The organism is Pseudomonas sp. B16120, assembly GCF_044218845.1.
In the GTDB taxonomy this organism is placed as follows: Bacteria; Pseudomonadota; Gammaproteobacteria; order Pseudomonadales; family Pseudomonadaceae; genus Aquipseudomonas; species Aquipseudomonas paracarnis.
Genome location: NZ_CP162588.1, coordinates 5,616,944 through 5,672,258 on the forward strand (window position 1 = coordinate 5,616,944; position 55,315 = coordinate 5,672,258).

Annotated in this window: 62 protein-coding genes (2 of these 62 cut by a window edge); 15 read left to right on the forward strand and 47 right to left on the reverse strand. The window is 58.5% G+C overall.

Annotated features, from left to right (window positions below; translation table 11 throughout):
* Window positions 1–30, reverse strand: partial view of a bifunctional diaminohydroxyphosphoribosylaminopyrimidine deaminase/5-amino-6-(5-phosphoribosylamino)uracil reductase RibD gene (gene ribD / locus AB4P90_RS26250; protein WP_395605482.1) — the 5' portion only. It extends 1,098 nt beyond the left edge of the window; 30 of the gene's 1,128 nt are visible here — the first part of the coding sequence; it begins with the start codon at window positions 28–30; its stop codon lies off the left edge, out of view.
* Window positions 27–491, reverse strand: a complete 465-nt coding sequence (gene nrdR, locus AB4P90_RS26255; protein WP_019818855.1) for a transcriptional regulator NrdR — start codon at window positions 489–491, stop codon at window positions 27–29. The genes ribD and nrdR overlap by 4 nt, the downstream gene beginning before the upstream one ends.
* 139 nt (window positions 492–630) lie before the next feature.
* Between nrdR and AB4P90_RS26260 the strand changes: the two genes are divergently transcribed.
* The 3 genes from AB4P90_RS26260 (at window position 631) to trxA (ending at window position 2,737) form a co-directional block, all read left to right on the forward strand.
* Window positions 631–1,086, forward strand: a complete 456-nt coding sequence (locus AB4P90_RS26260; RefSeq protein WP_395605483.1) for a YbaY family lipoprotein — start codon at window positions 631–633, stop codon at window positions 1,084–1,086.
* The gene (locus tag AB4P90_RS26265) at window positions 1,083–1,739 is read left to right on the forward strand and encodes a methyltransferase (protein WP_019818857.1); all 657 of its coding nucleotides are present in this window, start codon (window positions 1,083–1,085) and stop codon (window positions 1,737–1,739) included. The genes AB4P90_RS26260 and AB4P90_RS26265 overlap by 4 nt, the downstream gene beginning before the upstream one ends.
* 125 nt (window positions 1,740–1,864) lie before the next feature.
* Entirely contained in the window at window positions 1,865–2,737 is an 873-nt protein-coding gene (gene trxA, locus AB4P90_RS26270; protein WP_019818859.1) for a thioredoxin, read from the forward strand.
* On the opposite strand, the gene AB4P90_RS26275 is transcribed toward trxA, so the two are convergent.
* Entirely contained in the window at window positions 2,734–3,075 is a 342-nt protein-coding gene (locus AB4P90_RS26275) for a hypothetical protein (protein ID WP_003194591.1), read from the reverse strand. The two genes, trxA and AB4P90_RS26275, sit on opposite strands and share 4 nt — an antisense overlap.
* A 129-nt stretch (window positions 3,076–3,204) precedes the next feature.
* On the opposite strand from AB4P90_RS26275, the gene AB4P90_RS26280 reads away from it, so the two are divergent.
* From AB4P90_RS26280 to AB4P90_RS26300, 5 genes are all read left to right on the forward strand, one after another.
* Entirely contained in the window at window positions 3,205–3,804 is a 600-nt protein-coding gene (locus AB4P90_RS26280) for a DUF2796 domain-containing protein (protein ID WP_060766676.1), read from the forward strand.
* A gap of 148 nt (window positions 3,805–3,952) precedes the next feature.
* Window positions 3,953–4,663 (forward strand): ABC transporter ATP-binding protein, encoded by a 711-nt coding sequence (locus AB4P90_RS26285; protein ID WP_102666617.1) that lies wholly within the window; start codon window positions 3,953–3,955, stop codon window positions 4,661–4,663.
* 1 nt (window position 4,664) lies between these two features.
* Complete coding sequence (locus AB4P90_RS26290) at window positions 4,665–5,930, forward strand: ABC transporter permease (protein WP_014720134.1); 1,266 nt, start codon at window positions 4,665–4,667, stop codon at window positions 5,928–5,930.
* Between the two features lie 11 nt (window positions 5,931–5,941).
* Window positions 5,942–6,463 (forward strand): DUF3299 domain-containing protein, encoded by a 522-nt coding sequence (locus AB4P90_RS26295; protein WP_020302441.1) that lies wholly within the window; start codon window positions 5,942–5,944, stop codon window positions 6,461–6,463.
* Between the two features lie 147 nt (window positions 6,464–6,610).
* Window positions 6,611–7,309, forward strand: a complete 699-nt coding sequence (locus tag AB4P90_RS26300) for an OmpW family protein (RefSeq protein WP_014720136.1) — start codon at window positions 6,611–6,613, stop codon at window positions 7,307–7,309.
* Between the two features lie 164 nt (window positions 7,310–7,473).
* Here AB4P90_RS26300 and AB4P90_RS26305 read toward each other — a convergent pair whose 3' ends face one another.
* Window positions 7,474–8,358 (reverse strand): sugar nucleotide-binding protein, encoded by an 885-nt coding sequence (locus AB4P90_RS26305; protein ID WP_074059154.1) that lies wholly within the window; start codon window positions 8,356–8,358, stop codon window positions 7,474–7,476.
* Between the two features lie 166 nt (window positions 8,359–8,524).
* On the opposite strand from AB4P90_RS26305, the gene AB4P90_RS26310 reads away from it, so the two are divergent.
* Window positions 8,525–12,772, forward strand: coding sequence for a DEAD/DEAH box helicase (locus tag AB4P90_RS26310; RefSeq protein ID WP_395605484.1), 4,248 nt, complete (start codon window positions 8,525–8,527; stop codon window positions 12,770–12,772).
* Between the two features lie 14 nt (window positions 12,773–12,786).
* Here AB4P90_RS26310 and AB4P90_RS26315 read toward each other — a convergent pair whose 3' ends face one another.
* Window positions 12,787–14,877 carry a mechanosensitive ion channel family protein gene (locus AB4P90_RS26315; RefSeq protein WP_395605485.1) on the reverse strand — a complete coding sequence of 697 codons (2,091 nt, stop codon included), beginning with the start codon at window positions 14,875–14,877 and terminating at the stop codon, window positions 12,787–12,789.
* A 188-nt stretch (window positions 14,878–15,065) separates the two neighbouring features.
* On the opposite strand from AB4P90_RS26315, the gene AB4P90_RS26320 reads away from it, so the two are divergent.
* From AB4P90_RS26320 to AB4P90_RS26335, 4 genes are read left to right on the forward strand one after another with little or no spacing between them, the layout of a single operon-like run.
* On the forward strand, window positions 15,066–15,992 hold the full coding sequence (locus AB4P90_RS26320; RefSeq protein WP_014720140.1) for a DUF72 domain-containing protein: 927 nt from the start codon (window positions 15,066–15,068) through the stop codon (window positions 15,990–15,992).
* Window positions 15,989–16,765 carry an endonuclease/exonuclease/phosphatase family protein gene (locus AB4P90_RS26325; RefSeq protein WP_014720141.1) on the forward strand — a complete coding sequence of 259 codons (777 nt, stop codon included), beginning with the start codon at window positions 15,989–15,991 and terminating at the stop codon, window positions 16,763–16,765. Before AB4P90_RS26320 ends, AB4P90_RS26325 begins: the two co-directional genes overlap by 4 nt.
* Window positions 16,762–18,024 carry a cardiolipin synthase ClsB gene (clsB, locus tag AB4P90_RS26330; RefSeq protein ID WP_395605486.1) on the forward strand — a complete coding sequence of 421 codons (1,263 nt, stop codon included), beginning with the start codon at window positions 16,762–16,764 and terminating at the stop codon, window positions 18,022–18,024. Before AB4P90_RS26325 ends, clsB begins: the two co-directional genes overlap by 4 nt.
* Complete coding sequence (locus AB4P90_RS26335) at window positions 18,014–18,979, forward strand: lysylphosphatidylglycerol synthase domain-containing protein (protein WP_014720143.1); 966 nt, start codon at window positions 18,014–18,016, stop codon at window positions 18,977–18,979. Before clsB ends, AB4P90_RS26335 begins: the two co-directional genes overlap by 11 nt.
* A 114-nt stretch (window positions 18,980–19,093) precedes the next feature.
* Here AB4P90_RS26335 and AB4P90_RS26340 read toward each other — a convergent pair whose 3' ends face one another.
* The 3 genes from AB4P90_RS26340 to AB4P90_RS26350 all read right to left on the reverse strand — a co-directional run bounded on the left by AB4P90_RS26340 (window position 19,094) and on the right by AB4P90_RS26350 (window position 22,089).
* Window positions 19,094–19,849, reverse strand: coding sequence for a S9 family peptidase (locus AB4P90_RS26340; protein WP_019818878.1), 756 nt, complete (start codon window positions 19,847–19,849; stop codon window positions 19,094–19,096).
* Window positions 19,839–20,948: a DUF3182 family protein gene (locus tag AB4P90_RS26345; protein ID WP_395605487.1), complete on the reverse strand. Its 1,110-nt coding sequence runs from the start codon at window positions 20,946–20,948 to the stop codon at window positions 19,839–19,841. Before AB4P90_RS26345 ends, AB4P90_RS26340 begins: the two co-directional genes overlap by 11 nt.
* 169 nt (window positions 20,949–21,117) lie before the next feature.
* Window positions 21,118–22,089, reverse strand: a complete 972-nt coding sequence (locus AB4P90_RS26350) for a GlxA family transcriptional regulator (protein WP_395605488.1) — start codon at window positions 22,087–22,089, stop codon at window positions 21,118–21,120.
* A 96-nt stretch (window positions 22,090–22,185) separates the two neighbouring features.
* On the opposite strand from AB4P90_RS26350, the gene AB4P90_RS26355 reads away from it, so the two are divergent.
* Window positions 22,186–22,749, forward strand: coding sequence for a cysteine hydrolase family protein (locus tag AB4P90_RS26355; RefSeq protein ID WP_019818884.1), 564 nt, complete (start codon window positions 22,186–22,188; stop codon window positions 22,747–22,749).
* Between the two features lie 22 nt (window positions 22,750–22,771).
* Here AB4P90_RS26355 and tam read toward each other — a convergent pair whose 3' ends face one another.
* From tam to AB4P90_RS26370, 3 genes are all read right to left on the reverse strand, one after another.
* Window positions 22,772–23,533, reverse strand: a complete 762-nt coding sequence (tam, locus tag AB4P90_RS26360; protein ID WP_038451699.1) for a trans-aconitate 2-methyltransferase — start codon at window positions 23,531–23,533, stop codon at window positions 22,772–22,774.
* Window positions 23,534–23,719: 186 nt separating this feature from the next.
* The gene (locus AB4P90_RS26365; protein WP_003232445.1) at window positions 23,720–24,235 is read right to left on the reverse strand and encodes a single-stranded DNA-binding protein; all 516 of its coding nucleotides are present in this window, start codon (window positions 24,233–24,235) and stop codon (window positions 23,720–23,722) included.
* Window positions 24,236–24,244: 9 nt separating this feature from the next.
* On the reverse strand, window positions 24,245–25,639 hold the full coding sequence (locus AB4P90_RS26370) for an MFS transporter (protein WP_014720149.1): 1,395 nt from the start codon (window positions 25,637–25,639) through the stop codon (window positions 24,245–24,247).
* A 178-nt stretch (window positions 25,640–25,817) separates the two neighbouring features.
* Here AB4P90_RS26370 and uvrA point away from each other — a divergent pair, with 178 nt between their 5' ends.
* Entirely contained in the window at window positions 25,818–28,652 is a 2,835-nt protein-coding gene (gene uvrA, locus AB4P90_RS26375; RefSeq protein ID WP_014720150.1) for an excinuclease ABC subunit UvrA, read from the forward strand.
* Between the two features lie 68 nt (window positions 28,653–28,720).
* Here uvrA and bfr read toward each other — a convergent pair whose 3' ends face one another.
* The 36 genes from bfr to rpoB all read right to left on the reverse strand — a co-directional run.
* Window positions 28,721–29,185, reverse strand: a complete 465-nt coding sequence (gene bfr, locus AB4P90_RS26380) for a bacterioferritin (protein ID WP_003176400.1) — start codon at window positions 29,183–29,185, stop codon at window positions 28,721–28,723.
* A gap of 155 nt (window positions 29,186–29,340) precedes the next feature.
* Entirely contained in the window at window positions 29,341–30,789 is a 1,449-nt protein-coding gene (locus AB4P90_RS26385) for a catalase (RefSeq protein ID WP_014720152.1), read from the reverse strand.
* A gap of 237 nt (window positions 30,790–31,026) precedes the next feature.
* On the reverse strand, window positions 31,027–31,413 hold the full coding sequence (gene rplQ, locus AB4P90_RS26390; protein ID WP_003176402.1) for a 50S ribosomal protein L17: 387 nt from the start codon (window positions 31,411–31,413) through the stop codon (window positions 31,027–31,029).
* 41 nt (window positions 31,414–31,454) lie between these two features.
* On the reverse strand, window positions 31,455–32,456 hold the full coding sequence (locus tag AB4P90_RS26395; RefSeq protein WP_003176403.1) for a DNA-directed RNA polymerase subunit alpha: 1,002 nt from the start codon (window positions 32,454–32,456) through the stop codon (window positions 31,455–31,457).
* A gap of 22 nt (window positions 32,457–32,478) precedes the next feature.
* Complete coding sequence (gene rpsD / locus AB4P90_RS26400) at window positions 32,479–33,099, reverse strand: 30S ribosomal protein S4 (RefSeq protein WP_003176404.1); 621 nt, start codon at window positions 33,097–33,099, stop codon at window positions 32,479–32,481.
* A gap of 18 nt (window positions 33,100–33,117) precedes the next feature.
* The gene (gene rpsK, locus AB4P90_RS26405; RefSeq protein WP_002555466.1) at window positions 33,118–33,507 is read right to left on the reverse strand and encodes a 30S ribosomal protein S11; all 390 of its coding nucleotides are present in this window, start codon (window positions 33,505–33,507) and stop codon (window positions 33,118–33,120) included.
* 30 nt (window positions 33,508–33,537) lie between these two features.
* Window positions 33,538–33,894: a 30S ribosomal protein S13 gene (gene rpsM / locus AB4P90_RS26410; RefSeq protein WP_003194635.1), complete on the reverse strand. Its 357-nt coding sequence runs from the start codon at window positions 33,892–33,894 to the stop codon at window positions 33,538–33,540.
* A gap of 129 nt (window positions 33,895–34,023) precedes the next feature.
* Window positions 34,024–34,140: a 50S ribosomal protein L36 gene (rpmJ, locus tag AB4P90_RS26415; RefSeq protein ID WP_002555468.1), complete on the reverse strand. Its 117-nt coding sequence runs from the start codon at window positions 34,138–34,140 to the stop codon at window positions 34,024–34,026.
* Between the two features lie 28 nt (window positions 34,141–34,168).
* On the reverse strand, window positions 34,169–35,497 hold the full coding sequence (gene secY, locus AB4P90_RS26420; RefSeq protein ID WP_003194637.1) for a preprotein translocase subunit SecY: 1,329 nt from the start codon (window positions 35,495–35,497) through the stop codon (window positions 34,169–34,171).
* Complete coding sequence (gene rplO, locus AB4P90_RS26425) at window positions 35,498–35,935, reverse strand: 50S ribosomal protein L15 (protein WP_003176407.1); 438 nt, start codon at window positions 35,933–35,935, stop codon at window positions 35,498–35,500.
* A 3-nt stretch (window positions 35,936–35,938) separates the two neighbouring features.
* Complete coding sequence (gene rpmD / locus AB4P90_RS26430) at window positions 35,939–36,115, reverse strand: 50S ribosomal protein L30 (protein WP_003176408.1); 177 nt, start codon at window positions 36,113–36,115, stop codon at window positions 35,939–35,941.
* Between the two features lie 2 nt (window positions 36,116–36,117).
* Complete coding sequence (gene rpsE / locus AB4P90_RS26435) at window positions 36,118–36,618, reverse strand: 30S ribosomal protein S5 (RefSeq protein WP_003176409.1); 501 nt, start codon at window positions 36,616–36,618, stop codon at window positions 36,118–36,120.
* 3 nt (window positions 36,619–36,621) lie between these two features.
* The gene (gene rplR / locus AB4P90_RS26440) at window positions 36,622–36,972 is read right to left on the reverse strand and encodes a 50S ribosomal protein L18 (protein WP_003186037.1); all 351 of its coding nucleotides are present in this window, start codon (window positions 36,970–36,972) and stop codon (window positions 36,622–36,624) included.
* Window positions 36,973–36,982: 10 nt separating this feature from the next.
* Window positions 36,983–37,516 carry a 50S ribosomal protein L6 gene (gene rplF, locus AB4P90_RS26445; protein ID WP_003194640.1) on the reverse strand — a complete coding sequence of 178 codons (534 nt, stop codon included), beginning with the start codon at window positions 37,514–37,516 and terminating at the stop codon, window positions 36,983–36,985.
* Between the two features lie 12 nt (window positions 37,517–37,528).
* Window positions 37,529–37,921: a 30S ribosomal protein S8 gene (gene rpsH, locus AB4P90_RS26450; protein ID WP_003176413.1), complete on the reverse strand. Its 393-nt coding sequence runs from the start codon at window positions 37,919–37,921 to the stop codon at window positions 37,529–37,531.
* A 208-nt stretch (window positions 37,922–38,129) separates the two neighbouring features.
* A complete protein-coding gene (rpsN, locus tag AB4P90_RS26455) occupies window positions 38,130–38,435 on the reverse strand; it encodes a 30S ribosomal protein S14 (protein WP_003176414.1) in 306 nt (101 codons plus the stop codon).
* A gap of 13 nt (window positions 38,436–38,448) precedes the next feature.
* The gene (gene rplE / locus AB4P90_RS26460; protein WP_003194642.1) at window positions 38,449–38,988 is read right to left on the reverse strand and encodes a 50S ribosomal protein L5; all 540 of its coding nucleotides are present in this window, start codon (window positions 38,986–38,988) and stop codon (window positions 38,449–38,451) included.
* Window positions 38,989–39,010: 22 nt separating this feature from the next.
* Complete coding sequence (gene rplX, locus AB4P90_RS26465) at window positions 39,011–39,325, reverse strand: 50S ribosomal protein L24 (protein WP_003176416.1); 315 nt, start codon at window positions 39,323–39,325, stop codon at window positions 39,011–39,013.
* An 11-nt stretch (window positions 39,326–39,336) separates the two neighbouring features.
* Window positions 39,337–39,705, reverse strand: a complete 369-nt coding sequence (rplN, locus tag AB4P90_RS26470; RefSeq protein WP_002555479.1) for a 50S ribosomal protein L14 — start codon at window positions 39,703–39,705, stop codon at window positions 39,337–39,339.
* A 23-nt stretch (window positions 39,706–39,728) separates the two neighbouring features.
* A complete protein-coding gene (rpsQ, locus tag AB4P90_RS26475; RefSeq protein ID WP_003194644.1) occupies window positions 39,729–39,995 on the reverse strand; it encodes a 30S ribosomal protein S17 in 267 nt (88 codons plus the stop codon).
* A 2-nt stretch (window positions 39,996–39,997) separates the two neighbouring features.
* Window positions 39,998–40,189: a 50S ribosomal protein L29 gene (gene rpmC / locus AB4P90_RS26480; RefSeq protein ID WP_002555481.1), complete on the reverse strand. Its 192-nt coding sequence runs from the start codon at window positions 40,187–40,189 to the stop codon at window positions 39,998–40,000.
* Entirely contained in the window at window positions 40,189–40,602 is a 414-nt protein-coding gene (rplP, locus tag AB4P90_RS26485; RefSeq protein ID WP_003176421.1) for a 50S ribosomal protein L16, read from the reverse strand. The genes rpmC and rplP overlap by 1 nt, the downstream gene beginning before the upstream one ends.
* 12 nt (window positions 40,603–40,614) lie before the next feature.
* The gene (gene rpsC / locus AB4P90_RS26490; protein ID WP_003176422.1) at window positions 40,615–41,301 is read right to left on the reverse strand and encodes a 30S ribosomal protein S3; all 687 of its coding nucleotides are present in this window, start codon (window positions 41,299–41,301) and stop codon (window positions 40,615–40,617) included.
* 13 nt (window positions 41,302–41,314) lie between these two features.
* Window positions 41,315–41,647, reverse strand: a complete 333-nt coding sequence (rplV, locus tag AB4P90_RS26495) for a 50S ribosomal protein L22 (RefSeq protein ID WP_003103908.1) — start codon at window positions 41,645–41,647, stop codon at window positions 41,315–41,317.
* 11 nt (window positions 41,648–41,658) lie between these two features.
* Complete coding sequence (rpsS, locus tag AB4P90_RS26500; RefSeq protein WP_002555486.1) at window positions 41,659–41,934, reverse strand: 30S ribosomal protein S19; 276 nt, start codon at window positions 41,932–41,934, stop codon at window positions 41,659–41,661.
* A gap of 16 nt (window positions 41,935–41,950) precedes the next feature.
* Window positions 41,951–42,775, reverse strand: coding sequence for a 50S ribosomal protein L2 (gene rplB, locus AB4P90_RS26505; RefSeq protein WP_003186055.1), 825 nt, complete (start codon window positions 42,773–42,775; stop codon window positions 41,951–41,953).
* 14 nt (window positions 42,776–42,789) lie between these two features.
* Complete coding sequence (gene rplW / locus AB4P90_RS26510; RefSeq protein WP_002555488.1) at window positions 42,790–43,089, reverse strand: 50S ribosomal protein L23; 300 nt, start codon at window positions 43,087–43,089, stop codon at window positions 42,790–42,792.
* On the reverse strand, window positions 43,086–43,688 hold the full coding sequence (gene rplD / locus AB4P90_RS26515; RefSeq protein WP_003176424.1) for a 50S ribosomal protein L4: 603 nt from the start codon (window positions 43,686–43,688) through the stop codon (window positions 43,086–43,088). The genes rplW and rplD overlap by 4 nt, the downstream gene beginning before the upstream one ends.
* 12 nt (window positions 43,689–43,700) lie before the next feature.
* Window positions 43,701–44,336: a 50S ribosomal protein L3 gene (rplC, locus tag AB4P90_RS26520; protein WP_003194649.1), complete on the reverse strand. Its 636-nt coding sequence runs from the start codon at window positions 44,334–44,336 to the stop codon at window positions 43,701–43,703.
* A gap of 81 nt (window positions 44,337–44,417) precedes the next feature.
* Entirely contained in the window at window positions 44,418–44,729 is a 312-nt protein-coding gene (gene rpsJ, locus AB4P90_RS26525; RefSeq protein ID WP_003186070.1) for a 30S ribosomal protein S10, read from the reverse strand.
* A 157-nt stretch (window positions 44,730–44,886) separates the two neighbouring features.
* Window positions 44,887–46,080, reverse strand: a complete 1,194-nt coding sequence (gene tuf, locus AB4P90_RS26530) for an elongation factor Tu (protein ID WP_003176426.1) — start codon at window positions 46,078–46,080, stop codon at window positions 44,887–44,889.
* Between the two features lie 30 nt (window positions 46,081–46,110).
* Complete coding sequence (gene fusA / locus AB4P90_RS26535) at window positions 46,111–48,216, reverse strand: elongation factor G (protein WP_003194651.1); 2,106 nt, start codon at window positions 48,214–48,216, stop codon at window positions 46,111–46,113.
* Between the two features lie 30 nt (window positions 48,217–48,246).
* Window positions 48,247–48,717: a 30S ribosomal protein S7 gene (gene rpsG / locus AB4P90_RS26540; protein ID WP_002555493.1), complete on the reverse strand. Its 471-nt coding sequence runs from the start codon at window positions 48,715–48,717 to the stop codon at window positions 48,247–48,249.
* 118 nt (window positions 48,718–48,835) lie between these two features.
* Window positions 48,836–49,207 (reverse strand): 30S ribosomal protein S12, encoded by a 372-nt coding sequence (rpsL, locus tag AB4P90_RS26545; RefSeq protein WP_002555494.1) that lies wholly within the window; start codon window positions 49,205–49,207, stop codon window positions 48,836–48,838.
* Window positions 49,208–49,423: 216 nt separating this feature from the next.
* Window positions 49,424–53,623, reverse strand: coding sequence for a DNA-directed RNA polymerase subunit beta' (rpoC, locus tag AB4P90_RS26550; RefSeq protein ID WP_019819137.1), 4,200 nt, complete (start codon window positions 53,621–53,623; stop codon window positions 49,424–49,426).
* A gap of 64 nt (window positions 53,624–53,687) precedes the next feature.
* Window positions 53,688–55,315: the end of a DNA-directed RNA polymerase subunit beta gene (rpoB, locus tag AB4P90_RS26555; protein WP_010206926.1), read on the reverse strand. 2,446 nt of this gene lie beyond the right edge of the window; the window shows 1,628 of its 4,074 coding nt (coding positions 2,447–4,074); its start codon lies beyond the right edge, outside the window; it ends in the stop codon at window positions 53,688–53,690.

The following is a 55,315-nucleotide window of genomic DNA, read 5'->3' on the forward strand; positions in this document are numbered from 1 at the left end:
GGCGTCGAGCACAGCCTGTTCAGATGTCATTGTTTGGAGGGCTCACGGGCCAGGCGGTCGATCTCTTCGCGGAATTCATTGAGGTCCTGGAAGCGTCGATACACCGAGGCAAAACGGATATAGGCGACTTCGTCGAGTTTTTGCAGCTCGCCCATCACCAGCTCACCGACTACCAGGCTCTTGACCTCGCGCTCGCCGGTCGCCCGCAGCTTGTGCTTGATATGCACCAGCGCCGCTTCCAGGCGCTCGACACTCACCGGGCGCTTTTCCAGGGCGCGCTGCATACCGGCGCGCAGTTTTTCTTCGTCGAAAGGCTGGCGGCTGCCGTCGGACTTGATCAGACGCGGCAACACCAGTTCGGCGGTTTCGAAGGTGGTGAAACGTTCACCACAGGCCAGGCATTCGCGCCGGCGACGCACTTGGTCGCCCTCGGCGACCAGACGCGAGTCGATGACCTTGGTGTCGTTGGCACCGCAGAAGGGACAGTGCATGGTTGGCAGGCAACAAAAAATGGGAGGGCCATGGTAGCGCATCCCTGTGGCAAGACAAGCCATAGCCTTTACGGTATATAGGCAGGCTTATATGTTTCATATTTTTAAGCCACGGATTTTGTCCTTTCTGGAGCCGTACATGCAGTTACGACCACTCGTTCTACTCAGCCTGTTCAGTTTTCTGGTCGCCTGCAGCAGCGAAGCCCCCAAGCCGGCCGCGCCTCAACCAACACCGGCGCAAGAGAAAAAAGTCCCGGGCATTGAAAACCTCGGCCCCCTGCCCGCCTATCAGCGCGAAATCAGCGGCAGCCTGACCAACGTGCCCGCCGGTGCCGAAGTCGAGATGGCGCTCTTGGTGATCGACGACCGTTCGCGCCCGCAGCAACTGCTCGCCAGCAGCGTACTGAGCGGCAACGGCAAGCCCTTGGCCTTCCGCCTGCGCTTCAACCCTGAAGCCTTCCCGGCCGGTGCCCGCGTGGAATTGCGCGGCCGCGCCAGCCAGTCCGGCCAGCTGATCCTGCATCTGCCTGCCGTGCGCGTCACCCAGGCGATCACCCAGAGCACCGGCCCCCTGCAACTCGTCAAGGCGCCATGACGCCACCGCTGGGCCTGCAACACGCCTTGAGCGCGTTGATTGGCGATGCGCAATTGGTGCCCTGCCCGTTGCCGGGTACCGCGTTGTCGTTGTGGTTGCTGGACGCCGACAACATGGACCGTGCCTTCAGCCAGGAAGAAACCCGGCGTATCCTGCATGAGCCGCCCTACTGGAGTTTTTGCTGGGCCAGCGGCATGGCGTTGGCGCGTTACCTGGCAGCGCATCCTGAGTGGGTCGCCGGCAAACGCGTGCTGGATTTCGGCGCAGGTTCGGGCGTAGCCGGGATCGCCGCCGTCAAGGCTGGCGCCCTGGAGGTGGTGGCCTGCGACCTGGACCCACTGGCCTTGGCCGCTTGCCGTGCGAATGCCGAACTCAACCAGGTGGCGCTGAGTTATTCGGCAGACTTTTTTGCCGAAGCCGACCGCTTCGACCTGATTCTGGTGGCCGACGTGCTCTATGACCGCGCCAACCTGCCGTTGCTGGATCAGTTCCTCACCCGTGGCCGCGAAGCGCTGGTGGCGGATTCGCGGGTACGGGATTTCCAGCATCCGGATTACCAGCGGCTGGAGATCCTCGAGGCCTTGACCCTGCCAGACCTGGCCGAGCCGTGGGAGTTTCGCAAGGTGAGCCTGTACCATTCGCGGCGTGCTTGAGGCCATCGCGGGCAAGCCGGCTCCCACAGGGGAATGCATTTCAAGGTGGGAGCTACCACGATGCTTTCAGCCGACCTCGCCAGCCCTTATAGTTGCCCCCATTCCCGCTTTATTCGAGACGCCCCATGAGTGAGCCCACGCCGTACATCTTCGACGTCACCACCGCCAACTTCGATCAGGCCGTTATCCAGAACTCCTTCGAAAAGCCCGTATTGGTCGATTTCTGGGCCGAGTGGTGCGCACCCTGCAAAGCACTGATGCCAATGCTGGCGAAGATTGCCGAGAGTTATCAGGGTGAGTTGCTGCTCGCCAAGATCGACTGCGAAGCCGAACAGGACATCGTGGCGCGTTTTGGCATTCAAAGCCTGCCGACGGTGGTGCTGTTCAAGGATGGCCAACCGGTGGACGGCTTTGCCGGTGCACAGCCGGAGTCGGCCGTGCGGGCGATGCTGGAGCCCCATGTGCAAATGCCACCGCCGGCTGCGGCGGACCCGTTGGAGCAGGCTCAGGCGCTGTTCAGCGAAGGACGCATCAGCGAGGCCGAAGCGTTGCTGGTGCAATTGTTGGGCGAGGACAATACCAACGCCGCCGCCCTGATCCTCTATGCACGCTGCCTGGCCGAGCGCGGTGAGCTGGGTGAAGCCCAGGCCGTGCTCGACGCAGTCAAGAGCGACGACCATAAGGCCGCCCTGGCCGGGGCCAAGGCGCAAATCACCTTCCTGCGTCAGGCGGCGGATTTGCCGGACGCTGCCGAGCTGAAAAGCCGCCTGGCGCAAAACCCGCAGGATGACGAAGCGGCCTATCAGTTGGCGATCCAGCAACTGGCGCGCCAGCAATACGACGCGGCGCTGGAAGGTTTGCTCAAGTTGTTTATCCGCAATCGCAGCTACAGCGAAGGCCTGCCCCACAAGACCTTGCTGCAAGTGTTCGAATTGCTGGGCAATGATCACCCGCTGGTCACGGTGTACCGCCGCAAGTTGTTTGCCGCGTTGTATTAATCACCGATCCAACTGTACAGCGGCGTATCCCCGCCGCTGCTCACCTTCACCTTGGCGCTGTGGCGCAGGCGCACCAGCAGGCGCTTGCCCGCCCCGGCATCGCCAGCCAAGCCTTCGAGTTGATCGAGCAATTCCAGACCATTGAGTTGTCCGGCCTTGCGCAACAAATCCTGGGCGTTCTGCCACAGGTCCTCGTTCTGTTTGACCGGAGCCGCAGTGGGCGCGCTGGGCGTTGGCGTGGCCTGCAGTTGGGCACCCAATCGCGCCCAATCGCCGTCGTCCAGCTCCAGGGTCAAGTCCACCGGCAGGTCGCCGATGGTTCCACGAATTCGCAACATCGTCCTTACTCCTGCATTTTTCTGACGGGCATGCTCCCATGCAGCTTGCGCAACACCAAGCGGGCGGTCAAACTCTCGGATCAATTGTTATAAGATCACATAACAAAACTTTCATCCTGGAGCCCTCTCATGCGCCGTTTGCTGCTTGCTTTGCCGTTTGCCCTGCTGCCACTGGCTGTCGCTCATGCCCATGAAGACCATGACCACGAGCACGGCAGCCTCGGCGCCCATGAACATGGCGTCGGGCGCCTGAATGCCGTACTGGACGGCCAGGCCCTGGAGCTGGAACTGGACAGCCCGGCCATGAACCTGGTGGGTTTCGAACATGTAGCGACCAGCGCCGCCGACAAAGCCAAGGTCGCCGCCGTGCGCAAGCAACTGGAAAATCCATCGGCACTGTTCAACCTGCCCAAGGCCGCAGGTTGCGTGGTCAGCAGCCAGGAACTCAACAGCCCGTTGTTCGGTGACAAACCAGAAGCCGGGCATGACGACGATGACCACGCCACCGACGGCAAAGGCGCCGCCGCCCACAAGCATGATCACGACCACAGTGAAATCCACGCCCATTACCAGTTCACCTGCGCCACGCCGACGGGCCTGGGCAACCTGGACTTGAGCCAAGTGTTCAAGACCTTCCCCGCCACCCAGAAAATTCAGGTACAACTGATCGGCCCGAGCGGTCAGCAAGGTGTTGACGCGACGGCCACCGCCGCCACCCTGAAGTTCTGACTTGAAAGCACAGTCCCTGTGGGAGCTGGCTTGCCTGCGATACAGGCGATGCGGTGCAGCAGGCACACCGTAGCGATGCCATCGCAGGCAAGCCAGCTCCCACAGTGGATCGGCGCCATTTTCGACTACCAGGCGACACTGACTTCCCATGACTCAAGCGTTAATCGAACTGTCCGACCTGGGCTTCAACTGGCCCGGGCACCCGCGGTTGCTGGACATCCCCGCGTTCCGCCTGGAACCCGGCGAAACCCTGTTCCTCAAGGGCCCGAGCGGCAGTGGCAAGACCACTTTGCTCGGGCTGTTGGGAGGCGTGCAGAAACCCAGCCAAGGCAGCATCCGCCTGCTCGGCCAGGAGTTGACCGAACTCTCGGCCGGCGCTCGTGACCGTTTCCGTGTGGACCACACCGGTTATATCTTCCAGCAGTTCAACTTGCTGCCGTTTCTGTCAGTACGCGAAAACGTCGAGCTGCCTTGCCACTTTTCCAAGCTGCGCGCGCAACGGGCCAAACAGCGCCACGGCAGTGTCGACCAGGCCGCCGCGGCCTTGCTAGCGCACCTGGGTTTGAAGGACCCGAGCCTGCTGGAACGCCGCGCCGATTCGCTGTCCATTGGCCAGCAACAACGGGTGGCCGCTGCCCGAGCGCTGATCGGCCAGCCAGAACTGGTGATTGCCGACGAACCCACCTCGGCCCTGGACTACAACGCCCGCGAAGCCTTCCTGCAGTTGCTGTTCGCAGAATGCCGCGAAGCGGGCGCCAGCCTGTTGTTTGTCAGCCATGACCAGAGCCTGGCGCCGCTGTTCGACCGCAACCTGTCGCTGGCCGAACTCAATCGCGCCGCCATGCCCGCAGAGGTTTGAGATGTATCTGTTCCGTCTAGCCATGGCCAGCCTGGCTAACCGCCGCTTCACCGCGATCCTCACCGCGTTTGCCATCGCGCTTTCCGTCTGCTTGCTGCTCGCGGTGGAGCGTGTGCGCGTCGAGGCGCGCAACAGTTTCGCCAGCACCATCAGCGGTACCGACCTGATCGTCGGTGCCCGCTCCGGCTCGGTCAACCTGCTGCTGTACTCGGTGTTCCGCATCGGCAACGCTACCAACAACATCCGTTGGGACAGCTACGAGCACTTCGCCGCCAGCCCTCAAGTGAAATGGGCGATTCCCATTTCCCTCGGCGACTCCCATCGCGGCTACCGGGTGATGGGCACCAACGAATCCTATTTCGAGCACTACCAGTACGGGCGAAAGCAAAACCTCGCGCTGGCCAGCGGCCGCGCCTTCGCCACCGACCCATTCGAAGTGGTGCTCGGCGCCGAAGTGGCCGACGCCCTGCATTACAAACTCGGTGACAAGCTGGTGCTGGCCCACGGCGTGGCGGTGGTCAGCCTGGTCAAGCATGACGACAAACCGTTCACAGTGGTCGGCATTCTCAAGCGCACCGGCACGCCGGTGGACCGCACGCTGCATATCAGCCTCGGCGGCATGGAAGCGATCCATATCGACTGGCACAACGGCGTGCCGGCCCAGGGCAAAGGCCGCATCAGTGCCGACCAGGCGCGCAATATGGACCTGACGCCGCAAGCCATTACCGCGTTCATGCTCGGCCTGAACAACAAGATTTCCACCTTTGCCTTGCAAAGAGAGATCAATGAATTCCGTGGCGAGCCAATGCTGGCGATCCTGCCAGGCGTGGCGTTGCAAGAGCTGTGGAGCATGATGGGCACCGCCGAAAAAGCCTTGTTCGTGATTTCGCTGTTTGTGGTGCTGACCGGTTTGATCGGCATGCTCACGGCGATCCTCACCAGCCTTAACGAGCGTCGCCGCGAGATGGCGATCCTGCGGTCGGTGGGTGCGCGGCCTTGGCACATCGCAACGCTGCTGATCTTCGAAGCCTTCGCCCTGGCCTTGTCTGGCGTGTTGGCGGGCCTGGGGTTGCTGTACCTGTGCATAGCCGCATCACGGGGTTATTTGCAGGCCAACTACGGCCTGGACCTGCCGATGTCGTGGCCGAGCGAATATGAATGGACGTTGCTCGCCGGTATCCTGGCAGCCGCCCTGTTGATGGGCAGCGTGCCCGCGTGGCGCGCCTATCGACAATCTTTGGCCGATGGCCTGTCCATCCGTTTATGAGGAAGGCTCCGATGCGTCGTGCCCTGTTTGCCCTGTTGCTGCTGACGGCCGTTCCGGTGTGGGCGGATGAACAGCCCAAGGATTTGTCCTGGCAGGAGATGATCCCGCCGGATGCGCCGCCGGAAGTGCCCAATATGAAGCCGCTGCACGACCTGTCGAACATGGCCGATGCCTTGTCCGTCGAGGCCGCGCCCGCAGCCAAGCAGGACCTGCCCAACGCGCCGGTAGTGCAGAGCCTGGACGGCCAGCACATTCGCTTGCCGGGGTATATCGTGCCGCTGGAAGTCAGCGAAGAAGGCCGCACCACGGAGTTTCTGCTGGTGCCGTATTTCGGCGCCTGTATCCATGTGCCGCCACCGCCGTCGAACCAGATCGTGCATGTGAAAAGCGAGGTGGGGGTGAAGCTCGATGAGCTGTATCAGCCGTACTGGATCGAAGGCGCGATGCAGGTCAAGCCATCGTCCAGCGAATTGGCCGATGCCGGTTACCAGATGGATGCCCAGAAGATTTATATGTACGAGCTGGAGGAATAACCCCCACCAGCAACACACTGAAGCTCCCACAGGTTTTGATCAGTGCCGAAAGTGACTGATCACCCTTTCATTGAGCTGAGTCAAAAGACCGAACGGAACGATCTTTACCATTGGACGTACAACTTTTAAACGTCCTTTGGAGCTCCCATGAACAAGTCTCTGCTCGGCGCGTCCCTCTTCGCGCTCGCCCTCGTCGCCCCTGTCGCTCACGCTCACCAGGCGGGCGATATTCTGGTTCGCGCCGGTGCAATTACCGTGAACCCGAAGGCCGACAGCAGCAGCGTCAAGGTTGACCAGGGCCCATTGGCCGGTACCAACCTGGGCGGCAAGGCGACCATGAGCAGCGACACCCAATTGGGCTTGAACTTCGCCTACATGATCACCGACCACGTCGGCATCGAATTGCTTGCGGCCACGCCGTTCGAGCATGACGTGAAGATCAAGAACACCGCCCTCGGCGCCGCCAACGGCAAGCTCGGCACGCTGAAACACCTGCCGCCGACCTTGAGCGTCGTGTACTACCCGCTGGACCACAAGTCCGCGTTCCAGCCGTATGTGGGCGCCGGTATCAACTACACCTGGATCTACGACGAGCACGTGGGCAGCCGCGCCGAACAGGCCGGCTTCAGCAACTTCAAGGCCGAGAACTCCTGGGGCTGGGCTGCACAGATCGGCGCCGACTACATGATCAACGACAAGTGGATGATCAACGCCCAGGCGCGCTACATCGACATCAGCACCAAGGCGACTGTGGATAACAACGCGCTGGGCCAGGGCACTCGGGCCAAGGTCAATGTGGATGTAGACCCGATGGTTTACATGGTGGGTATCGGCTACAAGTTCTAAGTCCCGTTTACGCCACACCGCATAACCCAAGTGGGAGGGGGCTTATGTGGGAGCCGGGCTTGCCCGCGATGCAGACACCACGGTGTATCAGTGATACCCAGGTGATGCTATCGCAGGCAAGCCAGCTCCCACATAAGTCCCCTCCCACTTTTGGTTTTGGGGTGTCAGCTATGGCGGTAGAAGCGATCCAGAAGCGCCGGCAAGCCTGCCCGCCATGCCCTGGGCTTGATGCCGAAGGTATGCAGGATTTTCTTGCAGGCCAACACCGCATGCTGCGGTTCTTCTGCCGCGTCCGGCCGCGCCGCGTGGGCCTGGGCGGTGGGGGACTCGATGGCCAACGGATGGAAGTTGCGCGCTTCAGTCAGAATCGCCTGCCCCAGCGCCAACGGGGTAGTCGCCTCGTGGCCGGCGTAGTGGTAGGTGCCCCACAGCGGCGCAGCGCAATCGAGTTGCTTGAGCACCGAGATGATCACCCGCGCCGCATCGTCCACCGGCGTCGGATTGCCGCGCCGGTCGTCCGCCATCAGTAACTCATCGGGTTTCTCGGCCCGGGCCAGGAAACGCCCGAGGGTGCCGTCGGCGCTGTCATCGAGCAGCCAGCCAAACCGCAGCAGCACATGCTGCGGGCACGTAGCGCGCACGCTTTGTTCGATACGCCACAACGCCTGGCCGCGCAGGCCCAGGGGCACCGGCTCGTCTTTCTCGCTGTAGGCGGTGGCGCGGGAGCCATCGAACACACGATAGCTGGACGGTTGCAGCAGGGTGATGCTGTGGTGCTGGCACAGTTCGGCCAGGCGCTCGATGGCGAATTCCTGGCCGGCCAGGCGGGTTTCGCTTACGGCTTCGGCCTGGAACCAGTCGAAATAGTAGGCGAGGTTGATCAACGCATCGGGACGGGTGTCGTCGAGCAATTGGGTGAGGCTTGCGGCATCCCAGCCGTCTTGGGGCGGTTTGGGGGCGAGGAAACCGATGTCTTCCTCCGCACCGAGGCGAATCAGCGCCTGCCCGAGGGCATTCCCGCCGCCCAGTAACATAAGGCGCATTCGCATAGATTGAGCAGGCCCGGTCTGTTTGGAACGATGGTTATTAACGACAGGCATGTGCGCCTTGCCGTAGGTAGTTGCCAGAATCGTTGCATTTTGCGGGTTTGTAGCGCAACCGTCACGGATAAAGTGCGGGGTTGCAACTTGGCCCCGCCGGTTGCATATAGGGTGAATGAACCTTCCCGAATCAACGGACAAGGGTTTGCACGGCTTTCACCCCGCCGTCAGCACTTGGTTCCGTGGTACCTTTCCTTCGGTGACCAACGCCCAGGCCCAGGCGTGGCCGTTGATCCGCCAGCGCCGCTCGACGCTGATCGCCGCGCCCACCGGCTCCGGCAAGACGCTGACGGCCTTCCTGGCAGTGCTAGACGACCTGGTGCACCAAGGCCTGGCCAACGGCGGCGAACTGCCGGACCAAACCCTGGTGGTGTATGTGTCGCCGCTCAAGGCGCTATCCAACGATATCCAGATCAACCTGCAAAATCCGCTGGCCGGCATTACCGAACATCTAGAGAAGCGGGGGCTGCCGCCGCTGGTAATCCGCACCGCTGTGCGCACCGGCGACACCCCGCAAAAAGACCGCGCCCAGATGCGCAAACGCGCACCGCATATCCTGGTAACCACTCCTGAATCGCTCTACGTGCTGCTCGGCTCGGATTCCGGCCGGCACATGCTCGCCAGCACACGTACGGTGATCGTCGATGAGATCCACGCCATCGCCGCTAGCAAGCGCGGCAGCCACTTGGCCTTGAGCCTGGAGCGCCTGCAAGGGCTGTGTGCCGAGCCATTGACCCGTATCGGCTTGTCGGCCACGCAAAAACCCATCGAAGCCGTCGCGCGCTTTTTAGTCGGCACCGAACGTGATTGCGCCATTGTGGATATCGGCCACGCCCGCCCCCGTGACCTGGCGATCGAAGTGCCGCCGGTGCCGCTCTCGGCGGTGATGGCCAACGACGTGTGGGAGTTGGTCTACGATCGCCTCGCGCAATTGGCCCGTGAACACCGCACCACCCTGGTATTCGTCAACACCCGGCGCCTGGCCGAACGCCTGGCCCGGCACTTGAGCGAGCGCCTGGGCAAGACCGCCGTGGCCGCTCACCACGGCAGTCTGGCCAAGGAGATGCGCCTGGACGCCGAACAGCGCCTCAAGGCCGGCGAACTGCAAGTGTTGATCGCCACGGCGTCCCTGGAGCTGGGGATTGATATCGGCGAAGTGGACCTGGTGTGCCAGATTGGCTCACCCGGTTCCATCAACGGCTTCCTGCAACGGGTCGGCCGTTCCGGGCATCAGGTCGGCGGCATGCCCAAGGGGCGCCTGTTTGCCACCACCCGCGACGACCTGATCGAGTGCGCCGCGCTGCTCGACTGCGTGCGCCGTGGCGAGCTGGATACCTTGCATATTCCGGTGGCACCGCTCGATGTACTCGCCCAGCAGATCATCGCCGAGGTCAGCGCCCAGGAATGGCCGGAACAAGCGCTGCTGGCGCTTATCCACCGCGCCGCGCCTTACGCCGAACTGGATGAACGCCACTACCAGGCCCTTTTGCAGATGCTCAGCGAGGGCTACAACGGCCGCCAGGGCATGCGCAGCGCCTACCTGCACCGCGACGCCGTGGCCCACACCCTGCGCGGCCGCCGTGGCGCCAGGCTCACGGCGGTAACCAGCGGCGGCACGATCCCCGACAATGCCGACTACAGCGTGTTGCTGGAGCCGCAAAGCCTGAATATCGGCAGCGTCAACGAAGACTTTGCGGTGGAGAGCATCGCCGGGGATATCTTCCAGCTCGGCAATACCTCCTATCGCATCCTACGGGTCGAAGCCGGCAAGGTGCGGGTCGAAGATGCCCAGGGCCAACCCCCGACCATTCCGTTCTGGTTGGGTGAAGCGCCCGGGCGCAGCAACGAGTTATCGGTGGCCGTGGCCCGCTTGCAAGGGCAATTGGACAGCTTGCTCGGCGCCACGCCCGGCGACCTGCAACCGGCCCTCGACTGGCTTACCGGCACCCTGGGTCTCAATGTCGCCAGCGCCGACCAACTGTTGGATTACCTCGCCCGGTCGCGCCAGGCCCTGAGCGCCTTGCCGTCCCAGGACACATTGATCATGGAACGGTTTTTCGATGCGTCCGGCGGCACCCAACTGATCATCCACACGCCGTTTGGCAGCCGCATCAACCGCGCCTGGGGCCTGGCCTTGCGCAAGCGCTTTTGCCGTACCTTCAATTTCGAGCTGCAAGCGGCGGCCAGTGAAAATGCCATCGTGCTGTCGTTGTCCACCAGCCACAGCTTCGCGCTGGATGAGGTGTGGCGTTACCTCAACAGCAACAGTGCCGAGCACATTTTGATCCAGGCCGTGCTGGATGCGCCACTGTTCGGTGTGCGCTGGCGCTGGAATGCCGGCGTGGCCCTGGCGCTGCCGCGTTATACCGGCGGGCGCAAGGTGGCGCCGCAGATCCAGCGTATGAAGAGCGAAGACCTGATCGCCAGCGTATTTCCCGACCAACTCGCCTGCCTGGAAAACCTCGCCGGCGAACGCGAAATCCCCCACCACCCGCTGGTGGAGCAAACCCTCGACGACTGCCTGCACGAGGCCATGGACAGCGACGCCTGGCTGGCGCTGCTGCGGCGCATGGAACGCGGCGACGTGCGGTTGATTAGCCGCGACCTGCCCGCGCCCTCGCCCATGGCCGCAGAAATCCTCAGCGCTAAACCCTATACCTTCCTCGACGACGCCCCCCTGGAAGAGCGCCGCACCCAGGCCGTGCTCAACCGCCGCTGGAGCGACCCGCAGAGCACCGACGACTTGGGCGCCCTGGATGCCGACGCCATCGCCGGTGCACGCGAAGAAGCCTGGCCGGCGCCCAATGGCCTGGATGAAATGCATGAAGCGTTGATGAGCCTGGCGTGCATCGCAGCGGGCGAAGTTACGCCGCAATGGGCCCAATGGTTGCAGGCCTTGCGCAAGGCCGGGCGGGCCTATCAGTTGCCCAACGGAATGTGGAGCGCCGTAGAGCGCTTGAACTGTTTGCAGGCGCTGTATCCCAACGATCTGCCGTTGCTGCCGGGGTTCGATGAGCCCTGGTCCTTTGATGAAGCGCTGGTGGAAGTGCTACGTGCGCGCCTCAGTGGTTTTGGCCCACTGACCCTGGTCGAGATCGCAGCGCCCCTGGCATTACCGGTGGTGGCGCTTACCCAGGCCCTGGCACGCCTGGAACAAGAAGGCTACGTGCTGCGCGGTCACTTCAGCCCCGGCGTGGGTGAAGAACAATGGTGCGAACGTCATTTGCTGGCGCGCATTCATCGCTACACGGTCAAGCGCCTGCGCCGGGAAATCGAGCCGGTGGCATTGCAGGATTTCATGCGCTTTCTGTTCGATTGGCAGCACCTGTCCGACAGCACACGCGGCCAGGGCAGCGCCGTGTTGCCGCAAATCGTCGGCCAGTTCGAAGGCTATGCCGCCGCCACGTCAGCCTGGGACACAGACCTGCTCAGCGCCCGCATCAAGGATTACTCATCGACCTGGCTCGATGACCTGTGCCGCAGCGGCAAGCTGGTCTGGACGCGCCTGAGCAACAAGGCCGGCGCCACGGCGTTGCGCAGCACCCCGGTGGTTTTGCTCCCCCGTAGCCAGGTAGCGTTGTGGAGCGGGCTGACCGAGCCTACCGACAGCACCACCTTGTCGCCCAAGACGCAGAAGGTCCACCTGGCCCTGCGCGAACATGGCGCGCTGTTTTTCGATGAACTGGTACACGAGGCCCATTTGCTGCGCAGCGAGCTGGAGACAGCCTTGCAGGAATTGGTAGGCGCCGGCTTGGTGAATGCTGACAGCTTCGCCGGCCTGCGCGCCTTGACCACCCCCGCCAGCAAACGCCAGGCGCGCAGCAGTCGACGTGGGCGCGGGGCGTTTGTCGGCGGTATGGACGACGCCGGGCGTTGGGCCTTGGTTCGCCGCTCGGCGACCGCCGCCGGCGCGCATACGGCCGAGACCTTGGAGCATGTGGCGATGACCCTGCTGCGCCGCTATGGCGTGGTGTTCTGGCGGCTGCTGGAGCGCGAGGCGGATTGGTTACCGAATTGGCGCGAGTTGCTGCGCACTTTCCATCGGTTGGAGGCGCGAGGCGAGATCCGTGGCGGGCGGTTTGTCAGTGGGTTGGCGGGAGAGCAGTTTGCATTGCCGGAGGCGATACCGTTGCTGCGCGAGGTGCGGCGACGACCCCATGATGGCAGTTTAATCGCGGTGTGTGGGGCGGATCCGTTGAATCTTGTCGGCACGCTGTTGCCGGGAGCCAAGGTGCCAGCGGTAAGCGGTAACCGGGTTGTGTACCGTGATGGGGTGCCGGCGGCGGTGATGGTAGGGGGCAAGCAGCAGGTTTTGTTGGAGGTGGATCAGCAGGCGGTGCAGGAGAAGTTGATCAGGCGCTGACCTTGAGGGCCTCATCATTGAGACCTGGGCTGCTCCGTCAACACCACCGCATCCTGCTCATGCTCCTGCGCCACACGCTTAGGCAACAACACCTGCTGTGGATAAGTTTGCGCAAAATGCACCTCATCACAGTTATCCACAAGCTTTTTCAAGCGCTGATTAAACGCCCGGCTGACTGCGTATTGGCCACCCGAAACCGTGCGGAACTGCGCGGTGAGCACCACGCCATTGAGGTCCATCTTGTCCACGCCAAATACTTCAAGCGGCCCTTGCAGGTTGTACTTGAGGAACACGTCGTCGCGGATCGACTGGCCGGCCTCGCGGATCAGCTCCACGGCCCTGTCCACGTCGGTGTCGTAAGTGAACTGCACTGAGAAGAAGGCATAGGCGAATTGACGCGACTGGTTGGTGACCGCCTTGATCTGCCCGAACGGCACCGAATGCACAAACCCCTTGCCGTCACGCAGGCGCAGGGTGCGGATGGTCAGGCCCTCCACGGTGCCGGCGTGACCAGAGTCGAGCACCACCCAATCGCCGATGGACAGGGTGTCTTCGATAATGATGAACAGGCCAGTAATCACGTCCTGCACCAATTGCTGGGAACCGAAACCGATCGCCAGTCCCACCACCCCGGCGCCCGCCAGCAAAGGCGCGACATTGATGCCCAGGTTGGCCATGGTGGTAATCGCGCAGATCACCACCAGGATGATCTTCACTGCATTGCGCAGCAGCGGCAGGATGGTTTTGACCCGGGTGCTGGGCTGGCGACTGGAGCGTTTATTCACCGGTGGTTTGAGGGCCTCCTGAATCGCGGTGTCGAGCACCACCCAGAACAGCCATGTCACCAACAGGATCAGGCCGATACTGCTGAGGGAATCACTGATGGCCCGGCCCACCGAGTTGCGCTGGGCGAATTCGAACAGCGAAACGCCCCAGATACGCCCGAGTATCTCGATAAACGCGATGGCCATGACGATACGCAAAATCGCGTGCAGCAAACTCAGAAAGCGTTCCTTGTAGGCGCTGCTGCGTTGGATCGATACCTGGCTGCGGGACTTGAACAGGTGTTGCAGCACGGTGCTGAGAAACACCGTGCCGATCAGTAACAAGGTGGTGAGCAACGCGCAGCGCAGGGCCTCTTGGTTGTCGTCACCGGCGCCAATCAGGTTGACCGCCGACACCAGCACCATCAACAGAATCGGCCAGTACCAGAGCCCGGAAAACACCCGCAGCGACTGTTGCAATGCTGGATGTTTGAGACGCTGGGCCAACGGCCGATTGCGGATCAAATGGGCCACCGGCCGCCGCAGGCGTACCACCAGCACGCCAAAGATGACCGCGGCAAACAAGCCGGTAAACACGGCGATGCTGCTGGTGATATTGCCGCCCAACTGACGAGCGATTTGCGGGCTGGTCAGCGCATCGCTGAGGGCCGCGAGAAAGCCGATCAGGAATAGAGGCTTGGGGCAATAGTCACGAATGATCCGCACGGCAGGCCGCTTGTGGCCGACGTTGAACATGACAATGACGCACAGCAACAGCGAGGTGGAAAAGATGCCACTACTGGTGGCGTAGGCAAAACACAGTGCCAGGGCTCGGCCGACAGACGTGGGTAAAAAGTGACTGACATAAAGGGTCAGCGGCAGGCAGATCAGCGCTGGAATCGTGTAGGGCACTACATAGCCCAGCAAGCCTTGCAGCCGTTGGCGCCGCGCGAGGAATGGGCGGCGGCTCGCGCGTTTCACAACCAGGCGCCCCAGCATCGTCAGCACAGCAAAGGCACCGACCCACACGCCGGACAACAGCAGGAAGTCGCCCGCCACGCTCCACGGCGAGCGTGCGGTGGTCTGGTCCACCAGCCGCCCGACTTCATCCGCTGCGCGGTCAGCCCGCAGGCGCCAGGCGTCAATGAGGTTCTGGTTGAGGTCGAGCTTGTCTTGCACGTCGTCGATGCTTGAACTGATGGCCCCGAGCAGCCCGCCTTCTACCAGCAGTTCCGGCTTGGCCGGCGTTTCGGCAGCGGGCGCCGTTGCCGCGGCTTGCAGGGCGCCATTGCCGCAGAGCAGCAGCGCGACGAGCAGTAATGCAGTCTTTGGATTCAGCAAAACAGCAAGCTCCTTCAGCAGGGTCTGTAAGGAACTGACGAGCTTGGGCCCTTATCGTTCCCTGCGTTTGCAATGCCCCTCCCACATTTCACCCCCTGTACCGCCTGTAGGAATGTGGAAACTTTCAGCCAAACAGCGCAGTCATCCCATAACGGAGGTCACCTCACCCACCATCCACGGGAGCACACATGGCGGCGATTCACATCGGCATTTCCGGCTGGCGCTACACGCCCTGGCGCGGGGACTTTTACCCCGAAGGGCTGACCCAGAAACGCGAGTTGCAGTTTGCGTCACGCGCCGTCAACAGCATCGAAATCAACGGCTCGTTCTATGCGTTGCAAACCCCCAAGCGCTACGCCGAGTGGTATGCCGATACGCCCGAAGGTTTCCTGTTCAGTGTCAAGGCGCCCCGTTTCATCACGCATATCCTGCGCCTGCGGGACGTGCACAAGCCGATGGCGAATTTCTTCGCTTCCGGGGTGCTGGAACTCAAAGAAAAACTCGGCCCCATCCTCTGGCAGTTTCCGCCCAGCTTCAAATTTGACGCCACGCTGTTCGAAACCTTCCTGGCCCAATTACCCACCGATACCCAACAGGCGGCGGCCCTCGCCCGCCAGCATGAGCCACGCCTGAACGGCAAGGCGAGCATGAAGGCCTATGCCAAGAAACCTTTGCGCCATGCCGTGGAGATTCGCAACAAGAGTTTTGCCGTGCCGGAGTTCATCCAACTGCTGGATAAGCACGGTGTGGCGCTGGTGGTCGCGGACACCGCCGGCAAGTGGCCGTACATGGAAGACGTGACCGCCAACTTCATGTACCTGCGCTTGCACGGCGACAAGCAGTTATACGCCAGTGGTTATAGCGCCGAAGCGCTCCAGCGCTGGGGTGACCGCATCGAACGCTGGGCCCAGGGCAAGCAGCCTGCCGATGCACACCTGGTCGACCCGCACCACACACCCCGCAGGCGTAAACAGCGCGATGTGTTCTGTTTTTTCGACAACGACATCAAAGTTCGCGCCCCCTTCGATGCACGCCAATTGCTGCAACGCTTCGGACTGGACGAACACCTGCTCACCGAGCCTGGCCGACTGCCGGAACCAGGAGTATTGCCATGACGCATCCAGAGCTGATCCCCACCCCGCCGACCACCGCCATCACCCGTTTCACGGTGCTGACGGTCAATATCCACAAGGGTTTCACCGCACTGAATCGCCGCTTCATCTTGCCCGAACTGCGTGAAGCGGTGCGCAGCGTGGGCGCCGACATGGTGTTCTTGCAGGAGATCCATGGCACTCACGAACGCCATCCCCAGCGCTACAGCGACTGGCCAAAAATGCCGCAGTATGAGTTCCTGGCCGACAGCATCTGGCCGCAGTTTGCCTATGGGCGCAATGCGGTGTACCCCCATGGCGACCATGGCAATGCACTGCTGTCGAAATTCCAGATCATCCGCTACGACAACCTCGACATTTCGCAAAGCGGCCATGAAAACCGCGGCCTGCTGCATTGCGTGTTGCGCCTGCCGGGCAGCGGCCAGCAGGTGCACGCGATCTGCATCCACCTGGGCTTGCGCGAGGTGCATCGCCAACAACAATTGCGGTTGCTGGAACAACGTATCAGCGAGATTCCGGCCGATGCGCCGTTGGTGGTCGCTGGCGATTTCAACGACTGGCGGCAAAAAGCCGACCTGAGCGAAAGCGGTTTGCAGGAAGTGTTCATGCACACCCTTGGCAAACCGGCGCGCACCTTCCCGGCACGCCTGCCACTACTGCCGCTGGACCGCATTTATGTGCGTAACTTGACGGTGCACAACCCGCGCGTACTCACCACTCGCCCTTGGTCCCATCTCTCAGACCATGTGCCGCTGTCGGTGGAGGTTGAGCTATGAACGTCGCGGTAGACCATATCGCCACAGACCAACCGCCAGATGACAGCAAAGCGCGGGATCTGGATTACGGCTGGCAGAGCGGCAACCAGGTGGCGTTGCTGGAGAACGGCGAGGCGTACTTTCCCGCTGTGTTCGAGGCTTTGCGGGCGGCAGAGCGCGAGATCCTGCTGGAGACCTTTATCCTCTTTGAAGACAAGGTCGGCTTTGAGCTGCACAGCATCCTCATCGAGGCGGCCAAGCGCGGGGTGAAGGTGGTGGTCAGCCTCGACGGTTTTGGTTGCGGCGAGCTGAGCCCGGGCTTCCTGCGGGAGTTGGCCGAAGCCGGGGTGATGGTGCAGATGTTCGACCCGGCGCCCAAGACCTTCGGCATACGCACTAACTGGTTTCGCCGCCTGCACCGCAAGATTGTCGTGGTGGATGCCCGCGTGGCGTTTATCGGCGGGATCAATTTTTCTGCTGACCACTTGGCGGATTTCGGCCCCGAAGCCAAGCAGGATTACTCAGTACAGGTGATCGGCCCGGCTGTGGCCGACCTGCACCATTTCGCCCTCGCCCAAAGTGGCCGCCAAGTGCGCAGCCGTCGCGGTTGGCGACGGCGCCAGCAACGGCCTTCGCCCTGGACGAGCGAGCCAGGCGACGGCCTGGTGCGCCTGATTTATCGCGATAACATTCAGCATCGTGACGATATCGAAGACGCGTATATCCACGCCTTGAGCCAGGCTCGGCGGCGCGTGGTGATCGCCAACGCGTATTTCTTCCCCGGCTATCGCCTGCTTCGCGAGATCCGCAACGCGGCGCGCCGTGGCGTGCAGGTGCAGTTGATCATGCAGGGCCAGCCCGACGTGCTGTTGGCGAAACTGGCCGCGCGCATGCTCTATGACTACTTGCTCAAGGATGGCGTGGTGATCCACGAATACTGCCAACGCCCGCTGCACGGCAAGGTGGCGTTGGTGGATGACGAATGGAGCACCGTCGGCTCCAGCAACCTGGACCCACTGAGCCTGGCATTGAACCTGGAAGCCAATGTGCTGATTCGCGACCGGGCTTTCAATCAGCAGCTCTACGAACGCCTGGAAGCCCTCGCCCGAAATCATTGCCAGACCATGCCGGAAAAGCGCAAGCCGCGCCTGTGGCCCTGGCGCTTGACCGTGGGTTTCCTGGTGTTTCATGTGATGCGCCATTTCCCGGTACTGGCCAGTTGGTTACCGGCCCACAAACCGCGCTTGAAACCTTTTGAGGCCACGCCCCATGACGTCTGAAGCCCGCCCCCAAGCGCAAGCCTCTGGGTTCAAGCGCTGGAAGAAACCGCTGACGATCGCGTTCTTCGTGCTGCTGATCGTGTTGTTTACCCTGCTGGCCCGGCGCATCGACTGGAGCGAAGTGTTCCAGACCCTGAGCGAGTTCAAGCTGCGCACATTGTTCATCGCCGGCGCGCTGACGCTGTGCAGTTTTATCGTCTATGCCTGCTTCGACTTGATCGGCCGCACCTACATTCGCCAGCCGTTGCGTTGGAAGCAGATATTGCCGGTGGGTTTCATCAGCTACGCGTTCAACCTCAACCTCAGTGCCTGGGTCGGCGGCATCGCCATGCGGTATCGGCTGTATTCACGCCTGGGCGTGAGCACCAGCAATATCGCCAAGATCCTCGGCCTGAGCCTAGCCACCAATTGGTTCGGCTATATGGCGTTGGCCGGGGTGGTGTTCAGCAGCGGGTTGGTGACCCTGCCGCCGGGCTGGAAGCTCAGCAGCGGCGCCCTGCAAGGGGTCGGGGGGTTATTGGTGCTCGCGAGCCTGGGCTACCTGGCGGCGTGCCGGTTTTCGAAAAAGCGCGCGTGGTCGATCCGCGGTATCGAGATCAACTTGCCGTCGCTGCGCATGGCCTGTTTGCAACTGGCCCTGGGTGCGTTGAACTGGTCGTTGATGGCGGCGGTGATATTTGCCTTGTTGCCCGCCAAACTGGATTACCCACTGGTGCTGGGGGTGCTGTTGATCAGCGCAATTGCCGGGGTGGTCACCCATATTCCCGCCGGCTTGGGGGTTTTGGAGGCGGTGTTCATTGCGCTGTTGCAGCATGAGGCGTCGCGGGGGAGTTTGCTGGCCGGGCTGATCGCGTACCGGGCGATTTATTTTATCTGCCCGTTGTTGATTGCACTGGTGATGTATTTGGGGGTGGAGGCCAAGGCCAAGGCGTTGCGGGTTAAGAAAACTGCCTGATGAGACGGTGGTGACGGTGGAATCGCTTTCGCGGGCAAGCCCGGCTCCCACAGGGGAATGCATTCCCAGGTGGGGAGCCGGGCTTGCCCGCGAAAGCGATCACAAGGGCAACGACTATCGAGCCTGAATGATGCTCAACCGCTCCCCCACCACCATCTCGGTAATCCAGTCCACCAGGATCGAGGTGTAGGCCTGTTGCGACACCGGGTCGCTCAAGGAATGGTCGGCGCCGTCGATGATGCGGTGGGTCAGGGAGTGGGTTTGCTGGCACGCCGCGCGGTAACTCATGATGGTGGCGTGAGGCACATGGTCGTCGGTTTCCGATTCGACAATCAGCACATCGCCGGTAAATTGCGCGCAGGCATGCAGGGCACGGTTGGTTTCGGCGTGCACGAGGGTGCCGCGGTAATCCATCAGGTCGGCTTTATCCAAGTCGCGCTTGGGCTTGAGCCATTCCTGATCGCGGTACAGCGCCGGCACTCGCAGCGCCAGCCAACGTACCGGGCGCAATGAGGTGAGGATCGCCGCGAGGTACCCGCCATAACTGGTGCCCACCACTGCCACAGCCGAGGTGTCGATAGCCGGGTGGGACAGCAGGCGATCGTAAGCGGCCAACAGGTCGCGCAGGTTGTCTTCGCGGGTGACGCGCGACAAAGGGATGCCGGTGCCAGCATGGCCACGCAGGTCGAAGGTCAGGCATACACATCCAAGGCCTGCGATACCTTTGGCCCGCTCCAGGTCGCGCTCCTGGCTGCCGCCCCAGCCGTGCACGAACAACACGCCGGGCACTTTGGACTTGGGACTGAGGAATGTCCCGCTCATCTGTTCGTCGTCTATATCGATGGTGATGCTCTCGCTTCTAGCCGTCATAAGTCTTGACCGTCACATACTTGAGTAGAAAGTCGCTGTTTTCGGCCGGGCCTCGGTATACCTCGATGGCATCCGCCGGCAGCGCCTGGTCTACATAGGTTTCTACCGAGGACACACGGATGGCCTTAAGGCCCGGATTGTTTATAAAACTCTGCAACGCCGCGACTTCCGCGCTGCTGGCCCCGCCCATGCGCCAGGATTGTTCGAGCACACCACTGCGGCGCTGGCCTGTGCTGTCCAGGCCTTGGGCGATGTCGTAGTTGCGGCGCGAGGCGAAGAAGCTTGGGTAGGCTTCGTCCGCAGCACGGTCGAAAACCAGCGCCTGTTCGATGGCCTCACGCACGTCTTCACGCAGATCCAGTTTGAGCAGGGCAGCATAATCACCGGGGACGACCAGCAGATCGGAACCGCCGTAGACCTCTTCCCCCTGCCCGTCTTGGGTCAGGTGCTGCTCGCCGCAGTAGCTAATGAGGTGATCGCCAATAAAACTCTGGCCCACACTGTGGGTGACCACCGCGTGCAGGTCTTGTTCCAGCACCACGCCCTCATTGAACATTCGGGCCGCTTCCGGGCGCGCCACTATCGCGTCGAACTCATCTAGGCTGTGGATAACTTCCTGCCCGCGCCCTGCACAGGCGTTCACGGGTTTCAGACGAATCGGGCCACTGTAGAGCAAGCGGGTCGCGGCAGGCCGCGCGTCCTTAAGGGCGAACACACTCACCCCGTCCAACACCACGTCACGCACGCGCTCGCAGAATGTCGGCGACCAGCCTTCGGGCGCCTTGGCGTCGGGACTCAACAGGCCATGCGTGATGGCCTTGGTGCAGATAAAAGCGTGATCGACATAGCCGCCCCACAGATCTTGTGGCCCCTTGATATTGAGCTGGCGCGCTTGGGCTGGCCCGACCAGGGTTTGCGTGGGCAGCAGATACAATTCCCGCCCCGCATGCAGGGCCGGGTCGTAACTGCCACCGAACTTGAGCCCCAGGATCTGCGCCAGCCAGCGTGCGAGGGCGCGGTTGGTTTCGATTTCATGCAGGGGCGCCCCCTCTCGCATGGAGTGGGCGACCACCAACTTCTTGCGACTTATGGGGGTCATGCGGTCCCCTTTTCCATCAACCTTTGTGTAGCAATGAGGTTGCATGGATCAGGCCAACGCTGTGATTGAGCGGATAGTTGTTAAATCAATCAGTTGCGCAAAAAGTGATGGCCGTTAGCCTGTTTTATTCTGCACGACCCGGGGCGAACCCTGCGGCGTTCTGCACGATTCAAACCCCAAAGCGGTTGCGGTAATCGCTGGGGGACAGGCCGGTGATTTTCTTGAAAATGGTACGAAAGGCACCGGGGTCTTGATAGCCCACGGTCCAGGCAATGTGATCGATGGTGCCGTTGGTGAACTCCAGCATCTGCCGCGCCTTGCCGACCCGCAGGTGTTGGCAGTACTCGGTGGGTTTCAATCCGGTGGCGTTGCGAAAGCGCCGCAGAAAGGTGCGCTCTTCAAGGTTCGCCTCCTGCGCCATCGCTGCCACGGACACGTCCACCGCGCCACTGGCTTGCAGCCAATGCTGGACCTTGAGGACCGCACCATCACCGTGCCTGAGAAGCGGCGCAAAGTTACTCCCACATTGGCTGGCGCTGGCGCTGTGTTCGATCACCAGAAAACGCGCCGTATCGGCCGCCACGCTCGGGCCCATCAGCCGGTCGACCAGGCGCAGGCCCAGTTCGGACCAGGCCATCAGCCTCGCGGAAGTGATCAGGTCGCCGTCATCGACAATGGGTTTATCCGCTTCCAGGCGCACCGCCGGGTAACTGGCCGCAAAAGACTTCGCGGAGGACCAGTGGGTGGTGGCGCTGCGGCCATCCAACAGGCCGCTGCGCGCCAGCATGATCGAGCCGATGCACACGCCGCCAAGCACGGTGCCGCCCGCATGTTGCAGGCGCAGCCATTCCAGCAGCGCCGGCGGCGCCTGGTCTTCGGTGAACTCTGCAATCGAGGGCGGCACCAACACGGCCATCATCGGTTGGTCGGGGCCTGGGTGGCTGTCGAACGTGCGCGCGGGCGTGCCGTGGGCATCTACCTGCCAGTGGCTGACCCGCAGCAGCGGTAATTGCGCAGATTCATGCTCGGCGGCGATGCGGTTAGCGACCCCGAACAGGTCGGTCAGCCCGTGGACTGCGGCGAGTTGCGCGCCCTGGTAGATCAACACACCCAGCTCGACAGTGCTGCGTTGCGCGGCCATTGTCAGTTTTCCCCCTGTTATTGTCGGTGCAGCCAATTCTCGGTGTGATCGCCAGCTAAGATACTAGGCCCATCAACCCATCACGAGGCAACACACATGGCCAAGCAGGCGCTCATCCTAATCGATATCCAGAACGACTACTTCCCCCAGGGCAAGTGGCCGCTCGACGGCGTGGAAGCCGCAGCGGACAAGGCAGCGCAGGTGCTACAGGCGTTTCGACAAGCAGGCGATGCGGTGATTCATGTACGGCATGAGTTCGCTGGCGACGACGCACCGTTCTTCACACCGGGCTCCGAAGGCGCGCACTTGCATGCCAAGGTGCTCAACGAGGGCGAGGAACCGGTGGTGCTCAAACACTTCGTGAATGCGTTTCGCCAAACCAACCTGCGCGAACTGCTGGAACAGCGCAGCATCACCGACGTGGTGGTGGTAGGCAGCATGAGCCATATGTGCATTGACGCAGTGGTACGGGCGGCGGCGGACCTGGGCTACAAGGTTACGGTGATCCATGATGCCTGCGCGACCCGCGACCAGGAATTCAACGGGCAGGTGATTCCGGCGGCGCAGGTGCACGGGGCGTACATGGCCTCCCTGGCATTTGGCTATGCGGGTGTAGTGTCGGCAGAGGAATATCTGCAGGCCCAAGCAGCGGCTGCGTGACCGCCACCCGGGGCTGATCGCTTTAGCGTGTGGCGATGATGAACAGGCGCGGAAAGGGCAACAACACCGTGCCATCGGCCAGGGCTGGATAAGCCTGGGTAATTCGCGCCTGGTATTGCTGCAGGAAGGCGGCTTTTTCATCGTCGGTCAACGGTGCGAGAAAAGGCCGCAATGCCGAGGCCTTGAACCACTCCACCACCGCCGAGTGGTCCGCCAACGGGTGGTGATAGGTGGTGCGCCACACATCCACGGTGCTGCAATGCTTGCTCAGCAGCTCGTAGTAGTAACTGGCGGTGTGCCGCTCATTGTGTTTGACCGCCCCTATCTTCGCCGACCACGGGCCATCGGCCGCAACTTCACGGGCCAGGCGATGGGCGGGCTCGTCAAGGTTGTCCGGGGTTTGCACCGCCAGCGTACCGCCTGGGTTCAGTTGGTGGACCAAGTGCGGGTAGAGCGTGGCGTGGTCCGGCAGCCATTGCAGCGAGGCATTGGCCAGAATCACATCCAAGCGTTGCGCAGGGTGCCAGGCGCCGATATCTGCCAGCTCGAAGTTCAACCTGGGCAGGCGCTTGCGGGCCTCTACCAACATGTCATCGGAGCTGTCCATGCCCGTGATCTGTGCTTGGGGGAAACGCTCGGCCAGTACCTCGGTGGAGTTCCCCGGCCCGCACCCCAGGTCGACTGCGGTGCCCACGTCGGTGTTGGGAATTGCCGCAATCAGGTCACGGACAGGGCGAGTGCGCTGCTGTTCGAACATCGTGTACTGCTTGGCGGACCAGGTCATCACAGCCTTCCTTCTTTCTTAGAGGTGGCGACAGCCTAAATCTTGTGAACCATGAGAACAAATGCTGGGGTTGGTGTGCTGCCTGCAAAAAGGCAGCGCGTGCACCGACGCCTGTTCATCGCCCATAAAAAAACCCCGATGCTTTCGCTATCGGGGGTTTTGTTTGTTCAGGGTCGGTCTTGGACCTTAGAACGGGATATCGTCATCAAAGCTGTCGAAATCCGGAGCCGGTTGCGGAGCAGCCTGCTGTGGTGCTGGGCGCGACTCACGCTGTGGCTGCTGGCTTGGCTGCGGACGCGACTGCTGTGGGCGCGGTGCCGAGTTGGACATGCCGCCCTGGCCCTGTTGGTCGCCCTGTGGACGGCCGCCCAGCAGTTGCATGGTGCCTTGCATGTCGACCACGATTTCGGTGGTGTAACGCTTGATGCCGTCTTTTTCCCACTCACGGGTTTGCAGTTTGCCTTCGATGTAGACCTGCGAACCTTTGCGCAGGTATTCACCGGCGATCTCTGCGACCTTGCCGAACATCGACACGCGGTGCCATTCGGTCTTCTCGACCTTCTGGCCGGTCTGCTTGTCGGTCCACTGTTCGCTGGTCGCCAGGCTCAGGTTGGTCACGGCGTTACCGTTAGGCAAGTAGCGAACTTCGGGATCCTGGCCGCAAGTACCGACCAATATGACTTTGTTAACCCCACGGGCCATAACGTTCTCCTAGGCTGGGCGCGCTGTCGGCACTGGGTTGACCAGTTGCTCGAGCGTCGCGCGATCCAATAATTCGGTGTCCAATTTGATGTAAATGGCCGCCTCTTCAGCGACCACGACTGCATCCGTTACCCCTACGACAGCCTTCAGGCGCTCTACCAGGCCGGCTTCGCGGATCGCCTCGGGCGATAGCGGCAAACGCAGACTGGTGACGTAGGGAGGTTCGCGCATGGTAACAGCAAAGACCAGCCAAAGTGCAGCCAGCCCGGCGCATCCGAGGAACACAACCGACAAACCGCCATGCTGGAACATCCAGCCGCCCATGATGCCGCCCAACGCGGAACCCAGGAACTGGCTGGTGGAATACACCCCCATGGCCGTACCCTTGCCGCCTGCCGGTGAAACTTTACTGATCAGTGACGGCAACGACGCTTCGAGCAGGTTGAAGGCGGTGAAAAACACCACCGTACCAATCACTAATGCTCGCAGGCTGTCGCCGAACTGCCAGAAGAATAGTTCAGTGAGCATCAATGTCGCGACGGCGCCGAGTAAAACTCGTTTCATTTTGCGTTTCTTCTCGCCATAGATGATGAACGGGATCATGGCGAAGAACGAAATCAACAGCGCAGTGAGGTAGACCCACCAGTGCTGTTCCTTGGGCAGACCGGCTTTTTCCACCAGGGCCAGGGGCAAGGCGACGAAGCTGCACATCAGCATGGCGTGTAATACGAAGATACCTAAATCCAGGCGCAGCAGGTCCGGGTGCTTGAGCGTCGGCAGCAACGCCTTGCGTGCGACGCCCGATTCACGATGCTGCAGGGTGCCGGTGGAGCGCGGCACCATAAAAGCCACGATCAGGATGCCGAACAACGCCATGCCGCCCGTGGCCAGGAACAGCCCATGCAAGCCGAACGCGCGCGTGAGCAAGGGGCCGACCACCATGGCCACGGCAAACGACAGGCCGATGGTCATGCCGATCATCGCCATGGCCTTGGTGCGGTGTTGTTCGCGGGTCAGGTCCGACAGCAACGCCATCACGGCGGCGGAAATTGCCCCTGCGCCCTGCAGGATGCGCCCGGCGATCACGCCCCAGATCGAATCGGACTGGGCCGCTAGCACACTGCCAAGGGCGAATACGATCAGCCCGAGATAGATCACCGGGCGACGGCCAATGCGGTCGGAAATAATCCCGAACGGAATCTGGAAAATTGCCTGGGTCAGGCCATAGGCGCCAATCGCCAGGCCGATCAAGGCGGGGGTCGCCCCTGCGAGATCCATCCCATAGGTGGCCAGCACCGGCAACACCATAAACATGCCCAGCATACGGAAAGCGAACACCAGGGCCAGACCGCTTGCCGCTCGGGTCTCGCCGCTACTCATGCGTTCGCTGTGGGGATCGTGCATGGAAAAACCTCGTGTGAACCGGCGGCGATTCTACCAGTCCCATCGATTGAGAGGGTATATGCGGCGCTTTGCCGCGCAGCTTTCATGTAAGGCTGCAAGCGGCGTTTTGACAGTGTATATTCATCCAGTCTTTAGCCGTATACTCCGGCATCATTTACGCCCGCCGTGCGAGGCCATCTTGGACAAGATCCTGATTCGTGGGGCTAGAACCCACAACCTGAAGAACATCGACCTGACCCTGCCCCGGGACAAACTGATCGTCATCACCGGCTTGTCCGGCTCCGGCAAATCGTCCCTGGCGTTCGACACGCTGTATGCCGAAGGTCAGCGTCGCTATGTGGAATCCCTGTCGGCCTACGCCCGGCAGTTCCTGTCGATGATGGAAAAGCCCGATGTCGACACCATTGAAGGCCTGTCGCCGGCTATTTCCATCGAGCAGAAATCCACGTCCCACAACCCGCGCTCCACCGTGGGTACCATTACCGAAATCTACGACTATCTGCGCCTGCTGTATGCGCGCGTGGGCATTCCGCGCTGCCCAGACCACGATATTCCCCTGGAAGCCCAGACCGTCAGCCAGATGGTCGACCTGGTACTGGCCCAGCCAGAGGGCGCCAAGCTGATGCTGCTGGCGCCCGTCATTCGCGAGCGCAAGGGTGAACACCTGTCGGTCTTCGAAGAACTGCGTGCCCAGGGCTTCGTGCGGGCGCGCATCAACGGCAAGCTCTATGAGCTGGACGAAGCGCCGAAGCTGGACAAGCAGAAAAAGCACTCCATTGACGTGGTGGTCGACCGATTCAAGGTGCGCGCCGACTTGCAGCAGCGTTTGGCGGAATCGTTCGAAACCGCGCTGAAGCTGGCCGATGGCATTGCCCTCGTAGCGCCGATGGATGACGAGCCGGGCGAAGAGATCATCTTCTCCGCGCGCTTCGCCTGCCCGATCTGTGGCCATGCCATCAGTGAGCTGGAACCCAAGCTGTTTTCCTTCAACAACCCGGCCGGCGCCTGCCCGACTTGCGACGGCCTGGGTGTGAAGCAGTTTTTCGATATCAAGCGCCTGGTCAATGGTGACCTGACCCTGGCCGAGGGGGCGATACGCGGATGGGACAGGCGTAACGTCTACTATTTCCAGATGCTCGGATCATTGGCCTCGCACTACAAGTTCAGCCTGGAAGTGCCGTTCAACCAGCTGCCGGCAGACCAGCAGAAGGTCATTCTGCATGGCAGCGGTTCGCAGAATGTCGACTTCAAGTACCTGAACGACCGTGGCGACATCGTCAAGCGCTCGCACCCGTTCGAAGGCATCGTGCCGAACCTGGAGCGTCGCTACCGCGAGACCGAATCGGCAAGCGTGCGTGAAGAACTGGCAAAATTCCTCAGTACTCAGCCTTGCCCGGATTGCCGTGGCACCCGCCTGCGCCGTGAGGCACGTCACGTGTGGGTGGGCGAGAAGACCCTGCCAGCAGTGACCAACCTGCCGATCGGCGATGCGTGTGAATACTTTGGCGTACTCAAGCTCACCGGGCGACGCGGGGAAATTGCCGACAAGATCCTCAAGGAAATTCGCGAGCGTCTGCAGTTCCTGGTCAACGTTGGCCTGGACTACCTGTCGCTGGACCGTAGCGCCGATACCTTGTCGGGCGGTGAAGCACAGCGAATCCGTCTGGCCAGCCAGATTGGCGCGGGCCTTGTGGGCGTGCTGTATATCCTCGATGAGCCCTCGATTGGCTTGCACCAACGGGATAACGACCGCCTGCTGGGCACGCTGAAACACCTGCGCGATATCGGCAATACCGTGATCGTGGTCGAGCATGATGAAGACGCTATCCGCCTGGCGGACTACGTGGTCGATATCGGCCCGGGCGCGGGAGTGCATGGTGGCCATATCGTTGCCGAGGGCACGCCTGCCGAAGTGATGGCACATCCGGACTCGTTGACCGGCAAGTACCTGTCTGGCCGGGTGAAGATCGAAGTGCCCGCCAAGCGTACGCCGCGCAACAAAAAGATGGCTCTGCACCTCAAGGGCGCGCGCGGGAACAACCTGCGCAATGTCGACCTGGAGATTCCGCTGGGCCTGCTGACCTGCGTGACCGGTGTTTCCGGTTCGGGCAAGTCGACGCTGATCAACAACACCTTGTTCCCACTGAGTGCCACCGCCCTGAACGGCGCGACCACTCTGGAAGCTGCGGCCCACGACAGCATCAAAGGCCTGGAGCATCTGGACAAGGTCGTCGACATCGACCAGAGCCCGATTGGACGCACACCGCGTTCCAACCCAGCCACCTACACCGGGCTGTTTACGCCTATCCGCGAGCTGTTCGCTGGCGTACCCGAGTCGCGCTCACGAGGTTATGGGCCGGGCCGGTTCTCGTTCAACGTCAAGGGTGGGCGCTGCGAAGCCTGCCAGGGCGACGGCCTGATCAAGGTGGAGATGCACTTCCTGCCCGACATCTACGTGCCGTGCGATGTGTGCAAGAGCAAGCGCTACAACCGCGAGACCCTGGAGATCAAGTACAAGGGCAAGAGCATCCATGAAACCCTGGAGATGACAATCGAGGAAGCTCGCGAGTTCTTCGACGCGGTGCCGGCGTTGGCGCGCAAGCTGCAGACGCTGATGGATGTAGGCCTGTCGTACATCAAGCTGGGGCAATCAGCGACCACGCTGTCGGGTGGTGAAGCGCAGCGGGTCAAGCTGTCTCGCGAGCTGTCCAAGCGTGATACCGGCAAAACCTTGTACATCCTCGATGAGCCGACCACTGGCCTGCACTTCGCGGATATTCAGCAGTTGCTGGACGTACTTCACCGCTTGCGGGACCACGGCAATACCGTGGTGGTGATTGAGCACAACCTTGATGTGATCAAGACGGCCGACTGGTTGGTAGACCTGGGGCCGGAAGGTGGTTCGAAGGGTGGCCAGATCATCGCAGTGGGCACGCCAGAGCAGGTTTCCGAAATGCCGCAGTCGCACACCGGTTACTACCTGAAACCATTGCTGGAACGCGATCGGGCCTGATCTTTTCATCGTCCAATAAAAAGCCCCTGCCACTTTGCGGTGACAGGGGCTTTTTTTATAGCCGGGAATCAGAACTGCGATTGCAGGTAATTCTCCAGGCCGATCAGCTTGATCAGGCCCAACTGCTTTTCCAGCCAGTAGGTGTGATCTTCTTCGGTGTCATTCAACTGCACTCGCAGTATTTCCCGGGTGACATAGTCGTTGTGCTGCTCACAAAGCTCGATGCCCTTGCAGAGTGCAGCACGGACCTTGTACTCAAGGCGAAGATCGGCAGCGAGCATGTCAGGCACTGTGGTACCCACGTCCAGATCATCAGGACGCATACGCGGCGTGCCTTCGAGCATCAGAATGCGGCGCATCAGGGCATCAGCGTGCTGTGCCTCTTCTTCCATTTCGTGGTTGATACGCTCGTAGAGCTCGGTAAAGCCCCAGTCTTCGTACATACGCGAATGGATGAAATATTGGTCACGAGCTGCCAGTTCGCCCGTCAGCAACGTGTTGAGGTAATCGATTACGTCGGGGTGACCTTGCATCGCCCTACATCTCCCTGCTTGAAAGACTGTAGTTTGAACCATGCTGACTTGAAGGTCACGGGACAAACGGCAGAAAAGTGAAGATTTCCGGAGAAAAGCAGCTGAAATAACGCAAAAACCGCCCAAATGAGGGCGGTTCTGCTTATCGTTTAGAGTCAGTTAAGCGATACACCCAGTGCCTTTGCGATTGCTTCTCCATAAGCCGGGTCGGCCTTATAGAAGTGCTGCAGTTGACGCTGGACCACATCGCTGGAAACGCCACCCATAGCACCGGCGATGTTATTGGTGAGCAGGGCTTTCTGCTCATCATTCATCAGACGGAACAGCGCACCGGCGTGGCTGTAGTAGTCCGTATCTTCGCGATGATCGTAGCGATCAGCCGCGCCGCTCAGGGTCAATGCTGGCTCTGCATACTGCGGGGCTTGCTTGGGCGCATCGGCATAGCTGTTTGGCTCGTAGTTCGGAGCCGCACCGCCGTTACTACCGAAAGCCATGGAGCCGTCACGCTGGTAGCTGTTAACCGGGCTACGTGGTGCGTTCACCGGCAGTTGCTGGTGGTTGGTGCCCACACGGTAGCGGTGCGCATCGGCGTAGGCAAAAACCCGACCTTGCAGCATACGGTCCGGCGACAGGCCAACGCCTGGGACCATGTTGCTTGGGCCAAATGCGGCCTGCTCGACTTCGGCGAAGTAGTTCTGCGGATTACGATTGAGCTCCAGCTCACCCACTTCAATCAACGGGAATTCTTTTTGCGACCAGGTCTTGGTCACGTCAAACGGGTTCTCGTAATGGGCGTTCGCCTGTGCCTCGGTCATGATCTGGATGCACACGCGCCACTTGGGGAAGTCACCGCGCTCGATTGCACCAAACAGATCACGCTGGGCGTAATCAGGATCGGTTCCCGCCAAGCGGGCGGCCTCGGCCGGCGCCAGGTTCTTGATGCCTTGCTTAGTCTTGTAGTGCCACTTCACCCAATGACGCTCACCCTGGGCATTGATCAGACTGTAAGTGTGGCTGCCGAAACCATGCATGTGGCGATAGCCGTCCGGGATGCCACGGTCCGAAAACAGAATGGTGACCTGATGCAGCGCCTCTGGTGAGTGCGACCAGAAGTCCCACATCATCTGCGCGCTTTTCAGGTTGCTCTGCGGCAGGCGTTTCTGGGTGTGGATAAAATCCGGGAATTTCAGCGGATCACGAATAAAGAACACGGGAGTGTTGTTACCCACGATGTCCCAGTTACCCTCTTCGGTATAGAACTTCAGGGCAAAGCCACGTGGATCACGTTCAGTGTCAGCAGAACCGCGCTCACCGCCTACAGTGGAGAATCGCAGGAATGTCGGCGTTTGCTTGCCAACAGATTCGAACAGCTTGGCGCTGGTGTATTGGGTGATGTCACGGGTGACTGTGAACGTACCGTAGGCGCCCGATCCTTTGGCGTGCACGCGACGCTCAGGGATGTTTTCACGGTTGAAGTGAGCGAGCTTCTCGATCAGGTGGAAATCGTCGAGTAACAACGGACCACGAGGGCCCGCGGAACGGGAGTTCTGGTTATCCGCAACGGGAGCACCGCTGGCGGTGGTAAGGACTTTATTCTGGCTCATGCTCAATCTTCCTCAGGTCGGACTTGGAACTGCCGGCTAATCGGCTTGGAGGGAGTATTGATCATCAACACCACGCCTACAAATTCATTAAATTGCAGGCATCGATAGAGAATAACTAACAACACTCCGTTCGCTATAGTGCAGCGCCCGGCCTATGGAAGCTTGTATAAGTTGCGCTTTTGTTACGCGCACAAAAAACCGGGCACTAGGCCCGGTTTTTCGTTGCAGCTTGTCGTCTTACTCGGCGCTTACAGCTTCGCCGGCAGTAGCACGATCAACCAACTCGACGTACGCCATAGGCGCGTTGTCGCCAGCGCGGAAACCGCACTTGAGGATGCGCAGGTAGCCACCCTCACGGGTAGCGTAACGCTTGCCCAGGTCGTTGAAGAGCTTACCAACGATAGCTTTCGAACGAGTACGGTCGAAAGCCAGACGGCGGTTAGCCAGGCTGTCTGTCTTGGCCAAAGTGATCAGCGGCTCAGCAACGCGACGCAGTTCTTTAGCTTTCGGCAGTGTAGTTTTGATCAGCTCGTGCTCGAACAGCGACACCGCCATGTTTTGGAACATGGCCTTGCGGTGCGAGCTGGTACGGCTCAGGTGACGACCACTTTTACGATGACGCATGGTTCATTCCTTACCAAACTCACGTTCGGTGATTACGACGATCAGGCAGTCGCCTTGTCGTCCTTCTTAAGACTTGCAGGCGGCCAGTTGTCGAGGCGCATGCCGAGGGACAGACCGCGGGAGGCCAGAACGTCCTTGATTTCAGTCAAGGATTTCTTGCCCAGGTTCGGAGTCTTCAACAGTTCTACTTCGGTGCGCTGGATCAGGTCACCGATGTAGTAAATGTTTTCCGCCTTAAGGCAGTTAGCCGAACGTACAGTCAGTTCCAGATCGTCAACCGGGCGAAGCAGGATCGGATCGATCTCGTCTTCCTGCTCGATTACCACTGGTTCGCTGTCACCTTTGAGGTCGACGAACGCAGCCAACTGCTGTTGCAGAATGGTTGCAGCGCGGCGGATAGCCTCTTCAGGATCCAGGGTACCGTTGGTTTCCAGATCAATAACCAGCTTGTCCAGGTTAGTACGCTGCTCGACACGGGCGTTTTCCACCACGTATGCGATACGGCGAACCGGGCTGAACGAAGAGTCAAGCTGCAAGCGACCAATGCTGCGGCTTTCGTCTTCATCGCTCTGACGCGAGTCGGCCGGTTCATAACCACGACCACGAGCTACAGTGAGCTTCATGTTCAGGGCGCCGTTAGACGCCAGGTTAGCGATTACGTGATCGGGGTTAACGATCTCGACATCATGATCCAGCTGAATATCGGCAGCGGTAACCACCCCCGAACCCTTCTTCGACAAGGTCAGCGTAACTTCGTCACGGCCGTGCAGCTTGATAGCCAGACCTTTAAGGTTCAACAGGATTTCAATTACGTCTTCCTGTACACCTTCGATGGCGCTGTACTCGTGGAGCACACCGTCAATCTCGGCCTCGACTACTGCACAGCCGGGCATTGAGGACAACAGGATGCGGCGCAGCGCGTTGCCCAGGGTGTGGCCAAAACCACGCTCGAGAGGCTCGAGAGTAATTTTGGCGCGGGTTGGACTGACAACCTGCACATCAATGTGGCGGGGTGTCAGGAACTCATTTACCGAAATCTGCATGGATGCACCTATTTTCTAGCCCTTACTTGGAGTAGAGCTCGACAATCAGGCTTTCGTTGATGTCGGCGGACAGATCACTGCGAGCAGGAACGTTCTTGAAAACGCCCGACTTCTTCTCAGTGTCTACTTCTACCCATTCTACGCGGCCACGTTGGGCACACAGATCGAGAGCTTGGACAATGCGAAGTTGGTTTTTTGCTTTCTCGCGAACTGCGACCACGTCACCAGCACGAACCTGGTAGGACGGAACGTTTACGGTCTGACCGTTAACGCTGATCGACTTGTGCGATACCAGCTGACGGGATTCGGCACGAGTCGAACCGAAGCCCATACGGTATACAACGTTGTCCAGACGGCATTCGAGCAGTTGCAGCAGGTTTTCACCGGTTGCACCTTTCTTGCCAGCAGCTTCTTTGTAGTAGCCGCTGAACTGACGCTCGAGAACGCCGTAGATACGACGGACCTTCTGCTTTTCACGCAGTTGGGTGCCGTAGTCGGACTGGCGACCGCGGCGTTGGCCGTGGATACCAGGTGCTGCTTCAATGTTGCACTTCGATTCGATCGCGCGCACGCCGCTCTTCAGGAAGAGATCGGTGCCTTCGCGACGAGCGAGTTTGCATTTTGGACCAATGTAACGAGCCATTCTTTACAATCTCCTGGATTACACGCGGCGCTTCTTCGGCGGACGGCACCCGTTGTGCGGGATTGGCGTCACGTCGGTGATGCTGGCGATCTTATAGCCACAGCCGTTCAAAGCACGGACAGCAGACTCACGACCTGGACCTGGACCCTTGACGTTAACGTCGAGGTTTTTCAGGCCGTATTCCAGCGCAGCTTGACCAGCACGTTCAGCAGCTACTTGAGCAGCAAACGGGGTGGACTTGCGGGAACCGCGGAAACCCGAACCACCGGAGGTAGCCCAAGAAAGCGCGTTACCTTGACGGTCGGTGATGGTCACGATTGTGTTGTTAAAAGATGCATGGATGTGGGCGATGCCATCAACCACTGTCTTTTTAACTTTTTTACGAGGACGAGCAGCAGGTTTTGCCATGATAATTTTCCTGTCGATTCGCTGGGGCGATTACTTGCGGATCGGCTTACGCGGACCTTTACGGGTACGCGCGTTAGTCTTGGTACGCTGACCGCGTACTGGAAGACCACGACGATGACGCAGACCGCGATAGCAACCGAGGTCCATCAAACGCTTGATTTTCATGTTGATTTCGCGACGCAGGTCACCTTCAGTGGTGAACTTCGCCACTTCGCCACGCAGCTGTTCAATCTGCTCGTCGCTCAGATCCTTGATCTTAGCGGCTGGGTTTACCCCAGCAACTGCGCAAATTTTCTGCGCAGTAGTGCGACCAACACCATAGATGTAGGTCAGCGAGATAACAGTGTGCTTGTTATCTGGAATGTTAACGCCTGCAATACGGGCCATTCAGTGGGACTCCAATTGACAGCTACCTACGCCCCGGAAGCCAAGAAATAGGGCGCGAGATAATATCGCTGTAATAACAAATAATCAACCCGGCAGCGCACTAGCTGCCGGGCTTCAAGCGGATCACACTCAGCCTTGGCGCTGTTTGTGACGCGGTTCCGCGCTGCAAATTACTCGAACAACACCTTCGCGGCGAATAATCTTGCAGTTACGGCACAGCTTTTTCACCGATGCACGAACTTTCATCACCAACTCCTCGAACCTTATGGGGTACTCAGCGCAACATGCCGCTGCCGTAGCCCTTCAGGTTGGCTTTCTTCATCAGGGATTCGTACTGGTGCGAAACGAGGTGCGATTGTACTTGGGACATGAAGTCCATCACAACCACGACCACGATCAGCAACGAGGTCCCGCCAAGGTAGAACGGAACGTTTGCTGCAACCACCAGGAACTGGGGCAACAAGCACACGGCCGTCATATATAGAGCACCGAACAGGGTCAAACGAGTCAGAACGCCATCAATGTAGCGTGCCGACTGCTCACCTGGACGGATGCCCGGAATAAAGGCACCGGACTTCTTCAGGTTTTCCGCTACGTCTTTCGGATTGAACATCAACGCCGTATAGAAGAAGCAGAAGAAAATAATCCCTGCACTAAACAGCAGAATATTCAACGGCTGACCAGGAGCGATCGACTGAGAGAGGTCCTGCAGCCAGCCCATATTTTCAGACTGACCAAACCAGGTACCCAACGAAGCCGGAAACAGCAAGATGCTGCTCGCGAAAATTGCCGGAATAACACCGGCCATATTCACTTTCAGCGGCAAGTGGCTGGTCTGCGCAGCGAAGACCTTACGGCCCTGCTGACGCTTGGCGTAGTGAACAGCAATACGACGCTGGCCACGCTCAATGAACACCACAAAACCGATAATCGCTACTGCCAGCAAACCGATGGCAACCAAGGCGAAGATATTGATATCACCCTGACGCGCAGACTCGAAAGACTGCCCGATTGCTCTCGGAAGACCGGCGACGATACCTGCGAAAATCAACATCGAGATACCGTTGCCAACACCACGCTCAGTAATCTGCTCACCCAGCCACATCATGAACATCGCACCAGCCACAAACGTGGATACCGCGACGAAATGGAAGCCAAAGTCACCAGTGAACGCAACGCCCTGCCCCGCCAGGCCAACGGACATGCCGATAGCTTGAACCAGGGCGAGGACGACAGTGCCGTAGCGGGTGTACTGGCTAATCTTGCGACGGCCAGCTTCACCTTCCTTCTTCAACTGCTCCAGCTGCGGGCTGACGGCTGTCATCAGTTGCATGATGATCGATGCCGAAATGTACGGCATGATCCCCAGTGCAAAGATGCTCATCCGCTCCAGCGCGCCGCCGGAAAACATGTTGAACAAGCTAAGAATGGTCCCCTCATTCTGTCGAAACAGGTCTGCGAGTCGGTCCGGGTTGATACCTGGAACCGGGATGTGTGCGCCTATTCGGTAGACGATAATCGCCAGGAACAGAAAACGCAGACGAGCCCAAAGTTCAGACATACCGCCTTTGCCGAGCGCTGAGAGAGCACCTTGCTTAGCCATTTATTCCTCGAACTTGCCGCCAGCTGCTTCGATAGCCGAACGCGCACCTTTGGTGGCGCCGATTCCCTTGCCGATAGTGACAGCGCGAGTCACTTCACCGGACAGCATGATTTTCACACGCTGTACGTTGACGTTGATCACGTTGGCATCTTTCAGGGTCTGCACAGTAACGATGTCGCCTTCCACTTTAGCCAGCTCGGACAGACGCACTTCTGCGCGATCCATGGCTTTCAGGGATACGAAACCGAACTTAGGCAGGCGACGATGCAGCGGCTGTTGACCGCCTTCAAAGCCTGGAGCAATGGTGCCACCGGAGCGGGAGGTTTGACCCTTGTGGCCACGGCCACCGGTCTTACCCAAACCACTACCGATACCACGGCCCGGACGATGCTTTTCGCGACGGGAACCCGGCGCTGGACTCAGATCATTGAGTTTCATCGATTAACCCTCTACACGCAGCATGTAGTAAGCCTTGTTGATCATCCCGCGATTCTCGGGAGTATCCTGGACTTCTACAGTGTGACCGATGCGACGCAGACCCAAACCTTTAACGCACAATTTGTGGTTAGGGATGCGGCCGGTCATGCTTTTGATCAGCGTTACTTTAACGGTAGCCATGATCAGAAGATCTCCTTGACAGTCAGACCACGCTTGGCAGCGATGGACTCAGGAGATTGCATAGCCTTCAGACCCTTGAAAGTGGCGTGAACCACGTTTACCGGGTTAGTCGAGCCATAGCACTTGGCCAGAACGTTCTGAACGCCAGCAACTTCGAGGACAGCACGCATAGCGCCGCCAGCGATGATACCGGTACCTTCAGAAGCAGGCTGCATGTACACCTTCGAAGCGCCGTGAGCGGACTTCATTGCGTACTGCAGAGTGGTGCCGTTCAGATCAACTTGGATCATGTTGCGACGAGCAGCTTCCATTGCCTTCTGGATCGCGGCAGGCACTTCACGTGACTTGCCACGGCCGAAGCCAACACGCCCTTTACCATCACCCACCACGGTCAACGCGGTGAAAGTGAAGATACGGCCGCCTTTAACGGTTTTGGCTACGCGGTTAACTTGAACCAGCTTCTCAATGTAGCCTTCGTCGCGCTTTTGGTCGTTATTTGACATAACTTAGAACTCCAGCCCAGCTTCACGAGCAGCATCAGCCAGCGCTTTCACGCGGCCGTGGTACTTGAAGCCAGAGCGGTCGAAAGCCACTTGCGAGACGCCAGCGGCCTTAGCACGCGTAGCGACCAGCTGGCCAACCTTTGTGGCCGCGTCGATGTTGCCAGTGGCACCATCACGCAGTTCTTTATCCAAAGTCGAGGCGCTTGCCAGGACTTTGTTGCCGTCGGCCGAGATGACCTGGGCGTAGATGTGCTGCGACGAGCGGAACACGCAGAGACGCACGACTTCGAGTTCGTGCATTTTCAGGCGTGCTTTGCGAGCGCGACGCAGTCGAGTAACTTTTTTGTCGGTCATTTGCTATGCCCTACTTCTTCTTGGCTTCTTTACGACGGACGACTTCGTCCGCGTAGCGCACACCTTTGCCTTTGTACGGCTCTGGTGGACGGAAGTCGCGGATCTCAGCGGCCACTTGACCTACCAGCTGCTTGTCGATGCCCTTGATCAGGATATCGGTCTGGCTAGGAGTCTCAGCAGTGATGCCCGCTGGCAGTTCGTAATCCACTGGGTGCGAGAAGCCAAGGGCAAGGTTCAAAACCGTGCCTTTTGCTTGCGCTTTGTAACCAACACCGACCAGCTGGAGCTTACGCTCGAAGCCTTGGCTTACGCCTTGGACCATGTTGTTTACCAACGCACGCGTGGTACCGGCCATTGCGCGAGTTTGTTGATCGCCATTGCGAGCAGCGAAACGCAGCTCACCAGCTTCTTCAACGATCTCAACGGACGAATGGATGTTCAGTTCAAGAGTACCCTTGGCACCCTTCACCGAAAGCTGTTGGCCTGCGAATTTGACTTCGACACCGGCTGGCAGCTTAACGGGGTTCTTAGCGACGCGAGACATGCTTATCCCCCCTTAGAACACAGTGCAAAGAACTTCGCCGCCGACACCGGCAGCGCGCGCAGCACGATCCGTCATCACACCTTTGTTGGTGGAGACGATAGACACGCCCAGACCGCCACGAACTTTCGGCAGATCTTCAGCGGACTTGTACTGACGCAGGCCTGGACGGCTAACGCGCTTCACTTCCTCGATGACCGAACGGCCTTCGAAGTACTTCAGCTCGATGGACAGCAGTGGTTTGATTTCGCTGCTGATCTGATAACCCGCAATGTAGCCTTCGTCTTTCAGGACTTTGGCAACAGCTACCTTCAACTTGGAAGATGGCATGCTTACGACGGACTTTTCAGCCATCTGGGCATTACGGATACGAGTTAGCATGTCCGCTAACGGGTCCTGCATACTCATGGGCTAGACGCTCCTAATACAAAAAAATTAGCCTTGCGGCTACATATGTCGCCGAGAATCTCCGAGCACAAAAAACACGGGCTCAGGCGAGCCGCGTATTTTAGACATACTCCAGAAATGAAACAAGCCCCAAAAGGGGCTTGATCCAGATTCAAGGTCACCGGCGGTCAGTATCTTGCGATTCCGACCACCTGGACGTTGAAAGTACTTACCAGCTGGCTTTAACCAGACCTGGTACGTCACCACGCATTGCCGCTTCACGCAGTTTGTTACGGCCGAGGCCGAACTTGCGGTAAACGCCGTGTGGACGACCGGTCAGGCGGCAGCGGTTACGCATGCGCGAAGCGCTTGCGTCACGTGGCTGCTTCTGCAGAGCAACTGTAGCTTCCCAACGCGCTTCTGGACTTGCGTTCAGATCAACGATGATTGCTTTCAGTGCTGCACGCTTCTTGGCGTACTTGGCAACCGTGAGCTGACGCTTCAGCTCGCGGTTTTTCATGCTCATCTTGGCCATGGTCCTACTCCAATCAGTTGCGGAACGGGAATTTGAACGCACGCAGCAGAGCGCGGCCTTCATCATCGTTCTTGGCAGTGGTGGTCAGGGTGATGTCCAGACCGCGGAGAGCATCGATCTTGTCGTAGTCGATTTCCGGGAAGATGATCTGCTCTTTCACGCCCATGCTGTAGTTACCACGACCATCGAAGGACTTGGCATTCAGGCCGCGGAAGTCGCGGACCCGAGGCAGGGAGATCGACAGCAGACGATCCAGGAATTCGTACATACGCTCACGGCGCAGAGTCACTTTGACGCCGATCGGCCAACCTTCACGGACTTTAAAGCCAGCGATGGATTTCCGAGCGTAAGTCACAACGACTTTTTGACCGGTGATCTTTTCCAGGTCAGCAACAGCGTGCTCGATGACTTTTTTGTCGCCGATCGCTTCGCCCAGACCCATGTTCAGGGTGATTTTGGTGACGCGCGGAACTTCCATCACGTTCCCGAGCTTAAGTTCTTCCTTAAGCTTAGGGGCGATTTCCTTCCGGTAAATCTCTTGTAGTCGTGCCATGGTCTAATCTACCTAGCAGTGTTCAAGCATCAACCGCTTTTTGGGTCGACTTGAAGACACGAATTTTCTTACCGTCTTCTACTTTGAAACCAACGCGGTCAGCCTTGTTGGTTTCGCCGTTGAAGATGGCGACGTTAGAAGCGTCCAGCGGAGCTTCTTTCTCGACGATACCGCCCTGCACGCCCGACATCGGGTTAGGCTTGGTATGACGCTTGACCAGGTTCAGACCACCGATAACCAGACGGTTATTGGCGAGAACCTTAAGCACCTTACCGCGCTTACCTTTGTCTTTGCCGGCGATCACGATGATCTCGTCGTCACGACGAATCTTTTGCATGTCGGATCTCCTTACAGCACTTCTGGGGCGAGCGAGACGATCTTCATGAACTTCTCAGTACGAAGTTCACGGGTCACTGGCCCAAAGATACGGGTGCCGATCGGCTCTTGCTTGTTGTTCAGAAGAACAGCAGCGTTGCCATCAAAGCGGATAATGGAGCCATCAGCACGACGTACGCCGTGACGAGTGCGGACTACAACAGCAGTCATCACTTGGCCTTTTTTCACCTTACCGCGAGGAATTGCTTCCTTCACGGTAACTTTGATGATGTCACCGATACCAGCGTAACGACGATGGGAGCCACCCAGCACCTTGATGCACATAACACGGCGAGCGCCGCTGTTATCGGCCACATCGAGCATGGATTGAGTCTGAATCATATAATTTCTCCGACCCCTAGTCCTTAGACTTCCACAGCGCGTTCGAGAACATCAACCAGTGCCCAAGACTTGGTCTTGGCCATCGGACGAGTTTCACGAATAGTGACCTTGTCGCCGATGTGGCACTGATTGGTTTCGTCGTGCGCGTGCAGCTTAGTCGAACGCTTAACATATTTACCGTAGATCGGGTGCTTAACGCGACGCTCGATCAAAACGGTGATGGTTTTGTCCATCTTGTCGCTGACAACACGGCCAGTCAGCGTACGGACAGTCTTTTCGGCTTCAGCCATGATCACTTACCTGCCTGCTGGTTGAGCACAGTCTTCACGCGAGCGATGTCACGCTTAACTTGCGAGAGCAGATGAGACTGCCCCAACTGGCCAGTTGCTTTCTGCATACGCAGATTGAACTGGTCGCGCAGCAGGCCGAGCAGTTGCTCGTTCAGCTGCTGTGCGGATTTTTCACGAAGTTCATTCGCTTTCATCACATCACCGTCCGTTTAACAAAGGAGGTGGCGAGCGGCAGCTTTGCAGCAGCCAGGGCGAAAGCCTCACGCGCCAGCTCTTCAGAAACACCCTCGATTTCATACAGGACTTTGCCTGGCTGAATCTGGGCTACCCAGTATTCCACGTTACCCTTACCTTTACCCATCCGAACCTCGAGAGGCTTTTTGGAGATCGGCTTGTCCGGGAATACACGGATCCAGATCTTGCCGCCACGTTTTACGTGACGGGTCAGAGCACGACGCGCTGACTCGATCTGACGAGCGGTGAGACGACCACGAGCTACAGACTTCAGCGCGAACTCGCCGAAGCTGACTTTGCTACCGCGCTGAGCCAGACCACGGTTGTGGCCTGTCATCTGCTTGCGGAACTTCGTACGCTTAGGTTGCAACATTTGGCGTACCCCTTACTTAGCAGCTTTTTTACGAGGCGCTGGTGCTTGTGGTTTCAGTTCTTCTTGGCGACCACCAATTACTTCGCCTTTGAAGATCCAAACCTTTACACCGATCACACCGTAAGTGGTGTGAGCTTCGTAGTTGGCATAGTCGATGTCGGCACGCAGGGTGTGCAGTGGCACACGACCTTCGCGATACCATTCAGTACGTGCGATTTCAGCACCGCCGAGACGACCGCTCACTTGGATTTTGATGCCTTTGGCACCAATGCGCATGGCGTTCTGTACGGCGCGCTTCATAGCGCGACGGAACATTACGCGACGCTCCAGCTGCTGAGCTACGCTCTGCGCAACCAGCATACCGTCGAGCTCCGGCTTGCGGATCTCTTCGATATTGATGTGCACAGGCACACCCATTTGCTTGGTCAGGTCCTGACGCAGTTTCTCAACATCTTCACCTTTCTTCCCGATAACGATACCTGGACGAGCGGTGTGGATGGTGATACGTGCAGTTTGGGCCGGACGATGGATATCGATACGGCTTACGGACGCGCTTTTTAGTTTGTCTTGGAGATACTCACGCACCTTCAGATCAGCGAACAAGTAGTCCGCATAAGTCCGACCGTCTGCGTACCAGACGGAGGTGTGCTCCTTGACGATTCCCAGGCGAATGCCAATGGGATGTACTTTCTGACCCATCTCTTCGACTCCGTTACTTGTCAGCAACCTTGACAGTGATATGGCAAGACCGCTTGACGATGCGATCAGCACGGCCTTTGGCACGTGGCATGATGCGCTTCAGCGAACGCCCTTCGTTGACGAAAACGGTGCTGACCTTCAGGTCATCAACGTCTGCGCCTTCGTTATGCTCGGCGTTGGCTACGGCCGACTCCAGCACTTTCTTCATGATCTCGGCGGCTTTCTTACTGCTGAAAGCCAACAGGTTGAGCGCTTCGCCCACCTTCTTCCCGCGGATCTGGTCGGCGACCAAGCGGGCTTTCTGGGCGGAGATTCGAGCGCCCGACAACTTAGCGGCTACTTCCATTTCCTAACCCCTTAACGCTTGGCTTTCTTGTCTGCCACGTGCCCACGATAAGTGCGGGTACCGGCAAACTCGCCCAGTTTGTGGCCGACCATGTCTTCGTTAACGAGAACTGGGACGTGTTGACGACCGTTGTGTACTGCGATGGTCAGACCGACCATTTGTGGCAGGATCATCGAACGACGCGACCAGGTCTTAACTGGTTTGCGATCGTTCTTTTCCGCCGCCACTTCGATCTTCTTCAGTAGGTGAAGATCAATAAAAGGACCTTTTTTCAGAGAACGTGGCACTGTCGTATCCCTCTATTTACTTGCGACGACGGACGATCATTTTGTCGGTACGCTTATTACCACGAGTCTTCGCGCCCTTAGTCGGGAAGCCCCATGGCGATACCGGATGACGACCACCAGAGGTACGACCTTCACCACCACCGTGTGGGTGGTCAACCGGGTTCATGGCAACACCACGAACGGTTGGGCGAACGCCACGCCAGCGTTTGGCACCAGCTTTACCCAACGAACGCAGGCTGTGCTCGGAGTTCGAGACTTCGCCCAGGGTCGCACGGCATTCAGCCAGTACTTTACGCATCTCACCAGAACGCAGACGCAGGGTCACGTAGACACCTTCACGAGCGATCAGCTGAGCCGAAGCACCAGCGGAACGAGCGATTTGCGCGCCTTTACCTGGCTTCAATTCGATGCCGTGTACGGTGCTACCAACTGGAATGTTACGCAGTTGCAGAGCGTTGCCCGGCTTGATCGGTGCCAGAGCACCTGCGATCAGCTGGTCGCCAGCACTCACGCCTTTAGGGGCGATGATGTAGCGACGCTCGCCATCTGCGTACAGCAGCAGAGCGATGTGAGCAGTACGGTTCGGATCGTATTCGATACGCTCGACAGTGGCAGCGATGCCATCTTTGTCGTTGCGACGGAAATCGACCAGACGATAATGCTGCTTATGGCCACCACCGATGTGACGAGTGGTAATGCGACCATTGTTGTTACGACCACCAGACTTCGATTTTTTCTCGAGCAGCGGTGCGTGAGGAGCGCCTTTATGCAGCTCCTGGTTGACCACCTTGACCACAAAACGGCGGCCAGGGGAAGTCGGTTTGCATTTAACGATTGCCATGATGCACCCCTTCCTTACTCAGCACTGCTGCTGAAATCGAGATCTTGGCCTGGCTGAAGGGAGATAACTGCCTTCTTCCAGTCATTACGCTTGCCCAGACCGCGAGCAGTGCGCTTGCTCTTACCCAGAACATTCAGGGTAGTAACACGCTCTACTTTCACGCTGAACAGGCTTTCGACGGCCTTCTTGATTTCCAGCTTGGTTGCGTCAGTTGCAACCTTGAAAACGAACTGGCCTTTCTTGTCAGCCAGAACCGTAGCCTTTTCGGAAACGTGCGGGCCAAGCAGAACTTTAAATACGCGTTCCTGGTTCATCCCAGCAGCTCCTCGAATTTCTTCACGGCCGACACGGTGATCAACACCTTGTCGTATGCGATCAGACTAACTGGATCGGAACCTTGCACGTCACGTACATCAACGTGTGGCAGGTTGCGAGCAGCCAGGTACAGGTTCTGATCAACAGCTTCAGACACGATCAAAACGTCGGTCAGGCTCATGTTGTTCAGTTTGCCCAGCAGATCTTTGGTTTTTGGACTTTCAACAGCGAAGTCCTGAACCACGACCAGACGATCAGTACGCACGAGTTCAGCAAGGATGGAGCGCAGTGCTGCGCGGTACATCTTCTTGTTGAGCTTCTGAGAGTGATCCTGTGGACGAGCTGCGAAAGTGGTACCGCCCCCACGCCAGATTGGGCTACGGATAGTACCGGCACGAGCACGGCCAGTGCCTTTCTGACGCCAAGGGCGCTTACCGCCACCACGTACGTCGGAACGGGTCTTTTGCTGCTTGCTACCTTGACGGCCGCCGGCCATGTAGGCCACGACTGCTTGGTGAACGAGCGTCTCGTTGAATTCGCCGCCAAATGTCAGTTCGGAAACTTCGATCGCTTGAGCGTCATTTACATTTAATTGCATGTCAGCTTCCCCTTAACCGCGAGCCTTGGCCGCTGGACGTACAACCAGGTTGCCGCCAGTAGCGCCAGGAACAGCACCCTTGACCAACAACAGATTGCGTTCAGCGTCGACGCGCACTACTTCGAGGGACTGCACGGTCACGCGCTCAGCGCCCATATGACCGGACATTTTTTTGCCCTTGAATACACGACCAGGAGTCTGGCACTGGCCAATAGAGCCCGGGACGCGGTGGGAAACGGAGTTACCGTGAGTGTTGTCTTGACCACGGAAATTCCAACGCTTGATCGTACCCTGGAAGCCTTTACCTTTGGACTGACCGGTTACATCAACCAGTTGACCAGCGGCGAAGATTTCAGCGTTGATCAGATCGCCAGCCTGGTAGTCGCCGTCTTCAAGACGGAACTCCATGACAGTACGACCAGCTGCAACGTTTGCTTTAGCGAAGTGACCTGCTTGAGCAGCAGTCACGCGCGAAGCACGACGCTCGCCGACAGTGACTTGCACTGCACGATAGCCATCGGTTTCTTCAGTTTTGAACTGGGTGACGCGATTCGGTTCGATCTCAATGACCGTGACCGGAATGGAGACACCTTCTTCGGTGAAAATACGGGTCATACCGCATTTACGACCGACTACACCAATAGTCATGTTGTAAACCTCATGAGTGTACGGGGCTTTCACCCGCTATGGCCGCCCATTTCAGAGCGTTACACGACTAAGACCCAAGTCTTAGCCGAGGCTGATCTGTACTTCCACACCGGCCGCCAGATCGAGCTTCATAAGTGCATCAACGGTTTTATCCGTTGGCTGGACGATGTCCAGTACGCGCTTATGAGTACGGATCTCGTACTGGTCACGCGCGTCTTTGTTGACGTGCGGGGAGACCAGAACGGTGAACCGCTCTTTACGGGTAGGCAGTGGAATTGGACCACGCACTTGAGCACCAGTACGTTTCGCGGTTTCCACGATTTCCTGGGTGGATTGGTCGATCAGGCGATGGTCAAAAGCCTTCAACCTGATACGGATTTGCTGATTTTGCATTGGATTTCAGACTCCGGCTGCTATTCCCACCGGGCGCAATACGCCCGTTAAAAGGAGGCGCAATTCTATAGACGCCCTAGATAGGTGTCAACCCAATAAAAAAGCCCCCGCTAAGCGGGGGCTTTCTCAAAACATCAAAGCTCACTCAAAAGAGAGATTACTCGATGATTTTAGCTACAACGCCAGCACCAACGGTACGGCCGCCTTCACGGATTGCGAAACGCAGACCGTCTTCCATAGCGATGGTTTTGATCAGGGTGACAACCATTTTGATGTTGTCGCCTGGCATTACCATTTCTACGCCTTCCGGCAGTTCGCAGTTACCAGTCACGTCAGTAGTACGGAAGTAGAACTGTGGACGGTAGCCTTTGAAGAACGGAGTGTGACGACCGCCTTCTTCTTTGCTCAGTACGTATACTTCAGCTTCGAACTTGGTGTGCGGCTTAACCGAACCTGGCTTGACCAGAACCTGGCCACGCTCAACGTCGTCACGCTTGGTACCACGCAGCAGAACGCCGCAGTTCTCGCCAGCACGACCTTCGTCGAGCAGCTTACGGAACATTTCAACACCGGTGCAGGTGGTGACGGTAGTGTCACGCAGACCAACGATTTCCAGTGGATCTTGAACCTTGACGATACCGCGCTCGATACGACCAGTTACAACAGTACCGCGACCGGAGATCGAGAATACGTCTTCGATTGGCATCAGGAACGGCTTGTCGATAACACGGACTGGATCTGGGATGTAGCTGTCCAGAGTCTCAACCAGTTTACGAACGGACGTGGTGCCCATTTCGTTATCGTCTTTGCCTTCCAGAGCCATACGAGCAGAACCGATGATGATCGGAGTGTCGTCACCTGGGAAGTCGTAAGTGCTCAGCAGATCGCGCACTTCCATCTCAACCAGTTCCAGCAGCTCAGCGTCGTCTACCAGGTCAGCCTTGTTCAGGTAAACCACGATGTACGGAACGCCAACCTGACGGGACAGCAGGATGTGCTCACGGGTTTGTGGCATCGGACCATCAGCGGCCGAGCAAACCAGGATTGCGCCGTCCATCTGGGCAGCACCGGTGATCATGTTCTTCACATAGTCAGCGTGACCTGGGCAGTCAACGTGAGCGTAGTGACGGATCAGCGAGTTGTATTCAACGTGCGCGGTGTTGATGGTGATACCACGAGCTTTCTCTTCTGGCGCGCTGTCGATTTTATCGAAATCAACGATTGCGGAACCGAATACTTCGGAGCAAACGCGAGTCAGAGCAGCAGTCAGAGTGGTTTTACCGTGGTCAACGTGACCGATGGTGCCAACGTTGACGTGCGGTAGGGAACGATCAAATTTTTCTTTAGCCACGACAATTAACTCCTTGCCTAAAGGACTGAATCAGCCTTGTTTTTTGGATACAGTTTCAGCGATGTGCGCCGGAGCTGTGTTGTATTTTTTGAATTCCATAGAGTAGCTTGCGCGACCCTGGGACATGGAACGAACGTCGGTCGCATAACCGAACATCTCGCCCAACGGAACCTCGGCGCGAATCACTTTGCCGGAAACCGTGTCTTCCATACCCAAGATCATGCCGCGACGACGGTTAAGGTCGCCCATGACATCACCCATATAGTCTTCAGGTGTAACAACTTCTACCGCCATGATTGGCTCAAGCAACTCACCACCGCCCTTCTGGGCCAGTTGCTTGGTTGCCATGGAAGCAGCCACCTTAAACGCCATCTCGTTGGAGTCGACGTCGTGGTAAGAACCGTCAAAAACGGTTGCTTTCAGGCCGATCAGCGGATAGCCGGCAACAACACCGTTCTTCATCTGCTCTTCGATACCCTTCTGGATAGCAGGGATGTATTCCTTAGGAACAACACCACCTACTACTTCGTTCACGAATTGCAGACCTTCCTGACCTTCGTCAGCAGGAGCAAAACGGATCCAGCAGTGACCGAACTGACCACGACCGCCGGACTGACGAACGAACTTGCCTTCGATTTCACAGTTCTTCGTGATGCGCTCACGATAGGAAACCTGAGGCTTACCGATGTTGGCTTCGACGTTGAACTCACGGCGCATCCGGTCAACCAGGATGTCCAGGTGCAGCTCGCCCATGCCGGAGATGATCGTTTGACCAGTCTCTTCATCAGTCTTGACGCGGAAAGATGGATCTTCCTGAGCAAGCTTGCCCAGAGCGATACCCATTTTTTCCTGGTCATCCTTGGTCTTAGGCTCTACGGCAACCGAAATAACCGGCTCCGGGAAGTCCATGCGAACCAGGATGATTGGCTTGGCAGCGTCGCACAAAGTCTCACCAGTGGTGACGTCCTTCATGCCGATCAGGGCCGCGATGTCACCAGCGCGTACTTCCTTGATCTCTTCACGGGCGTTTGCGTGCATTTGCACCATACGACCCACGCGCTCTTTCTTGCCTTTAACCGAGTTGATCACGCCGTCGCCGGAGGCCAACACGCCCGAGTAAACGCGGACGAAGGTCAAAGTACCCACGAATGGGTCGGTAGCGATCTTGAACGCCAGAGCCGAGAACGGCTCGTTGTCATCGGCGTGACGCTCCATTTCTTCTTCCTCGTTATCAGGGTTGGAACCCTTGATAGCAGGAATGTCGGTTGGAGCAGGCAGGTAGTCGATAACGGCGTCGAGAACCAGGGGAACACCCTTGTTCTTGAACGAGGAACCGCAAACAGCCAAGACGATCTCACCAGCGATAGTACGCTGACGCAGAGCGGCCTTGATTTCCACGTTGGTGAGTTCTTCACCTTCGAGGTACTTGTTCATCAGCTCTTCGCTGGCTTCGGCAGCAGCCTCAACCATGTTGTTGCGCCACTCGTCAGCCAGTTCCTGAAGCTCTTCAGGGATAGGCTTACGAACAGGAACCATACCTTTGTCGGAATCATTCCAGTAAACAGCTTCCATGTTGATCAGATCGATCTGACCCTGGAAGTTGTCTTCGGAACCGATAGCCAACTGGATAGGCACCGGAGTGTGACCCAGACGCTGCTTGATCTGACCGATCACGCGCAGGAAGTTGGCACCAGCACGGTCCATCTTGTTTACATAAACAAGACGTGGAACGCCGTACTTGTTGGCTTGACGCCATACGGTTTCCGACTGAGGCTCAACACCCGAGGTGCCGCAGAACACAACGACAGCGCCGTCGAGTACGCGCAGGGAACGTTCAACTTCAATGGTGAAGTCTACGTGGCCCGGGGTATCGATTACGTTGAAGCGATGCTCGTCTTTGTACTGCTTCTCGGAACCTTTCCAGAAGGCGGTAATAGCAGCAGAAGTAATGGTAATACCACGCTCCTGCTCCTGAACCATCCAGTCTGTGGTCGCGGCGCCGTCATGCACCTCGCCCATTTTGTGACTTTTGCCGGTGTAAAACAGTACGCGCTCGGTGGTGGTGGTTTTACCAGCATCCACGTGAGCGACGATACCGATGTTACGGTAGCGGCTAATCGGAGTAGTACGAGCCATAAAGCCCTCGCAAAATTAGTGAAGCTAAAATTAGAAGCGGTAGTGCGAGAAAGCTTTGTTGGCTTCAGCCATACGGTGCACGTCTTCACGCTTCTTAACAGCAGCACCTTTACCTTCAGCAGCGTCCAACAGTTCGCCGGCCAAACGCAGAGCCATAGACTTCTCGCCGCGCTTACGGGCGAAGTCTACCAACCAGCGCATTGCCAGAGCGTTACGACGGGACGGGCGAACTTCAACCGGAACCTGGTAAGTAGCACCGCCTACACGGCGCGACTTCACTTCGACCAGCGGAGCGATGGCGTCGAGAGCTTTCTCGAAGATTTCCAGGGGGTCGCTGTTCTTGCGTTCTTTAACCTTTTCCAGCGCGCCATAAACGATACGCTCGGCAACGGCTTTCTTGCCGCTTTCCATCACGTGGTTCATGAACTTGGCCAGGATTTGGCTTCCGTATTTTGGATCGTCAAGCACTTCGCGCTTGGCTGCTACGCGTCTTCTTGGCATGGATAAGCCCTCAAACGGTCTTCAGGTTCGCTCGGAATCGGTGCCCTTTCGGGACGCCTCCGACCTTACTCTTATCGACTCAGAAAATAAGATGATTCAGGTTTACAAAAAGCCGCTACTACTTAGGCTTCTTGGTACCGTACTTCGAACGACCCTGGTTACGACCTTTAACGCCGGAAGTATCCAAGGAACCGCGTACGGTGTGATAACGAACACCTGGCAAGTCTTTTACACGACCGCCGCGGATCAGTACCACGCTGTGCTCTTGCAGGTTGTGGCCTTCACCGCCGATGTACGAGGAAACCTCGAAACCGTTGGTCAGACGCACACGGCATACTTTACGCAGTGCCGAGTTAGGTTTTTTCGGCGTGGTGGTATACACACGGGTGCATACGCCACGACGTTGCGGGCAATTCTGCAGCGCAGGTACGTCGGATTTCTCGACGATACGCTTACGCGGCTGACGTACCAGCTGGTTGATAGTTGCCATCTACTAGCTCCACTGTTGTCTTGCGACGCTATTGTCTTGCAAGAAAAGCAAAATGGCAGGAACGAATTCCCGCCAAATTTAGGGGTACAAGAGTCTAAAGAGGATCTTGTCCCCAGTCAAGGCAAGGCCCCGACCTCCCCTCGCGTCGAACCGGGGCAAAAATGCCTCGATCCGACGAACGGGAGTGCCAGGGCCCAGACTCATCTATCGCAGAACTCAGTTACCGCTTGAGTTCAGCGCTTCGGTCAGTGCAGCTTCCACTTCACTGGCGCTTACGCGCAGCGGCTTGTCAGCATCACGGCGACGCTTACGCTCGCTGTGGTAAGCCAAACCGGTACCTGCCGGGATCAGACGACCCACGACTACGTTTTCTTTCAGGCCGCGCAGGTAATCGCGCTTGCCGGTTACCGCTGCTTCGGTCAGTACGCGAGTGGTCTCCTGGAAGGAGGCCGCCGAGATGAACGACTCAGTGGACAACGACGCCTTGGTGATACCCAGCAGCACGCGAGTGAACTTGGAGACAAATTTCTCTTCGTTCGCCAGGCGCTCGTTTTCTACCAGTACGTGAGTCAGTTCCATCTGGTCGCCCTTGATGAAACTGGAATCGCCGGATTCAGCGATTTCAACTTTACGCAGCATCTGACGCAGGATGGTCTCGATGTGCTTGTCGTTGATCTTCACGCCTTGCAGACGGTAAACGTCCTGGATCTCGTTAACGATGTACTTGGCCAGCGCACTCACACCCAGCAGACGCAGGATGTCGTGTGGATCGCTCGGACCGTCGGAGATAACTTCGCCGCGGTTTACCTGTTCGCCTTCGAACACGTTCAGGTGACGCCACTTCGGAATCAGCTCTTCATACGGATCGCTACCGTCGTTCGGGGTAATAACCAGACGGCGCTTGCCTTTGGTTTCTTTACCGAACGCGATGGTGCCGCTGACTTCAGCCAGAATCGACGCTTCTTTCGGACGACGAGCTTCGAACAAGTCGGCAACACGCGGCAGACCACCGGTGATGTCACGGGTCTTCGAAGTTTCTTGCGGGATACGCGCGATAACATCACCGATCGCGATCTTCGCACCATCCGCTACACCGACCAGGGCGTTGGCTGGCAGGAAGTACTGAGCGATTACGTCAGTGCCTGGCAGCAACAGATCCTTGCCGTTGTCATCGACCATCTTCACGGCAGGACGGATGTCCTTACCAGCAGCTGGACGATCTTTGGCGTCGAGTACTTCAATGTTGGTCATACCGGTCAATTCGTCAGTCTGACGCTTGATCGTGATGCCTTCTTCCATGCCCACGTAGGTCACGGTACCTTTCATTTCGGTAACGATTGGGTGAGTGTGCGGATCCCACTTGGCCACGATTGCGCCAGCGTCGACCTTGTCACCTTCTTTAACCGAAATCACAGCACCGTACGGCAGCTTGTAACGCTCACGCTCACGACCGTAGTCATCAGCGATGGCCAGCTCACCGGAACGGGACACAGCAACCAGGTGACCATCCACTCGCTCAACGTGCTTGAGGTTATGCAGGCGGACGGTACCGCCATTCTTCACCTGAACGCTGTCGGCTGCGGAGGTCCGGCTTGCCGCACCACCGATGTGGAACGTACGCATGGTCAGCTGGGTACCCGGCTCACCGATGGACTGGGCAGCGATAACGCCGACCGCTTCACCGATGTTCACCTGGTGACCACGAGCCAAGTCACGGCCATAGCACTTGGCGCAGATGCCGTAGCGGGTTTCGCAGCTGATCGGCGAGCGAACGATCACTTCGTCGATGCTGTTGAGTTCGATGAACTCGACCCACTTCTCGTCAACCAGGGTGCCGGCAGGAACGATAACTTCCTCGGTACCTGGCTTGAATACGTCACGGGCAATAACACGACCCAATACGCGCTCACCCAGCGGCTCTACAACGTCACCGCCTTCAATGTGCGGCGTCATCAGCAGGCCGTGCTCGGTGCCGCAATCGATCTCGGTTACAACCAGATCTTGTGCAACGTCTACCAGACGACGAGTCAGGTAACCGGAGTTAGCGGTTTTCAACGCGGTATCCGCAAGACCCTTACGAGCACCGTGAGTGGAGATGAAGTACTGAAGTACGCTCAAACCTTCACGGAAGTTCGCAGTGATCGGCGTTTCGATGATGGAACCGTCCGGCTTGGCCATCAGGCCACGCATACCGGCGAGCTGACGGATCTGCGCAGCAGAACCCCGTGCGCCCGAGTCGGCCATCATGTACATCGAGTTGAAAGACTCTTGATCGACTTCGACGCCATGACGGTCGATGACTTTCTCTTTCGAGAGGTTGGCCATCATCGCCTTGGACACTTCGTCGTTGGCCTTGGACCAAAGGTCGATCACTTTGTTGTACTTCTCGCCCTGGGTTACCAGGCCGGAGGCGTACTGGCTCTCGATCTCTTTCACTTCGTCAGTGGCAGCACTGATGATGCGGGCTTTTTCATCCGGGATAACGAAGTCGTTAACGCCGATGGAAACGCCGGAGATAGTCGAGTAAGCGAAACCTGTGTACATCAACTGGTCAGCGAAGATAACGGTCTCTTTCAAACCAACCACGCGGTAGCACTGGTTGATCAGCTTGGAGATCGCCTTTTTCTTCATCGGCAGGTTGACGACGTCGTACGACAGACCTTTTGGCACAACCTGGTACAACAACGCACGGCCGACAGTGGTGTCGACGATGCGGGTGTTGCTCACGCTGCCGCCGTCACGGTCGTTGACGGTTTCGTGGATCCGCACCTTGACCTTGGCGTGCAGTGCGGCTTCGCCGGCACGGAACACACGGTCAACTTCTTGCAGGTCAGCGAACACACGACCTTCGCCTTTGGCGTTGATCGCTTCACGAGTCATGTAGTACAGACCCAATACAACGTCCTGCGACGGAACGATGATTGGCTCACCGTTGGCTGGCGACAGAATGTTGTTGGTCGACATCATCAACGCACGCGCTTCCAACTGGGCTTCCAGTGTCAGCGGTACGTGCACGGCCATTTGGTCGCCGTCGAAGTCGGCGTTGTACGCGGCACAGACCAGAGGGTGCAGCTGGATAGCCTTACCTTCGATCAGTACAGGTTCAAACGCCTGGATACCCAGACGGTGAAGGGTCGGTGCACGGTTGAGGAGAACCGGGTGTTCGCGAATCACTTCAGCGAGAACGTCCCAAACCTCTGGCAGTTCGCGCTCGACCATTTTCTTGGCCGCTTTGATGGTGGTCGCGAGACCGCGCATTTCCAGCTTGCCGAAGATGAACGGCTTGAACAGCTCGAGTGCCATCTTCTTGGGCAGACCGCACTGGTGCAGACGCAGGGTCGGGCCTACGGTAATTACCGAACGACCGGAGTAGTCAACACGCTTACCGAGCAAGTTCTGACGGAAACGACCTTGCTTACCCTTGATCATGTCAGCCAGGGATTTCAGAGGACGCTTGTTCGAACCGGTGATAGCGCGGCCACGACGACCGTTGTCGAGCAGGGCATCGACCGCTTCTTGCAACATACGCTTTTCGTTGCGCACGATGATGTCCGGAGCGGACAGATCAAGCAGGCGCTTCAAGCGGTTGTTACGGTTGATCACGCGGCGGTACAGGTCGTTGAGGTCGGACGTCGCGAAACGACCACCGTCCAACGGTACCAGCGGACGCAGGTCTGGCGGCAGAACCGGCAGAACGGTCAGCACCATCCACTCTGGCAAGTTGCCGGAACCCTGGAAGGCTTCCATCAACTTCAGACGCTTGGACAGCTTCTTGATCTTGGTTTCGGAGTTGGTTTGCGGAATCTCTTCACGCAGACGACCAATCTCGTGCTCCAGGTCGATAGCGTGCAGCAGTTCGCGGACAGCTTCGGCACCCATGCGGGCATCGAAATCGTCGCCGAACTCTTCCAGCGCTTCGAAGTACTGCTCGTCGTTCAGCAGCTGACCTTTTTCAAGGGTGGTCATGCCTGGATCGATAACGACATAGCTCTCGAAGTAGAGAACGCGTTCGATATCACGCAGGGTCATGTCCATCAGCAAGCCGATACGGGACGGCAGCGATTTCAGGAACCAGATGTGGGCAACCGGCGAAGCCAGTTCGATGTGCGCCATGCGCTCACGACGAACCTTGGCCAGCGCAACTTCAACGCCGCACTTCTCGCAGATCACACCACGGTGCTTCAAGCGCTTGTACTTACCGCACAGGCACTCGTAATCCTTTACCGGGCCAAAGATCTTGGCGCAGAACAGGCCGTCACGCTCAGGTTTGAACGTACGGTAGTTGATGGTTTCCGGCTTTTTAACTTCACCGAACGACCACGAACGGATCATCTCAGGCGATGCCAACCCAATACGGATGGCGTCGAACTCTTCGACTTGACCCTGGTTTTTCAGCAAATTCAGTAGGTCTTTCAAGGCCTTTCCTCCTGGCGGAGCAGAGAGCGGGCTAAACAGCCCCGCTCTCGATTCGCGTCACGTGTTATTCGGTTTCCAGATCGATATCGATGCCGAGGGAACGAATTTCTTTGATCAACACGTTGAAGGACTCGGGCATGCCCGGCTCCATACGGTGATCACCGTCCACGATGTTTTTGTACATCTTGGTACGACCGTTCACATCGTCCGACTTCACTGTGAGCATTTCTTGCAGAGTGTATGCAGCACCGTATGCTTCCAGTGCCCAGACCTCCATCTCCCCGAAACGCTGACCACCGAACTGAGCCTTACCACCCAGCGGCTGCTGAGTAACCAGGCTGTACGAACCGGTAGAACGAGCGTGCATCTTGTCGTCTACCAAGTGGTTCAGCTTCAGCATGTACATGTAGCCAACAGTAACCGGGCGCTCGAACTTGTTGCCGGTACGGCCGTCGAACAGCTGCATCTGGCCGCTTTCTGGCAGGTCTGCCAGTTTGAGCATGGCCTTGATTTCGCTTTCCTTGGCACCGTCGAACACCGGGGTAGCCATTGGAACGCCGCCGCGCAGGTTCTTCGCCAGATCCAGGATTTCCTGGTCGGAGAAGGTGTCCAGCTCTTCGTTGCGACCGCCGATCTCGTTGTAGATCTCGTGCAGGAACTTACGCAGGTCTGCGACTTTGCGCTGCTCTTCGATCATACGGTTGATCTTCTCGCCCAGACCTTTGGCCGCGAGGCCCAGGTGGGTTTCAAGGATCTGACCAACGTTCATACGCGAAGGTACGCCCAACGGGTTGAGGACGACGTCGACCGGGGTGCCATTGGCATCGTGCGGCATGTCTTCAACCGGCATGATCACAGAGACCACACCCTTGTTACCGTGACGACCGGCCATCTTGTCGCCCGGCTGGATGCGGCGACGGATTGCCAGGTAAACCTTGACGATTTTCAGCACGCCTGGAGCCAGGTCATCGCCCTGCTGCAGTTTGCGCTTCTTGTCTTCGAACTTGTCGTCCAGCAGACGGCGGCGATCAACGATATAGGCCTGGGCCTTCTCGAGCTGCTCGTTCAGAGCATCTTCAGCCATGCGCAGTTTGAACCACTGGCCGTGCTCAAGACCGTCGAGGATTTCGTCGGTGATGTCCTGACCTTTCTTCAGGCCCGCGCCGCCTTCAGCCTTGTGGCCTACCAGAGCGGAACGCAGACGTTCGAAGGTCGCGCCTTCAACGATACGGAACTCTTCGTTCAGATCCTTGCGGATCTCGTCGAGCTGGGTCTTCTCGATGGACAGTGCACGAGCATCACGCTCAACGCCGTCACGGGTGAAGACCTGTACGTCGATGACAGTACCCTTGGTACCGGTAGGTACACGCAGGGAGGTGTCTTTCACGTCGCTGGCTTTTTCACCGAAGATGGCACGCAGCAGCTTCTCTTCCGGCGTCAGTTGGGTCTCGCCTTTCGGAGTGACTTTACCGACCAGGATGTCACCAGCGCCAACTTCAGCACCTACATAAACGATACCGGCTTCGTCCAGCTTGTTCAGTGCAGCTTCACCCACGTTCGGGATGTCTGCAGTGATTTCCTCAGGCCCAAGCTTGGTATCACGCGCCACACAGGTCAGTTCCTGGATGTGGATCGTGGTGAAGCGGTCTTCTTGAACCACACGCTCGGACAGGCAGATGGAGTCTTCGAAGT

Excerpts from the sequence above, each read along its gene's own strand:
- AB4P90_RS26325 (WP_014720141.1), top strand. The coding sequence starts at position 15,989 with ATGACGCATCCAGAGCTGATCCCCACCCCGCCGACCACCGCCATCACC.
- AB4P90_RS26265 (WP_019818857.1), top strand. The coding sequence starts at position 1,083 with ATGACGCCACCGCTGGGCCTGCAACACGCCTTGAGCGCGTTGATTGGC.
- AB4P90_RS26320 (WP_014720140.1), top strand. The coding sequence starts at position 15,066 with ATGGCGGCGATTCACATCGGCATTTCCGGCTGGCGCTACACGCCCTGG.
- rplO (WP_003176407.1), bottom strand. The coding sequence starts at position 35,935 with ATGAAACTCAATGATCTGAGTCCAGCGCCGGGTTCCCGTCGCGAAAAG.
- rpsK (WP_002555466.1), bottom strand. The coding sequence starts at position 33,507 with ATGGCAAAACCTGCTGCTCGTCCTCGTAAAAAAGTTAAAAAGACAGTG.
- rpmD (WP_003176408.1), bottom strand. The coding sequence starts at position 36,115 with ATGGCTACCGTTAAAGTAACGCTGATCAAAAGCATGACCGGCCGCATC.
- AB4P90_RS26300 (WP_014720136.1), top strand. The coding sequence starts at position 6,611 with ATGAACAAGTCTCTGCTCGGCGCGTCCCTCTTCGCGCTCGCCCTCGTC.
- rplN (WP_002555479.1), bottom strand. The coding sequence starts at position 39,705 with ATGATTCAGACTCAATCCATGCTCGATGTGGCCGATAACAGCGGCGCT.
- rplV (WP_003103908.1), bottom strand. The coding sequence starts at position 41,647 with ATGGAAGTAGCCGCTAAGTTGTCGGGCGCTCGAATCTCCGCCCAGAAA.
- rplR (WP_003186037.1), bottom strand. The coding sequence starts at position 36,972 with ATGACCGACAAAAAAGTTACTCGACTGCGTCGCGCTCGCAAAGCACGC.
- rplF (WP_003194640.1), bottom strand. The coding sequence starts at position 37,516 with ATGTCTCGCGTCGCTAAGAACCCCGTTAAGCTGCCAGCCGGTGTCGAA.
- rpsL (WP_002555494.1), bottom strand. The coding sequence starts at position 49,207 with ATGGCAACTATCAACCAGCTGGTACGTCAGCCGCGTAAGCGTATCGTC.
- rpsG (WP_002555493.1), bottom strand. The coding sequence starts at position 48,717 with ATGCCAAGAAGACGCGTAGCAGCCAAGCGCGAAGTGCTTGACGATCCA.
- bfr (WP_003176400.1), bottom strand. The coding sequence starts at position 29,185 with ATGCAAGGTCACCCCGACGTAATCGATTACCTCAACACGTTGCTGACG.
- AB4P90_RS26395 (WP_003176403.1), bottom strand. The coding sequence starts at position 32,456 with ATGCAGATTTCGGTAAATGAGTTCCTGACACCCCGCCACATTGATGTG.
- clsB (WP_395605486.1), top strand. The coding sequence starts at position 16,762 with ATGAACGTCGCGGTAGACCATATCGCCACAGACCAACCGCCAGATGAC.
- rplC (WP_003194649.1), bottom strand. The coding sequence starts at position 44,336 with ATGACTATTGGTGTAGTCGGTCGTAAATGCGGTATGACCCGTATTTTC.
- rpmC (WP_002555481.1), bottom strand. The coding sequence starts at position 40,189 with ATGAAAGCGAATGAACTTCGTGAAAAATCCGCACAGCAGCTGAACGAG.
- tam (WP_038451699.1), bottom strand. The coding sequence starts at position 23,533 with ATGACCTGGTCCGCCAAGCAGTACACGATGTTCGAACAGCAGCGCACT.
- AB4P90_RS26350 (WP_395605488.1), bottom strand. The coding sequence starts at position 22,089 with ATGGCCGCGCAACGCAGCACTGTCGAGCTGGGTGTGTTGATCTACCAG.
- rplP (WP_003176421.1), bottom strand. The coding sequence starts at position 40,602 with ATGTTGCAACCTAAGCGTACGAAGTTCCGCAAGCAGATGACAGGCCAC.
- AB4P90_RS26290 (WP_014720134.1), top strand. The coding sequence starts at position 4,665 with ATGTATCTGTTCCGTCTAGCCATGGCCAGCCTGGCTAACCGCCGCTTC.
- secY (WP_003194637.1), bottom strand. The coding sequence starts at position 35,497 with ATGGCTAAGCAAGGTGCTCTCTCAGCGCTCGGCAAAGGCGGTATGTCT.
- rplX (WP_003176416.1), bottom strand. The coding sequence starts at position 39,325 with ATGCAAAAGATTCGTCGTGACGACGAGATCATCGTGATCGCCGGCAAA.
- AB4P90_RS26365 (WP_003232445.1), bottom strand. The coding sequence starts at position 24,235 with ATGGCCCGTGGGGTTAACAAAGTCATATTGGTCGGTACTTGCGGCCAG.
- AB4P90_RS26345 (WP_395605487.1), bottom strand. The coding sequence starts at position 20,948 with ATGACCCCCATAAGTCGCAAGAAGTTGGTGGTCGCCCACTCCATGCGA.
- rplB (WP_003186055.1), bottom strand. The coding sequence starts at position 42,775 with ATGGCAATCGTTAAATGCAAACCGACTTCCCCTGGCCGCCGTTTTGTG.
- rpsE (WP_003176409.1), bottom strand. The coding sequence starts at position 36,618 with ATGTCAAATAACGACCAAAAGCGCGACGAAGGCTACATTGAGAAGCTG.
- AB4P90_RS26355 (WP_019818884.1), top strand. The coding sequence starts at position 22,186 with ATGGCCAAGCAGGCGCTCATCCTAATCGATATCCAGAACGACTACTTC.
- rplQ (WP_003176402.1), bottom strand. The coding sequence starts at position 31,413 with ATGCGTCATCGTAAAAGTGGTCGTCACCTGAGCCGTACCAGCTCGCAC.
- fusA (WP_003194651.1), bottom strand. The coding sequence starts at position 48,216 with ATGGCTCGTACTACTCCGATTAGCCGCTACCGTAACATCGGTATCGTC.
- nrdR (WP_019818855.1), bottom strand. The coding sequence starts at position 491 with ATGCACTGTCCCTTCTGCGGTGCCAACGACACCAAGGTCATCGACTCG.
- AB4P90_RS26275 (WP_003194591.1), bottom strand. The coding sequence starts at position 3,075 with ATGTTGCGAATTCGTGGAACCATCGGCGACCTGCCGGTGGACTTGACC.
- AB4P90_RS26335 (WP_014720143.1), top strand. The coding sequence starts at position 18,014 with ATGACGTCTGAAGCCCGCCCCCAAGCGCAAGCCTCTGGGTTCAAGCGC.
- rpsM (WP_003194635.1), bottom strand. The coding sequence starts at position 33,894 with ATGGCCCGTATTGCAGGCGTTAACATTCCAGATAACAAGCACACTGTT.
- rpsD (WP_003176404.1), bottom strand. The coding sequence starts at position 33,099 with ATGGCTCGTTACATTGGTCCAAAATGCAAACTCGCTCGTCGCGAAGGC.
- rpsN (WP_003176414.1), bottom strand. The coding sequence starts at position 38,435 with ATGGCCAAGATGAGCATGAAAAACCGCGAGCTGAAGCGTCAGCTCACG.
- rpsQ (WP_003194644.1), bottom strand. The coding sequence starts at position 39,995 with ATGGCTGAAGCCGAAAAGACTGTCCGTACGCTGACTGGCCGTGTTGTC.
- AB4P90_RS26385 (WP_014720152.1), bottom strand. The coding sequence starts at position 30,789 with ATGAGCCAGAATAAAGTCCTTACCACCGCCAGCGGTGCTCCCGTTGCG.
- AB4P90_RS26295 (WP_020302441.1), top strand. The coding sequence starts at position 5,942 with ATGCGTCGTGCCCTGTTTGCCCTGTTGCTGCTGACGGCCGTTCCGGTG.
- rpsH (WP_003176413.1), bottom strand. The coding sequence starts at position 37,921 with ATGAGTATGCAGGACCCGTTAGCGGACATGCTAACTCGTATCCGTAAT.
- AB4P90_RS26310 (WP_395605484.1), top strand. The coding sequence starts at position 8,525 with ATGAACCTTCCCGAATCAACGGACAAGGGTTTGCACGGCTTTCACCCC.
- AB4P90_RS26340 (WP_019818878.1), bottom strand. The coding sequence starts at position 19,849 with ATGACGGCTAGAAGCGAGAGCATCACCATCGATATAGACGACGAACAG.
- AB4P90_RS26305 (WP_074059154.1), bottom strand. The coding sequence starts at position 8,358 with ATGCGAATGCGCCTTATGTTACTGGGCGGCGGGAATGCCCTCGGGCAG.
- AB4P90_RS26370 (WP_014720149.1), bottom strand. The coding sequence starts at position 25,639 with ATGCACGATCCCCACAGCGAACGCATGAGTAGCGGCGAGACCCGAGCG.
- AB4P90_RS26280 (WP_060766676.1), top strand. The coding sequence starts at position 3,205 with ATGCGCCGTTTGCTGCTTGCTTTGCCGTTTGCCCTGCTGCCACTGGCT.
- rplD (WP_003176424.1), bottom strand. The coding sequence starts at position 43,688 with ATGCAATTAAATGTAAATGACGCTCAAGCGATCGAAGTTTCCGAACTG.
- AB4P90_RS26285 (WP_102666617.1), top strand. The coding sequence starts at position 3,953 with ATGACTCAAGCGTTAATCGAACTGTCCGACCTGGGCTTCAACTGGCCC.
- rpsJ (WP_003186070.1), bottom strand. The coding sequence starts at position 44,729 with ATGCAAAATCAGCAAATCCGTATCAGGTTGAAGGCTTTTGACCATCGC.
- rplW (WP_002555488.1), bottom strand. The coding sequence starts at position 43,089 with ATGAACCAGGAACGCGTATTTAAAGTTCTGCTTGGCCCGCACGTTTCC.
- rpsC (WP_003176422.1), bottom strand. The coding sequence starts at position 41,301 with ATGGGTCAGAAAGTACATCCCATTGGCATTCGCCTGGGAATCGTCAAG.
- trxA (WP_019818859.1), top strand. The coding sequence starts at position 1,865 with ATGAGTGAGCCCACGCCGTACATCTTCGACGTCACCACCGCCAACTTC.
- rpmJ (WP_002555468.1), bottom strand. The coding sequence starts at position 34,140 with ATGAAAGTTCGTGCATCGGTGAAAAAGCTGTGCCGTAACTGCAAGATT.
- AB4P90_RS26260 (WP_395605483.1), top strand. The coding sequence starts at position 631 with ATGCAGTTACGACCACTCGTTCTACTCAGCCTGTTCAGTTTTCTGGTC.
- rplE (WP_003194642.1), bottom strand. The coding sequence starts at position 38,988 with ATGGCACGACTACAAGAGATTTACCGGAAGGAAATCGCCCCTAAGCTT.